This is a genomic window from Kocuria sp. CCUG 69068 (assembly GCF_020833785.1).
Taxonomy (GTDB): Bacteria; Actinomycetota; Actinomycetes; order Actinomycetales; family Micrococcaceae; genus Kocuria; species Kocuria rosea.
Genome location: NZ_PDDL01000024.1, coordinates 1 through 43,685 on the forward strand (window position 1 = coordinate 1; position 43,685 = coordinate 43,685).

Annotated in this window: 43 protein-coding genes and 1 pseudogene; 28 read left to right on the forward strand and 16 right to left on the reverse strand. The window is 73.9% G+C overall.

Features of this window, described 5'->3' with window-relative positions; all coding sequences use genetic code 11:
* Together CRM73_RS06840 and CRM73_RS06845 are read left to right on the forward strand one after the other, a co-directional pair.
* Positions 1-294 (forward strand): annotated as a pseudogene (locus CRM73_RS06840) (glycosyltransferase family 2 protein); the annotation flags it as partial.
* Positions 295-400: 106 nt separating this feature from the next.
* Complete coding sequence (locus tag CRM73_RS06845) at positions 401-859, forward strand: SRPBCC family protein (RefSeq protein ID WP_017832116.1); 459 nt, start codon at positions 401-403, stop codon at positions 857-859.
* A 68-nt stretch (positions 860-927) separates the two neighbouring features.
* Here the strand turns inward: CRM73_RS06845 and CRM73_RS06850 are convergent, their stop codons facing one another.
* A complete protein-coding gene (locus CRM73_RS06850; protein WP_035925887.1) occupies positions 928-1,347 on the reverse strand; it encodes a VOC family protein in 420 nt (139 codons plus the stop codon).
* 173 nt (positions 1,348-1,520) lie between these two features.
* Here CRM73_RS06850 and CRM73_RS06855 point away from each other — a divergent pair, with 173 nt between their 5' ends.
* Positions 1,521-2,450, forward strand: coding sequence for an NADP-dependent oxidoreductase (locus tag CRM73_RS06855; RefSeq protein ID WP_109222256.1), 930 nt, complete (start codon positions 1,521-1,523; stop codon positions 2,448-2,450).
* A gap of 24 nt (positions 2,451-2,474) precedes the next feature.
* Here CRM73_RS06855 and CRM73_RS06860 read toward each other — a convergent pair whose 3' ends face one another.
* On the reverse strand, positions 2,475-3,182 hold the full coding sequence (locus CRM73_RS06860; RefSeq protein ID WP_229587231.1) for a hypothetical protein: 708 nt from the start codon (positions 3,180-3,182) through the stop codon (positions 2,475-2,477).
* A 146-nt stretch (positions 3,183-3,328) separates the two neighbouring features.
* Here CRM73_RS06860 and CRM73_RS06865 point away from each other — a divergent pair, with 146 nt between their 5' ends.
* Positions 3,329-4,138, forward strand: a complete 810-nt coding sequence (locus CRM73_RS06865; protein ID WP_109243716.1) for an SDR family oxidoreductase — start codon at positions 3,329-3,331, stop codon at positions 4,136-4,138.
* A 67-nt stretch (positions 4,139-4,205) separates the two neighbouring features.
* Here CRM73_RS06865 and CRM73_RS06870 read toward each other — a convergent pair whose 3' ends face one another.
* A complete protein-coding gene (locus CRM73_RS06870; protein ID WP_017832111.1) occupies positions 4,206-4,940 on the reverse strand; it encodes a GAF and ANTAR domain-containing protein in 735 nt (244 codons plus the stop codon).
* Positions 4,941-5,165: 225 nt separating this feature from the next.
* On the opposite strand from CRM73_RS06870, the gene CRM73_RS06875 reads away from it, so the two are divergent.
* Together CRM73_RS06875 and CRM73_RS06880 are read left to right on the forward strand one after the other, a co-directional pair.
* Positions 5,166-6,449, forward strand: a complete 1,284-nt coding sequence (locus CRM73_RS06875; protein ID WP_229587232.1) for a glycosyltransferase 87 family protein — start codon at positions 5,166-5,168, stop codon at positions 6,447-6,449.
* Positions 6,442-7,656, forward strand: coding sequence for an MFS transporter (locus CRM73_RS06880; protein ID WP_017832109.1), 1,215 nt, complete (start codon positions 6,442-6,444; stop codon positions 7,654-7,656). Before CRM73_RS06875 ends, CRM73_RS06880 begins: the two co-directional genes overlap by 8 nt.
* A gap of 25 nt (positions 7,657-7,681) precedes the next feature.
* On the opposite strand, the gene CRM73_RS06885 is transcribed toward CRM73_RS06880, so the two are convergent.
* The 5 genes from CRM73_RS06885 to CRM73_RS06905 all read right to left on the reverse strand — a co-directional run bounded on the left by CRM73_RS06885 (position 7,682) and on the right by CRM73_RS06905 (position 11,503).
* On the reverse strand, positions 7,682-8,434 hold the full coding sequence (locus tag CRM73_RS06885) for a PIG-L deacetylase family protein (RefSeq protein WP_017832108.1): 753 nt from the start codon (positions 8,432-8,434) through the stop codon (positions 7,682-7,684).
* A 101-nt stretch (positions 8,435-8,535) separates the two neighbouring features.
* Positions 8,536-9,216, reverse strand: a complete 681-nt coding sequence (locus CRM73_RS06890; protein ID WP_229587233.1) for a signal peptidase I — start codon at positions 9,214-9,216, stop codon at positions 8,536-8,538.
* Complete coding sequence (locus CRM73_RS06895; RefSeq protein WP_144836469.1) at positions 9,213-10,193, reverse strand: hypothetical protein; 981 nt, start codon at positions 10,191-10,193, stop codon at positions 9,213-9,215. The genes CRM73_RS06890 and CRM73_RS06895 overlap by 4 nt, the downstream gene beginning before the upstream one ends.
* Positions 10,194-10,215: 22 nt before the next feature.
* Positions 10,216-10,803 (reverse strand): hypothetical protein, encoded by a 588-nt coding sequence (locus CRM73_RS06900; protein ID WP_035925896.1) that lies wholly within the window; start codon positions 10,801-10,803, stop codon positions 10,216-10,218.
* A 109-nt stretch (positions 10,804-10,912) separates the two neighbouring features.
* Entirely contained in the window at positions 10,913-11,503 is a 591-nt protein-coding gene (locus CRM73_RS06905; protein WP_229587234.1) for an alternate-type signal peptide domain-containing protein, read from the reverse strand.
* Between the two features lie 397 nt (positions 11,504-11,900).
* Here CRM73_RS06905 and fdhD point away from each other — a divergent pair, with 397 nt between their 5' ends.
* From fdhD to CRM73_RS06955, 10 genes are all read left to right on the forward strand, one after another.
* Entirely contained in the window at positions 11,901-12,758 is an 858-nt protein-coding gene (gene fdhD, locus CRM73_RS06910; protein ID WP_095651041.1) for a formate dehydrogenase accessory sulfurtransferase FdhD, read from the forward strand.
* Between the two features lie 40 nt (positions 12,759-12,798).
* Positions 12,799-13,533, forward strand: coding sequence for a glutamine amidotransferase (locus tag CRM73_RS06915; RefSeq protein WP_017832102.1), 735 nt, complete (start codon positions 12,799-12,801; stop codon positions 13,531-13,533).
* A 173-nt stretch (positions 13,534-13,706) separates the two neighbouring features.
* Positions 13,707-15,023: an ABC transporter substrate-binding protein gene (locus CRM73_RS06920; RefSeq protein ID WP_017832101.1), complete on the forward strand. Its 1,317-nt coding sequence runs from the start codon at positions 13,707-13,709 to the stop codon at positions 15,021-15,023.
* A gap of 64 nt (positions 15,024-15,087) precedes the next feature.
* Positions 15,088-16,209, forward strand: a complete 1,122-nt coding sequence (locus CRM73_RS06925; protein ID WP_035925905.1) for a carbohydrate ABC transporter permease — start codon at positions 15,088-15,090, stop codon at positions 16,207-16,209.
* Positions 16,206-17,102, forward strand: a complete 897-nt coding sequence (locus CRM73_RS06930; protein WP_017832099.1) for a carbohydrate ABC transporter permease — start codon at positions 16,206-16,208, stop codon at positions 17,100-17,102. Before CRM73_RS06925 ends, CRM73_RS06930 begins: the two co-directional genes overlap by 4 nt.
* Positions 17,102-18,556 carry a GH1 family beta-glucosidase gene (locus CRM73_RS06935; protein WP_095651043.1) on the forward strand — a complete coding sequence of 485 codons (1,455 nt, stop codon included), beginning with the start codon at positions 17,102-17,104 and terminating at the stop codon, positions 18,554-18,556. Before CRM73_RS06930 ends, CRM73_RS06935 begins: the two co-directional genes overlap by 1 nt.
* Before the next feature lie 41 nt (positions 18,557-18,597).
* The gene (locus CRM73_RS06940) at positions 18,598-19,617 is read left to right on the forward strand and encodes a LacI family DNA-binding transcriptional regulator (protein WP_017832097.1); all 1,020 of its coding nucleotides are present in this window, start codon (positions 18,598-18,600) and stop codon (positions 19,615-19,617) included.
* Between the two features lie 73 nt (positions 19,618-19,690).
* Complete coding sequence (locus CRM73_RS06945; protein ID WP_229587235.1) at positions 19,691-20,752, forward strand: Gfo/Idh/MocA family protein; 1,062 nt, start codon at positions 19,691-19,693, stop codon at positions 20,750-20,752.
* A 76-nt stretch (positions 20,753-20,828) separates the two neighbouring features.
* Positions 20,829-21,932 (forward strand): CPBP family intramembrane glutamic endopeptidase, encoded by a 1,104-nt coding sequence (locus CRM73_RS06950; protein WP_229587236.1) that lies wholly within the window; start codon positions 20,829-20,831, stop codon positions 21,930-21,932.
* Positions 21,933-21,941: 9 nt separating this feature from the next.
* Entirely contained in the window at positions 21,942-23,261 is a 1,320-nt protein-coding gene (locus CRM73_RS06955) for a M18 family aminopeptidase (protein ID WP_035925927.1), read from the forward strand.
* A gap of 136 nt (positions 23,262-23,397) precedes the next feature.
* Here CRM73_RS06955 and CRM73_RS06960 read toward each other — a convergent pair whose 3' ends face one another.
* Positions 23,398-24,855 (reverse strand): glyceraldehyde-3-phosphate dehydrogenase, encoded by a 1,458-nt coding sequence (locus CRM73_RS06960; RefSeq protein WP_017832093.1) that lies wholly within the window; start codon positions 24,853-24,855, stop codon positions 23,398-23,400.
* Between the two features lie 210 nt (positions 24,856-25,065).
* Between CRM73_RS06960 and CRM73_RS06965 the strand changes: the two genes are divergently transcribed.
* Genes CRM73_RS06965 through CRM73_RS06985 form a run of 5 tightly spaced genes read left to right on the forward strand, consistent with a single transcriptional unit; the run spans position 25,066 to position 29,376 of the window.
* Positions 25,066-25,995, forward strand: a complete 930-nt coding sequence (locus CRM73_RS06965) for a carbohydrate kinase (protein WP_035925929.1) — start codon at positions 25,066-25,068, stop codon at positions 25,993-25,995.
* Between the two features lie 47 nt (positions 25,996-26,042).
* On the forward strand, positions 26,043-26,561 hold the full coding sequence (locus tag CRM73_RS06970) for a YbhB/YbcL family Raf kinase inhibitor-like protein (protein WP_017832091.1): 519 nt from the start codon (positions 26,043-26,045) through the stop codon (positions 26,559-26,561).
* Positions 26,562-26,575: 14 nt separating this feature from the next.
* Complete coding sequence (locus tag CRM73_RS06975) at positions 26,576-27,454, forward strand: HAD family hydrolase (protein WP_229587237.1); 879 nt, start codon at positions 26,576-26,578, stop codon at positions 27,452-27,454.
* Between the two features lie 10 nt (positions 27,455-27,464).
* A complete protein-coding gene (locus CRM73_RS06980; RefSeq protein WP_017832089.1) occupies positions 27,465-28,289 on the forward strand; it encodes a glycerophosphodiester phosphodiesterase family protein in 825 nt (274 codons plus the stop codon).
* 40 nt (positions 28,290-28,329) lie between these two features.
* Complete coding sequence (locus CRM73_RS06985; RefSeq protein WP_035925933.1) at positions 28,330-29,376, forward strand: enoyl-CoA hydratase/isomerase family protein; 1,047 nt, start codon at positions 28,330-28,332, stop codon at positions 29,374-29,376.
* A gap of 24 nt (positions 29,377-29,400) precedes the next feature.
* Here CRM73_RS06985 and CRM73_RS06990 read toward each other — a convergent pair whose 3' ends face one another.
* The gene (locus CRM73_RS06990) at positions 29,401-29,979 is read right to left on the reverse strand and encodes a hypothetical protein (protein ID WP_229587238.1); all 579 of its coding nucleotides are present in this window, start codon (positions 29,977-29,979) and stop codon (positions 29,401-29,403) included.
* Between the two features lie 271 nt (positions 29,980-30,250).
* Here CRM73_RS06990 and CRM73_RS06995 point away from each other — a divergent pair, with 271 nt between their 5' ends.
* Positions 30,251-31,606 carry a phosphoribosyltransferase gene (locus CRM73_RS06995; RefSeq protein ID WP_031282285.1) on the forward strand — a complete coding sequence of 452 codons (1,356 nt, stop codon included), beginning with the start codon at positions 30,251-30,253 and terminating at the stop codon, positions 31,604-31,606.
* On the forward strand, positions 31,603-32,928 hold the full coding sequence (locus CRM73_RS07000; RefSeq protein ID WP_126346533.1) for an erythromycin esterase family protein: 1,326 nt from the start codon (positions 31,603-31,605) through the stop codon (positions 32,926-32,928). The genes CRM73_RS06995 and CRM73_RS07000 overlap by 4 nt, the downstream gene beginning before the upstream one ends.
* 20 nt (positions 32,929-32,948) lie before the next feature.
* Here CRM73_RS07000 and CRM73_RS07005 read toward each other — a convergent pair whose 3' ends face one another.
* Positions 32,949-33,467 (reverse strand): hypothetical protein, encoded by a 519-nt coding sequence (locus CRM73_RS07005; RefSeq protein WP_229587239.1) that lies wholly within the window; start codon positions 33,465-33,467, stop codon positions 32,949-32,951.
* Between the two features lie 284 nt (positions 33,468-33,751).
* Here CRM73_RS07005 and CRM73_RS07010 point away from each other — a divergent pair, with 284 nt between their 5' ends.
* The 4 genes from CRM73_RS07010 to CRM73_RS07025 all read left to right on the forward strand — a co-directional run bounded on the left by CRM73_RS07010 (position 33,752) and on the right by CRM73_RS07025 (position 35,782).
* Positions 33,752-34,168 (forward strand): Hsp20/alpha crystallin family protein, encoded by a 417-nt coding sequence (locus CRM73_RS07010; RefSeq protein WP_031282283.1) that lies wholly within the window; start codon positions 33,752-33,754, stop codon positions 34,166-34,168.
* Between the two features lie 163 nt (positions 34,169-34,331).
* On the forward strand, positions 34,332-34,763 hold the full coding sequence (locus CRM73_RS07015; RefSeq protein WP_017832082.1) for a universal stress protein: 432 nt from the start codon (positions 34,332-34,334) through the stop codon (positions 34,761-34,763).
* A 76-nt stretch (positions 34,764-34,839) separates the two neighbouring features.
* Positions 34,840-35,268 carry a universal stress protein gene (locus CRM73_RS07020; RefSeq protein WP_017832081.1) on the forward strand — a complete coding sequence of 143 codons (429 nt, stop codon included), beginning with the start codon at positions 34,840-34,842 and terminating at the stop codon, positions 35,266-35,268.
* An 85-nt stretch (positions 35,269-35,353) separates the two neighbouring features.
* Entirely contained in the window at positions 35,354-35,782 is a 429-nt protein-coding gene (locus tag CRM73_RS07025) for a universal stress protein (protein WP_017832080.1), read from the forward strand.
* A 9-nt stretch (positions 35,783-35,791) separates the two neighbouring features.
* Here CRM73_RS07025 and CRM73_RS07030 read toward each other — a convergent pair whose 3' ends face one another.
* From CRM73_RS07030 to CRM73_RS07050, 5 genes are all read right to left on the reverse strand, one after another.
* The gene (locus tag CRM73_RS07030) at positions 35,792-37,681 is read right to left on the reverse strand and encodes a heavy metal translocating P-type ATPase (RefSeq protein WP_109222242.1); all 1,890 of its coding nucleotides are present in this window, start codon (positions 37,679-37,681) and stop codon (positions 35,792-35,794) included.
* Positions 37,678-40,095: a phosphoenolpyruvate synthase gene (gene ppsA / locus CRM73_RS07035; protein ID WP_229587240.1), complete on the reverse strand. Its 2,418-nt coding sequence runs from the start codon at positions 40,093-40,095 to the stop codon at positions 37,678-37,680. Before ppsA ends, CRM73_RS07030 begins: the two co-directional genes overlap by 4 nt.
* Before the next feature lies 1 nt (position 40,096).
* A complete protein-coding gene (locus tag CRM73_RS07040; protein ID WP_017832077.1) occupies positions 40,097-40,522 on the reverse strand; it encodes a hypothetical protein in 426 nt (141 codons plus the stop codon).
* A 37-nt stretch (positions 40,523-40,559) separates the two neighbouring features.
* Positions 40,560-40,961, reverse strand: a complete 402-nt coding sequence (locus CRM73_RS07045) for a hypothetical protein (RefSeq protein WP_109268622.1) — start codon at positions 40,959-40,961, stop codon at positions 40,560-40,562.
* Between the two features lie 149 nt (positions 40,962-41,110).
* Entirely contained in the window at positions 41,111-42,469 is a 1,359-nt protein-coding gene (locus CRM73_RS07050; protein ID WP_017832075.1) for a uracil-xanthine permease family protein, read from the reverse strand.
* Positions 42,470-42,651: 182 nt separating this feature from the next.
* Here CRM73_RS07050 and CRM73_RS07055 point away from each other — a divergent pair.
* Positions 42,652-43,685: iron-containing redox enzyme family protein (locus tag CRM73_RS07055; RefSeq protein WP_229587241.1), on the forward strand; the 1,034-nt coding region annotated here is incomplete at its 3' end.

The window sequence follows — 43,685 nt, forward strand, 5'->3', positions numbered from 1 at the left end:
GCGCGCTTGCACGCCCGGCACCGGCTGGAGGAGGGGCACCCCCACGTGCACGCGGCGAACCTGGGCGTGCGCGCCGACGTGTACGCCGCGTGCGGGGGCTTCCCGGCCCTGCCGCACGGCGAGGACGTCGGGCTGGCGGAGGCGGCGCGGGCGCGCGGGCACCGGGTGCTCGCCACGGACCGGGTGCGGGTGCTGACCTCGGGCCGGAGCACCGGCCGGGTCGAGCGGGGATTCGCCGGCTATCTGCGGGCGCTGGCGGGGGAGCCGCAGGGCCTCGGCGCGGGGCAGGGCTGAGCGCACGGGCCGGACCCGGCTACGCGGGGAGCGGACAGCCCTGGCCAGGGACCGGCCCCGTCTGCCTACGGTGGGGCCGTACCGTTGCCGACGAGAGGAACCACCCGTGTCCGAGAACAGCCTGTCCGCCAGCCGCGTCATCGACGCCCCCGCCGACGCCATCTTCGACGTCCTCAGCCTGCCCTCGCGCCACCGGCAGATCGACGGCTCCGGCACGGTCGTCTCCGGCGACGACCAGCGCATCCAGAAGGTCGGCCAGGTGTTCGTGATGAACATGAACGGCGAGCACATGGGCGGCGACTACGTCATGGAGAACACCGTCTCCGGCTACGACGAGAACAAGCTCCTCGCCTGGAAGCCCAAGCCGCAGGGCGCCGAGCTGGAGGGCTGGGAGTGGATCTGGGAGCTCGAGCCCCAGGGCCCCGGCGCCACGCTGGTCACCGAGACCTACTCGTGGGAGCACGCGACCCCGGAGGCCAAGAAGGCCGTGTCCTTCCCGCTCTTCGAGGAGGGCGCCCTGGAGCACTCCCTCGAGCGGCTCGCGGCGGCCGTCTCCGAGAAGTGAGCACCTGAGCCGCCGAGACGGGACGGAGCCCGGTCACCCGTGGTGACCGGGCTCCGCCGTGCCCGCGGTCACCGCCGGCGGGCGGCGCGGACGGAGGCCGCCGCGGGATCGACCCACAGGATCTCCCACTGGTGGCCGTCGGGGTCCCGGAAGCAGCGCGAGCGCAGGAAGCCGTAGTCCTGGGCGTCGCCCTCTGTCCCGCCGGCGCGGACGGCGCGGTCGACGATGACGTCGATCTCGTCCGGGGAGTCGACGCTGAGCGCGTTGACCACGGAGGCGTCGGCCGGGGTGCCGGGGGTCCCGGGCCCCACCAGGCGCAGGTGGCGGTCCTCGCTCAGGACCATGACGTGCTCGTCCTCGCGGATCTCGACGGTCCCGGCGCCGGTGCCCTCGAACGCGGGGTGCAGCCGCCAGCCGAGACAGGAGTAGAACCGTTTCGATCGCTCCAGGTCCGAGACGGGAAGGGTGATGAAGTCTGTCGGTGCCATGGTGCTCCCCTTCGTGGTGCGGCGGGACCCGCCCTCAGCATGGCCCCGGACCGGCGGGGCCGCAACGGTGTGACGGGATCCTCGCCCGCATGTCAGGACGGCATCGGAACGGCATCGGAACGGCATCGGTGCGGAGCCGGAATGGGTGCGGGCGCCCCGGGGTTGGAACGGGCATGCGAGTCATCGGAGTCGAGACGTTCGGAGGGCCCGAGGTCCTCGCCGTCCACGAGGTGCCGGACCCCCACCCCGGCCCCGGAGAGGTGCGGATCCGGGTCAGGGCGGCCGCCGTCAGCCCCACGGACACCCTGCTGCGCGCGGGCGGTCAGCCCGTGGAGCACCTGCGGCCGCCGTACGTGCCGGGGATGGACGCGGCCGGGGTCGTCGACGAGGTGGGGGAGGGCAGCGCCTGGCGGGTGGGGGACGCGGTCATGGCCATCGCCCTGCCGCGCGGGGAGCACGGGGGCGCCTACGCGGAGCTCCTGGTCGCCCCCGACGACTCGATCGCCCGCCTCCCGGCGGACACGGACTTCGCCACGGCCGCCACGCTGCCCATGAACGGGCTCACGGCCCTGCAGGTCCTCGAGGTGCTGGACCTCCAGCCCGAGCAGACCCTGGCCGTCACCGGGGCCGCCGGGACCCTCGGCAACTACGTGGTGGAGCTCGCCAAGCACGAGGGCCTCACCGTGATCGCGGACGCCGCGGAGCAGGATCTGGAGCTCGTCGACAGCCTCGGCGCCGACCACGTGGTGGCGCGCGGGGACGACGTCGCCGAGCGGGTCCGGGAGTTCTTCCCCGACGGGGTCGACGCCCTCGTGGACGCCGCCGTGCTGAGCGAGAAGGCGGCCCCTGCCGTCCGGGACGGCGGAGGGTTCGCGACCGTGCGGCACTGGACGGGGGACCCGGGCCGGGGGATCACCGTGCACCGGATCAGCGTGCCCCAGGAGTACCACTCGGGCGCGAAGCTGGACCGGCTGCGCCGGTACGTGGAGGAGGGGGTGCTCTCCCTGCGCGTGGCCGCCGTCCTGCCCGCCGCGGACGCCGCCGAGGCGCACCGCCGGCTCGAGGCCGGGGGCGTGCGGGGGCGGCTCGTCCTCGAGTTCTGACCCGCCCCGGTCCCGGAAGCGGTCCTAGAAGTGCGAGCGGTACTGGTGGTCGATGCCGGCCTGGTCCACCTTCCGGTGGAAGCGCATCCCGGCCAGGCCGCCGAGGACCGCCGCGAGCAGCGGGATCAGGACGGCGACCACCAGGGCGATGATGCCGCCCGTGGTCAGGGCGCCCTCGCCGATGGGGATGCGGGGGAAGCTGTTGAGCTCGCGCAGCACGTTGAACTGCTCGCCCGCCACCGCGCCCAGGACCGCCAGGACGATCGCGATGAGGACCGCCCACACCCACACGGCGACCCCCTGCTTGGCGCCGTCGAACCGGGCCATCCGCCCGGCCACGTAGCCCCCGGCGAAGTAGGCGACGAAGAGGACCAGGGCCAGGGCGATGCCGCTGACGAGGCCCACGGTGCCGGCGTCCTGCGCCACCTGCTCCGCGATCTCGCCCGGGTCCGAGCTGGTCGCCACCCCCACGCCCGCGCCGATCGCACCGAGCAGGGCGGTGAGCAGCACGGCGATGCCCGTGGCGGTCATCCAGCCGAAGAACGCGGAGCCGAACTTCACGCCCCCGAACTCCCGCTTCTCCGCGGCGACCACCTCCTGCCGCCGCCCCCGCGGGGTGGAGGCGCCCGGCCGGTCCTTTCCTCGCTCCCGGGGATCCTCCGGGACGGTCGATCCTGACGGGTCCTGGTGTGCCATGACGCTCTCCTCGTCTCCGATCATCAGCTTGCTCAAGAGCTTCCTCTCCTCGGTCGCGGTCCGCAACGGCTCCGGCCGGGGGGGGGGGGGGGTGTGCGCCGCGTCACCGCCGGGAATAGGCTGGTGCCCCCGGGCCGTCCCGCACGGCGGTCCGCGCTCTGCACGGAGGGAAGGCGACGACCATGGAGCACGCTCCCGACTTCGAGCCCCGCACGGCCGTGGTGACCGGCTCCGACTCCGGCATCGGGCGTGCGACCGCCGTGGCGCTCGCGGCGGCCGGCATGGACGTGGGGATCACCTGGCACCGGGACGAGGAGGGTGCCGAGCGGACGGCGGAGGAGGTCCGGTCCTACGACCGCCGGGCCGTGGTGGCGCGGCTGGACACCACGGAGCCGGAGCGCTGCGGCGCCGTCGTCGACGGCCTCGTAGAGGGCCTGGGCGGCCTGGACGTGTTCGTGCACAACTCGGGCACGGGGGCGAACGTCCCGTTCCTGGAGACGTCCCTGGGCACGTGGCGCAAGGTGCTCGCCACCGATCTCGACGGCGCGTTCGTGTGCCTCCAGGCGGCGGCGCGGCACCTGGTGGCCGCCGGGCGGGGCGGGCGGCTGATCGCCGTCACGAGCGTCCACGAGCACGTGCCCCGGGTCGGCTCGAGCGCCTACGACGCCGCCAAGCACGGCCTCGGCGGACTCGTGAAGACCATCGCGCTCGAGCTGGGGGAGCACGGGATCACCGCGAACTCGGTGGCCCCGGGGGAGATCGCCACCCCCATGACGGGGCAGGAGGACGAGAACCCGCGGGCCGCCCACCGTCCCGGCGTGCCGCTGGGCCGGCCCGGGGACGCCCGCGAGGTCGCCGCGGTCATCGCGTTCCTCGCGTCCCCGGCCTCCGCCTACGTCACCGGGGCGTCCTGGGTCGTCGACGGCGGCATGGTGCAGATGGGACCGCAGGCGGGCTCGCACCTGACGAGCGACGAGTGGCGGAAGGGGTAGCCGCTCCCGCGCCGCACGCGGCCACGGTCCCTCCGCGGGAGCGGAGCGGAGCCCGCCGGAGGTGTGCTCAGCGGTCGAAGTGGGTGGTGGCCGGGCCCTGTCCGACGGTGGCGACCAGCTCCGCGGCCAGGTCGCGCAGCTTGACGTTGCGGTGGCTGGAGGCGGACCGGAGGATGTCGAAGGCCTGCTCCTGGGTGCAGCGGTTCTGGCCCATGACGATGCCCACGGCGAGATCGATGGTGGTGCGCGAGGCCATGGCCGCCTTCAGGTCCGCCTCGGCGTCCCGGTGCTTCTCCATCCGCACGGCCAGGCGCAGCGCGCTGGAGGCGGAGGCCACCTCGCGCTGGATGACCTCGATCGTCGCCCGGTCGAACTTGTGCGGACGGTCGGCGTAGACGTCCAGGGCCGCCGAGGCCTCGCCGGCGAGGTCCAGGGGCACCCCCAGGGCGGAGAGGATGCCGTGGGCGGCGGCGGCCCGGCCGTACTCGGGCCACCGGGGATCGGAACGGGTGTCCGGGACGTGGACCAGCCGGTTCTCGCGGGACGCCGTGAGGCACGGCCCGTCGCCGTAGTGGTACTGGATCTCGTCCAGGGCCTCGGCCGCGGGGCTCGAGGAGGCCACGGTGGAGGACCGCTTCGGCCGGAGCAGGGTGACCGCGCACCACACCTCGTCCCCGTCGGTGGACAGGGCCTGGGCGATGCGGCCCGAGAGGGCGTCGAGGAAGGACGCGATGTCCTCGCTCTCGAGCAGCAGCTCGTGCGGGGACGCCCCCGCCGGGCCGCCCGTCTGGTGCTCCGTCATGGTTCTCCTCCGGTGCTCGCGGCAGGCACGCGGTCCCGGTGCCCGGGGTCCGTGCCGTCGCGGTGTCTCCGACGTGTCAGGGTCCATCATGCCGTGTTCCCGGGCGGTCGGTCCCGGCCCCGGGCCGACCGGGACGGGAGACGGGGCCGGGCGGGCTTAGAGTGGGGGCCGCAACCTCCGCCTGCGTCCGCTCCGGCACGCACCGACCCGAGAACTGAGGCCCTGGTGAGCGTTCCGTCCGCCGCCGTCGCGTCCCGCACCGGACGTTCGACGGCGCTGACCGGCCTGGTGTGGCTGCTGCTGGCGGGCGTGCTGGTGCGGTCCGTGTGGCTGGTCCTCGACAGCAGCATCGACCTGGACGTCTACCGGCTCGGCGGGATGGCCGTGGTGGACCGGCACGGCTTCGACGACGAGCTCTACGGCCCCGGGCTCAGCCCGGACGGCGACGGCGGGCTGCCGTTCACCTACCCCCCGTTCGCGGCGCTGCTGTTCGTGCCGCTCGCCTTCCTCCCCGAACGGCTCACCGAGCTCGCCCTGGGTCTCGCCTCGATGGGCGTCGCCGCGGTCCTCTCGGCCGTGCTCCTGCGCCGGGCGGCCGCCCGCGGCCGGCCGCTGCCCCTGCAGGCCCTGCTGGGTCCCGCCACCGCCGTGGCCGCCGGCACCGCCGTGCTGCTGTGGTCGGGGCCGTGGATGCGCAACGTGGGTCTCGGGCAGATCAACGCGCTGCTCATGGCCCTGGTGCTCTACGACCTGCTGCGCACCCGCGACGACACCCTGCTGGGCCGGATCCCGCGCGGGTTCTGGATCGGCCTGGCCGCCGGCATCAAGCTGACCCCCCTCGCGTTCGGGCTGGTGTTCCTCGTGCGCGGACAGCTGCGGCCGATCCTCACGATGGGCCTCACCTTCGCCGCGACCGTGGTGATCGGGTTCCTGGCGCTGCCGCGGGACGCGGTCGTGTTCTGGACCGAGGCCGTGCTCAGCGACGAGCGCGTCGGCGACACCGCGTACGTCGACAACACCTCGCTGCAGGGGGTGCTCCTCCACCTCGGCGTCCCCGGGGAGCCGGAGCCCCTGCTGCGCGGGGTCCTGCTCCTCGCCGCGGTCGTGGGCGTCGCCCTGCTGATCCGGGTCCTCGCCGCCCGGGGGATGATCCTCTCCGTGGTGGCGGTCAACGCCCTCCTCATGCTCTACCTGTCCCCGGTCACCTGGTCCCACCACCACGTGTGGTGGGGGCTCGTGTGCACGGCGCTGTGGGTCGAGGCGTGGCCGGCGTTCCTCCGGGACGGTCCGCGCCGGCTCGCCCTGGTGCTGGGCGGGGTCGCGCTGGTGGGCCTGTACGTCGGGCCGATCCGCTGGGACGCGTGGCTGAGGCCGGTGGGGGTCCCCGGGCCGGCGATCGACGCCGTGGCCGCGCTGCCCTATCTCGCCCTGTTCCTGCTCCTGGGCCTGTGGGTGGTCACCGGGCTGCGGGCCGGGGCCCGGGAGATGCGCGGGGCCGGTCGTGGCTGAGCCCGGCGGCTGGACCGGCTACGACCGCGGCAGCCGGGGCTACCGCCGGGTGCTGCTGGCGCTGCTGTGCGCCGGCGTGGCGACGTTCGCCCAGCTCTACTCCGTGCAGGGCGTGCTGCCCCTCCTGGCCGCGGACCTCGGGATCGACGCCGCGCGGGCCTCCCTGGGCGTCTCCGCCGCGACCTTCGGCCTCGCCGTGGGCGTCCTGCCGTGGTCCGTGGTCTCCGACCGGTGGGGCCGGCTGCGGACCATGGTCATGGCCGTCGTCTCCGCCACGGTCCTGGGGCTCGTCATGCCCCTGGCGCCGAGCTTCGAGGCCGTGGTGGCGCTGCGCTTCGCGGAGGGCATCGCCCTGGGCGGGATCCCCGCCGTGGCCATGGCCTACCTCGCGGAGGAGCTCGACCGCCGGCACGCCGCCGTGGCCGCCGGCACCTACGTGGCGGGCACCAGCCTGGGCGGCCTCGCCGGGCGCATCATCGCCGCACCCGTGGGCGACGCGTTCGGCTGGCGGACCGGCACGATCACCGTGAGCGTGCTCGCCGCGCTCGCCGCCGTGGTCTTCGTCCTCATCGCCCCGCGCCAGCGCGGGTTCGTGCGCCAGACCGTCCGGCTCACCGGGCCGGCCGGGCTGCTCGGGCGGCTGGGGGCGAACCTGGCGGACCGCGGTCTGCTGGTGCTCTACCTGCAGGGCTTTCTGCTCATGGGCGGGTTCGTGGCGATCTACAACTACCTGGGCTTCCACCTCGGCGAGGAGCCGTTCGGGGTGTCCCAGACCGTGGTGAGCCTCCTGTTCCTCGCCTACCTCTCGGGCACCTGGTCCTCCGGGACGGCCGGCCGGATCGCGGCGGCCCACGGGCGCCGGGTGGTCCTCGCGAGCAGCGGGACCGTGATGCTCGCCGGGCTGCTGGCCACGCTGGTCCCGTCGATCCCCGTGATCGTCGTGGGGCTGCTGCTGTTCACCGCGGGCTTCTTCGCCGCGCACGCCGTGGCGTCCGGGTGGGTCCCGGTGCGCTCCCGCACCGGCAAGGCGCAGGCCTCGTCCCTCTACACGCTCTTCTACTACGCGGGCTCGTCCGTGCTGGGCACGGCCGGCGGGGTCTTCTACACGGTCACCGGCTGGGCCGGGGCCGTCGGTTTCGTGGCGGCCCTCGTGGTCCTCGCCGTGCTGCTGGTGCTCCTGGTCCTCCGGGAGCCCGAGCCGGCCTGAGCGCTCCGCGCCGGCGGAGCCGGGCTCAGTCCTCCGTGCCGCCCCACCGCAGGGGGAGCACCTCGAAGGAGCTCGCGAGCGGCACCCCGAGCCGCTCGCCCACGGCGGCGGCGTTGCCCCGCAGGAAGGCGTCCGGGTCGAAGTCGGTCCAGCCCAGGCCCTCGAGGTAGGCGCCGTGCGCGCGCAGGGACTCCACGCCGGCGTCGAAGGTCTCCGTGACGTCCGCCGCGTGCCGGGAGTCGGGCGAGGCCGCCGCCCATACCGCCAGCACGTCGGGCCACGGCTGCAGGCCCGCCTCGACCTGCTCCGGGAAGACCCACCGGTTGCCGGCGTCCCGCACGGCGTCCAGGGTGGCCCGGCCCGTGGCGATGTGGTCGGCCTGGTTCAGGTTGGTGGCGCCGTCCCAGGTGTCGCGGAAGTTGTTGGTGATGACCACGTCCGGGCGGTGCCGGCGGACCACCTCCGCGATCCGGCGCCGCAGCGCCACCCCGTACTCGAGCACCCCGTCCGGCAGGTGCAGGAACTCCACCTGCTCCACGCCCACGACCCGGCAGGACTCCCGCTGCTCCGCCTCCCGCAGCGGACCGCACTGCTGCGGCTCGAGGCCGTCGATGCCGGCCTCGCCGCTGGTGACGAGGCAGTACACCACGTCCTTGCCCTGTCCGGTCCAGCGGGCCACGGCCGCGGCGGCGCCGAACTCCATGTCGTCCGGGTGCGCCACCACCACCAGGGCGCGCTGCCAGTTCTCGTCGACGTGCGTGAGCGGGGTCTCGGTCATGGTCCCCATCATGGCCCCGCCGCCGGGGACCGGCAACGGCGGCTCGCCCGGCGTCGACGGTCCGGCAGGCCGCCCCGGCCCCCGGGCGAGCGCTGCGCCGCTCAGCGGCCGGCGGCGGCGGGCACCAGCGGCAGCGCCTCCGTCGGGGCCTCCGCCGGGGACGTCTGCTCCCCGGCCGGGAACTGCTCCGCCACGCCGCCGGCGCCGTGGTCCCGCTCCGCGTCCCTGTCCGCCTCCGCGCTCTCGTCCGTGGGCCGGGCGCGGTCCCGGACGGCGCCCACGAGCTGCCACAGCGCGTAGCCGAACAGCGCCGCGGCGACCAGCACGATCCCGCTGCGCTTCTGCTCCGCGTCCAGGAGGGTGGCGGCGTAGCCGGCCCAGGGCACGTGATACTTCACCAGGCCGCGCAGCTGGGTGGCGGTGACCGGCTCCGCGTCCGGGGCGGCGTTGGCGTCGCCCAGCGTCGTGAAGCTGCGCCGCCCTTCGCCGTCCACCGCGACGCCCACGATCCGGTGGGTCACGAGGGTCGGGTCGTCCGGACGGGGCATGAACGTCACGACGTCCCCGGTGCTCAGTCCCGCGGCGTCGTCCTCGCCCTCGAGCGGGGCGACCACGACCTGGCTGCCGGTCGGGACGGTCGGCTCCATCGAGCCGGAGAGCACCGTCAGGGGCACCCAGCCGAGCGCGAGCGGGAGGACGACGACGGCGAGCAGCAGCGCGGCCACCGCGGCCAGGGCGAGCACGAGCAGCGGGTGGAGGGTCTTGCGGAGCACGGTGGTCATGACGGGAGTCCTTCACAGTTCATCTTGCCGCTTCCGCCGGGCGTCTTGAGCTTCCACGCGTAGGCGCTGTCCGCGTGGGACGCGGGCCCCGTGGCGAACACTGCCCGCACGAGGGTCTCGTAGTCCTGGCTGGGCCGGTTGTCCGATGAGGCCGGCAGCTCGGAGACGGCCACGTGAACCGTCCGTGCCGCTCCGCCCGAGACGGTCTTCACCCGAGTGGGCGCCGCCGTGGTGCCCAGCGGGCGCATCCAGATCTCCCATGCGGTGACGGCCGGAGCATCGGCGCCACCGGACCAGGTCCACCGGAGCAGCGCGGCTGGCCCGTCAACGCTGCACTGTCCCGCCGCCGGGCGGGGAGGAGCGGTCGTCGGCTGCTCCTCGGCCGGCATCTTCAGGACGAGCGGCACTGTCCACGGGCGGGTCGCGGGCCAGGCACCCTCCTCGAGCGAGGCGGCCTCCACCTGCGTCACGACCCGCAGTTCCTGCTCGTTCAGCGCACGCAGCGCGGCGACCGGAACGGCCTCGGTCGAGACGGTCAGGCACAGCCCGGCAGGCCGGTCGTGCTCCAGGGACGCCCGCGTCCCGCCGTCGACGCGGGCAGGGGCGGATCCTCCGGGTGCGGTGGCGGTCCACTCGGCCGGCGCCGCGCCGTCGTCGCAGGCCGCGCCGGTGCGGTACGCGAAGCGCATGCCCGCCGGCGCGGCCACGGACCGCCCGGCGGAGTCCACCAGGGAGACCTGCACCGGCCGGTACCGGACGTCGAAGCCGGACGTGCTGGTCAGGGTCGCGGCGCCTCCGGCGCCCTCGACCGCGGTGATCTCGAAGCCGATCCGGCCCGTGGTCATGGTGGGCACCTCGGCGAGGGCGGTGGCGGACCAGCGGGCGTGGGTCCCGCCGTTCGGGGTCGTGAGCACGATGACGGCGAGCAGGACGAGGACGCCGAGCACGTAGGCCGTGGGAGTGCGGTACTGGCTCATGGGAGCTCCTGGGGGAGGGGGGTCAGTGCTGGGTGAGGGCGACCGTGAGCGGGCCCGGCGTGACGGTCGTGCCCTGGGCGGCGGGGTCCGGGGACACCTCGTAGGAGACGGTGACGTCGTAGACCGCGCCGTCGTGGGCCGAGGTCACCGTCCAGGAGGACGGCCCGGGCTGCGGCGGCGCGCCGGAGACCGGCACGAGCTCGACGCGGGGGACGACCGCGCCGCCGGCCGGCACGCCGGGATCGACCGTGAGGGTCGCGGCGAGGTTCGCGCCCTCGACGTCGAGGACCGCGCGGGTCGTGACGACGACCGTGTCGCCGGGGGCCAGCGCGGACAGGGCGTCCGCCGCTCCGGTGAGGTCGGTGGTTCCGCGCCGGAGGGCACCGGTCGTGGGATCGACGTCGGTGCGGTGGAGGGTCGCCCGCGCGGGCTCCAGCGCCACGTCGAGGGTGCCGGTGCTGACGGCCTGCGTCTCGAGCGGTGCCGTGTCGGACCACCGGGCGGCCGTTCCGAGGCTGTTGCCCAGCAGGGTCAGCGCCAGGAGCGCGGCCGCGGCGGCGGCGAGGGCGCGGCCGGCGGTCGAGGGGCGGAAGCGGGGAGTGCGCGTCATGGGGGCCTCTGGGGGTGAGACGGAGTGAGCCGGGGTGCGAGGGGCAGTGCGCCCCGGTGCGGCGGCGCCGCCGCACCGGGGCACCGTGGGGCCGGTCGGCCCCGGACGGTCACTTCTGGGCGAGGACGAGCTTGGTGCCGTTCAGCGACTTGGCCACCTTCTCGCCGGCGCTGCCGGTGGTCATGTCCGCCTTCCAGGTGAACGTGGCGACGGCCGTCACGGTGTCCCCGTTGTCGTCCTTGGTGACCGGGAACGAGTTCTGGGCCGACTTCTCGTCGCTGGCCAGCGTCACGTCGTAGGACACGTAGCCGGCCTTCTCGAGCGCGTCGATCTCCTGCTGCAGCTGTGCGGGGAGCTGCAGCTCGAGGGACCCCTGCAGGTTGGCGCCCTCCGCGATCACCGTGGTGGAGGCGTGGAGCTGGACGGTGTCGCCGGGGACGATCTTGTAGACGGCCGGGTTGATGTCCTTCCCGGCGCCATCCGTCCAGGACACCGTGGTGTTCTTCATCGAGAGCTCACCGGCCGTGATGCTGTCGGCGGAAGCAATGGCCTGCTCCTCGGACCACTTGGCGAAGGTCCCGCCGCCGGCGGCGAGGAGGCCGACGGCCACGGCGCCGGCCAGGACGGCCTTGCCGGCGCGCCGGTTCCGGCCGGCCTTCGCGGTGGACTCGGACAGGGGGGTCTGCGCTGCAGTGTTCATGGTTCCGCCTTCGAGCGAGAGAGGGGTGAGAGGAGAGGCCGCGCGGGATCGGTGCGCGTGTGGTGCCGGGCATCCGGTGGGGTGTCCGCGGAGGCGGCGTGCACCCGGTCCCCCCGGATCACGGGGGACGGGGTGCCCGCTGCGACGGCCGCGCCTCGGCGCGCCGGCCCGTGGAACCGCAGTGGATCGCCCGGGGGATCCGCCGGCAGCCCTGCCGCCGAATTCCCTTGACACGTCAACTCTAGACAAAAGTCTATGAATAAGAACAGAAGTTGCCTGTCCCCACTTCGCCCGACGTTACTGTTCGGTAATTCGGCTGCTTCGGCCGCCACGGGCCGCGCCCATAGGATGCCGGGGGAGGGCTCCCACCCGGTGGAGCCGGGACCGGAGGACCGCCATGACCCGAGCTTCCCAGCGGCGCCGCGTGCACCGGTACACCGCCGACGGCGGCGGGGCCGGACGCGCGGACACCCTGGCCGGTGAGGAGCCCCTGGAGATCCGGCTCGACGGCAGGCCGTTCACCGTCACGATGCGCACCCCGGGTCACGACTTCGACCTCGTGGCCGGGTTCCTCGTCTCCGAGGGCGTGGTGCGCGCGCCGGCCGAGATCGTGCAGATGGACTACCGCAGCGGCATCGGTCCGGACGGGCAGCGGACCTACAACGTGGTGGAGGTGCGGCTCGCGCCGGGGGTCGCCCTGCCGGACACCTCCATGGAGCGGCACGTCTACACGTCGTCGTCCTGCGGGGTCTGCGGCACGGCGTCCATCGAGGCCGTCACCAAGGTCTCCTCGTTCGACCCCGCCGCGGACCGGACCGGGCTCCCCGTGCCCGCGCTGCTCGCCCTGCCGGACCGGCTGCGCACCGGGCAGAAGCTGTTCGCCACGACCGGCGGCGTCCACGCCGCGGGGCTCTTCCGCTTCCCGGACGGCCCCGACGGCGACGGTGCCGGCGAGCCCGAGCTGCTGTGCGTGCGCGAGGACGTGGGGCGGCACAACGCCGTGGACAAGGTGGTGGGCTGGGCCCTGCGCGAGAATCTCCTGCCTCTGGGCTCCACCGTGCTCCAGGTCTCGGGCCGCGCCTCGTTCGAGCTGGTGCAGAAGGCGTACATGGCCGGCGTCCCGGCGCTCGCGGCCGTCTCGGCGCCCTCGGCCCTCGCCGTGGACCTCGCGGAGCAGACGGGGGTCACCCTGCTCGGCTTCAGCCGCGGCACCTCCTTCAACGCCTATGCGCACCGGGAGCGCCTGGTCCCCTGAGCGGGCGGGGGAGCGCCCCGCCGCTGGCTACGATGGGGTCATGAAGCCCTTCCTGCTGCTCGCCACCCGCGCCGAGGACGACGTCGCGGACGAGGAGTACGAGACCATCTGCCGCTTCAGCGGCCTGCAGGAGAGCCACCTCCACCGGGTCCGGCTGGAGGCGGGGCCCATGCCGCCGATCGACCTCGAGCGCTACTCCGGGGTCGTCATCGGCGGGTCCCCGTTCAACTCCTCCGACCCGCCGCAGCTGAAGTCGGAGGTGCAGCGGCGGGCCGAGTCCGAGATGCGGGACCTGCTCGACGAGGTGGTCGCCCGGGACTTCCCGTTCCTCGGCGCCTGCTACGGCGTCGGCACCCTGGGCACGCACCAGGGTGGGATCGTGGACCGCACCCGCGGCGAGGAGATCGGCGTCATCGAGGTCACCCTGACCGAGGAGGGGCTGCGGGACCCGCTGCTCCGGGAGTTCCCGCCGGCGTTCCACGGGTTCGTGGGGCACAAGGAGGGCACGCGCACCCTGGCGCCCGCAGCCGTCCTGCTCGCGACCGGCGCGGACTGCCCCGTCCAGATGTTCCGGATCAAGCAGAACCTCTACGCGACCCAGTTCCATCCCGAGCTCGACGCCCCCGCCCTGCTCCGCCGGATCGAGGCGTACAAGGAGCACGGGTACTTCCCGCCGGCCGAGGCCGAGGACGTCAAGGACCGGATTCGCACGGGGCCGCCCGTGACCGAGCCCGAGAGGATCCTCGCCGCCTTCGTGGACCGCTACGCCCGCTGACGCGTCGCGGATGGGCCCGTCCCGTCCTCGCCGCACGACGCGGAGCGACTTCTCCGAGATCTGAGAGAGCGCTCTCTTGACGGTGTGAGCCACGGCACATACAGTCGAGGCACAGCAGAGAGAGCGCTCTCTCAAGAGCAGCTCCTCTCCAGCCCTTCACATAAGGAGTGACCGTGGGACACACGCGACTCAAGCGAACGACAGCCCTGGCGGGTGCGGCGGCACTGGCAGCCGTCGCCACGGGGTGCGGCGGGGGCGGAGGCGAGCCGGCCAGCGCCGACAACCCCGTCGAACTCACCGTCACCACCTTCGGGACCTTCGGCTACGACGACCTCTACGGCGAGTACGAGGAGCTGAACCCGGGCGTGACCATCAAGGCCACGAACATCGACCGCGGCTCGAACGCGCGCACGGACGCCTTCACCAAGATCGCCGCCGGGTCCGGGCTCAGCGACGTCACCGCCATCGAGGAGGGCTGGCTCGGCTCGATCATGGAGGTCTCCGACCAGTTCGTGGACCTCAACGAGCACGGCGCGGCCGACATCAAGGACAACTGGGTGCCGTGGAAGTTCGAGCAGGGGACCGACCCGGAGGGCCGCGTCATCGGGTACGGCACCGACATCGGCCCCCAGGGCCTCTGCTACAACGGAAAGCTCTTCGAGGAGGCCGGTCTGCCCAGCGACCGCGAGGAGGTCGCGGAGCTCTTCGGCGGCGACGACGCCACCTGGGAGACCTACTTCGAGCTCGGCCGCGAGTACCAGGAGACCACGGGCAAGGCCTGGTACGACCAGTCCGGCTTCGTGTGGAACTCGATGGTCAACCAGCTCGACGAGGGCTACTACACCGCCGACGGCGAGCTGAACGTGGAGGGCAACGAGCAGCTGCGCGAGCGCTTCGACCTGCTCGCCGCGGGCACGCTGGACGGCCTCTCCGCCAACCAGACCCAGTTCGACTGGGGCAACGGCCAGGCCTTCGTGGACGGCTCCTTCGCGACCTTCGTCTGCCCCGGCTGGATGCTCGGCACCATCGAGGGCCAGCTCGAGTCCGCCGGCGGCGGCGAGGGCAGCGGGTGGGACTTCGCCGACGTCTTCCCGGGCGGCGCCTCCAACTGGGGCGGCGCGTTCCTCTCCGTCCCGGAGACCTCCGAGCACCCGGAGGAGGCGGCGAAGCTCGCGGCCTGGCTCACCGCGCCCGAGCAGCAGGTCAAGCAGTCGGCCAAGGCGAACAACTTCCCCAGCACCATCGAGGCCCAGGAGAAGCTGGTCGAGGACGCCGAACCGAACCCCGTGTTCAACGACGCACCCACCGGGGTGATCCTCGCGTCCCGCGCCGAGGGGGTCGTCGCCCAGTTCAAGGGCCCGCACGACTCCGTGATCCAGGAGAACGTCTTCCTGCCGCCGCTGAAGCGCCTCGACGCCGGGACCGCCACGGCCGACGAGGCCTGGGACGAGGCCCTCGCGCTTCTCGACGACCTGGTCGTCAACAACTAGCAGGACCCGGCCACGGGGCCTCCGGAATCCGCCGGAGGCCCCCTCACGGAAGCGCGAGACCCTCATGACCACGACAGCCCACCGCCCCGCCGCCGCGGCGCCCGCCGCGCCGGCGCCGAGTCCGCCCAGGCCGACCCGCAGACAGCGGCTCATCGTCCTGGACCTGAAAGCCTCCCCCTACCTGTACATCGCGCCCTTCTTCGTCCTCTTCGGAGTGGTGGGGCTCTTCCCGCTCGGGTACACGTTCTTCGTCTCGCTCTTCGACTGGCACCTGCTCACCGGCCGGGGCGAGTTCGTGGGGCTGGGCAACTTCACCGAGGTGCTGCGGGACCGGTTCTTCTGGAACTCGCTGTTCAACACGGTGAGCATCTTCCTGCTCTCGAGCATCCCGCAGCTGGCGGCCGCGGTGCTGATCGCGGCGGTCCTGGACCAGAACCTGCGCGCCAGGACGCTGTGGCAGATGAGCGTGCTGCTGCCCTACGTGGTCACCCCGGTGGCCGTGGCCATGATCTTCACGAACATGTTCGGCGAGCAGTACGGGCTCATCAACAACATCCTCGGCAGCTTCGGGGTCGACCCGATCCTGTGGAAGAACGAGACGCTGCCCAGCCACATCGCCATCGCCGCCATGGTCAACTGGCGCTGGACCGGCTACAACGCGCTGATCCTGCTCGCGGCGATGCAGGCGGTGCCCCGTGACCTGTACGACGCCGGCGCGATCGACGGCGCGGGCCCTCTCCGCCGGTTCTTCAGCATCACCCTGCCGAGCATCCGTCCCACGATGGTGTTCGTGGTCATCACGACCACCATCGGCGGCCTCCAGATCTTCACGGAGCCGAGGCTCTTCGACCCCGTGGCCGCGGGCGGCACGCAGCGCCAGTTCCAGACCACGGTCCTCTACCTCTGGGAGATGGCCTTCCAGCGGCAGAACTTCGGCAAGGCCGCGACCATCGCCTGGCTGCTCTTCCTCCTCATCCTGCTCTTCGGCCTGGTCAACTACCTGGTCTCGCGCCGCATCGCGACGGCGTCCGACGGGGGGAGGCCGCCGCGCAGGACCGGGCGCGGGGCCGATCGGCGGCGGAGGCCGCGTGCGGTGGACGCCGTCGTCCCCGACGCGGCGGCGAACACCGGCACCGGCGCGCCACGGGCGGCCGCAGCACCGACGACCACGAGGAGGACACGATGACCGTCACCGGCGCACCCACGAGGACCAGGACGCGGCGGCCGCGGGCGGTGCCCGTGCGCCGGCGGATCTTCGGGGACGGGCACCGCCCCGGCTTCCTCACCTACGGCCTGCTGTCCGCGTTCTTCCTGGCCAGCGCCTATCCGCTGTGGTGGTCGGTGATCATCGGCAGCCGCTCCAACGAGGCCCTCGGCCGCACCTGGCCGCCGCTGCTGCCGGGCGGCAACTTCTGGACGAACGTGGGCGAGGTCTTCGACACCATCCCCTTCTGGCTGGCCCTCGGCAACAGCGTGCTCATCTCGGGGATCATCACCGTCTCGGTGGTCACGTTCTCCACCCTCGCCGGGTACGCGTTCGCCAAGCTGCGGTTCAAGGGGCGCGACGGCCTCATGGTCGCGGTCGTCGCGACCATGGCCATCCCCACGCAGCTCGGCATCATCCCGCTGTTCATGCTCATGCGCGAGCTCGGCTGGACCGGCGAGATCGGGGCGGTCGTCGTGCCCACCCTCGTCACGGCGTTCGGCGTGTTCTTCATGCGCCAGTACCTCGTGGACGTCATCCCCGACGAGCTCATCGAGTCGGCCCGGATGGACGGGGCGTCGATGATCTCCACCTTCTGGCACGTCGCGCTCCCCGCGGCCCGCCCGGCCATGGCCATCCTCGGCCTGTTCACCTTCATGACGGCGTGGACCGACTTCCTGTGGCCGCTGCTCGTCCTCGACGCGAGCAACCCCACCCTGCAGACGGCGCTGAGCCAGCTGCAGTCGGCCCGCTACGTGGACTACTCGATCGTCCTCGCCGGCGCCGTCATGGCCACGCTTCCCCTCCTGGCGCTCTTCGCCGTCGCGGGCAGACAACTCATTTCCGGAATCATGCAAGGAGCAGTGAAGGGCTAATGCCGAACAACGCAGAAGACGCAGCCGTGCACCACCGCAGCTGGCCCGAGGGCTTCCTCTGGGGCTCGGCCACCGCCGCGGCCCAGGTGGAGGGCGCCGGGCACGAGGGCGGCAAGGAGGACTCCGTCTGGGACGCCTTCGCCCGTCTGCCGGGCGCCGTGGCCAACGGCGACACCCTGGAGGACGCCGTGCAGCACTACCACCGGATGCCCGAGGACGTGCGGATCATGAAGGAGCTCGGGCTCGGCTCCTACCGCTTCTCCACGAGCTGGGCGCGGGTGCGTCCCGGTGACCGGGCCCCGAACCCCGAGGGCCTGGACTTCTACTCCCGCCTGGTCGACGAGCTGCTCGAGGCCGGCATCCTGCCCTGGCTGACCCTGTACCACTGGGACCTGCCGCAGGCGCTCGAGGAGAAGGGCGGGTGGGCCCACCGGGACACCGCGCACCGTTTCGTCGAGTACGCCGACGACGTGCACTCGGTGCTCGGCGACCGGGTGCGGCACTGGACCACGTTCAACGAGCCCTTCTGCTCGTCGCTGCTCGGCTACGCGGCCGGGGTCCACGCGCCCGGCCGGCAGGACCCCCGGGCCGCCGTCGCCGCCGTGCACCACCAGCACCTGGCCCACGGCCTCGCGGTCGAGCACCTGCGGTCCCGCGGTGCCGAGCACCTGGGCATCACCCTCAACCTCAGCAACTCGATCCCCCGAGACCCCTCGGACCCGGTGGACCTCGACGCGGCCCGGCGGTTCGACTCCCTGCAGAACCGCCTCTTCCTGGACCCCATCCTGCGCGGCGCGTACCCCGAGGACACCCTCGCGGACCTGGACCGGTTCGGCCTCCGCGATCTCGTCCGGGACGGTGACCTCGCGACCATCGGGGCGCCCCTCGACTTCCTCGGCGTGAACCACTACCACGACGACCTCATCAGCGGGCACCCGGAGTCCTCCGGCGGCGACGGCCACTCCGGCGGCGCCAGCCGCCCCACGTCCTCGTGCTGGATCGGCTCCGAGGACATCGCGTTCCCGAGCCGCGGCCTGCCGCGCACGGCGATGGACTGGGAGGTGAACCCGGACGGGCTGCGGAAGCTCCTGGTGCGCCTGGGCGAGGAGTACCCCGCGCTCCCGCCCCTGTACGTCACCGAGAACGGCGCCGCCTACGACGACGTCGTCAGCGACGACGGCGCCGTCCACGACACGGAGCGCACCGAGTTCGTCCTCGGCCACATCGCGGCCGTGGGGGAGGCCATCGACCAGGGCGCGGACGTCCGCGGCTACTTCGTGTGGTCGCTGCTGGACAACTTCGAGTGGTCGTGGGGCTACGGCAAGCGCTTCGGCGTGGTCCGGGTGGACTACGGGACGTTCGAGCGCACGGTCAAGGACAGCGGTCGCGCCTACGCCGGGGTCATCGCCGCCGCCGCGGACCGCACGCCGGTGGCCCCGTCCACGGGCGCCTAGCATTGATGCCAGCCCACCCGCCGAGAGCACCGGAGATGATCATGACGCAGCGCGCAGGCGGCCCCCGGCCCGTGCCGACGCTCGAGATGGTGGCCGCGCTGGCCGGGGTCTCGCGGGCGACCGTGTCCCGGGTGGTGAACGACTCGCCCAGCGTCGACCCCGAGCTGGCGCAGTCGGTGCGGAAGGCCATCGAGGCCCTCGACTACACCCCGAACCGGGCGGCGCGTTCGCTGGCGAAGCGACGGGCCAACTCGGTCGCCCTGATCATCCCGGAGTCCACGTCCAAGGTGTTCGCGGACCCGTTCTTCACGACCGTGGTCCAGGGCATCGCGATGTACCTGACGGACACCGACTTCACCCTGAACATGGTCATCGCGTCCGAGGCGAAGCCCGAGAAGACCCGCAGCTTCCTGCTCGGCGGCAACGTGGACGGTGCCCTGGTGGTCTCGCACCACAGCGGCGACCACTCGTGGACCCACCTCTCGGGGTCGCTGCCCATGGTGTTCGCGGGTCGCCCGCTCGTCGGCGCCGAGGACGCCTACTACGTGGAGGTCGAGAACGAGGCTGCCGCCTGCAGCGCCACCCGGCTGCTCACCGCGAGCGGGCGGCGGAGCATCGCGACCATCGCCGGGCCGCAGGACATGCCCCCGGGCATCGACCGGCTGGCGGGCTGGCGGACCGCGGTGCGGGAGGCCGGGCTGGACGAGCAGCTGGTGGAGGTGGGCGACTTCACGCTCGCCTCGGGGGCCCGGGCCATGCAGCGGCTGCTGGACCGCGGCCGGCCGGTCGACGCCGTGTTCGCCGCGAACGACCAGATGGCGGCCGGGGCGTACACCGTGATCCAGGGCCGCGGCCTGCGCATCCCGGAGGACATCGCCGTGGTGGGCTTCGACGACGACTCCTTCGCGACGTCGGTGACCCCCGCGCTGACCACGGTGAACCACCCGATCGTCGAGCTCGGCCGGAAGATGGCCGAGACCCTCGTCGACATGATCGAGGGCCGGCCGACGGACCGGGTGACCATCATGTCGACCTCGCTCGTGCTCCGGGACTCCGTCTAGTCCTTCCCGCCCCGAGCCGGGCGACGCCCCGGCGCCGTCGTCGGCGTCCCCGGATCCTCCCCGAAAGGCCACCATGCCCCCTCCAGCCCTCCCCGCCCCGGTGACGGGCGACGACCCCGCGACGGCGACCGGCCGTCCCGTGCACTGGGGCGTCGTCGCCACCGGGTCGATCGCCGGCCGCGTGGTCCAGGACCTGGCGCTGCTCGACGACGCCGTGCTCTCGGCCGTCAGCTCCCGCTCCCGGTCCTCCGCCGAGGCGTTCGCCGAGCGCTTCGGCGCGGCCCGGAGCCACCACGACCACGACGGCACCACCGGCTGGGAGCGCCTCGTCGCGGACCCCGCCGTGGAGGTCGTCTACGTCGCCACGCCCCACGCCCAGCACCACGCGGTGGCCCGCGCGGCCCTCGAGGCCGGCAAGCACGTGCTCTGCGAGAAGCCGCTGACCATGAACGCCCGGGAGGCGGGGGAGCTGCGGGAGCTCGCCCGGGCGCGCGGGCTGTTCCTCATGGAGGCGGTGTGGACGCGCTTCCTGCCGAGCTTCGGGCGCGCCCTCGACATCGTCCGCTCCGGCGAGATCGGCCGGGTCCGCTGGCTCCAGGCGGACCTCGGCGCCCCGGTGCCGTACGACCCCGGGTCCCGGCTCTGGGATCCCGCGGCGGGCGGAGGGGCCCTGCTGGACCTCGCCGTGTACCCGCTCACCTGGGCGCTCGCGGCGCTCGGCGCACCGGCCGGCCTCACGGCCCACGGCGTCCTCCACGAGGACGGCGTGGACCTGCACAACGGCCTGACCCTCACCTGGGCGGACGGCGCGCACGCCCACCTCACCACGTCCATCGAGACGGACTGCCCGGGCACGGTGACCATCAGCGGGACGGACGGCTGGCTGCGCACCGGGGCGCCCCTCTACCACCCCGGTGAGCTCGTGGTCCGGTCCGGGGGAGCCGCGCCGCGGACCGAGCGCTTCCGGGCCGCCGGGCACGGCTTCGCCCACGAGCTGCGGGAGGTGACCCGGTGCCTCCAGGCCGGCCTGACCGAGAGCCCGCGCATGCCGGTCGCGGACACCGTGCTGGTGCTGGAGCTGCTCGACGACGCGCGCCGGCAGATGGGCCTGCGCTACCGCAGCGACCTGCCCTGACCGGCGGGCGCCACGACGGGGCGCCCCCGAACTGTCGCGTGTCCGGAAGGGACCGGCTGCGGATACCGTGGGAGGCATGACCACGCGCGCCGCCCCCTGGAGGCAGGGATCCCTCGACGACGACCCCTCGGGCCCCGGGCCCCGGCTCCTGCCGTACCACCGGCTCGGCCACGCCGACCCCGACCACCGGTGGTGGAAGCCGCTCGTGGAGCTGCTGCTCTTCGGCGCCTTCTACGGGGTGCTGGCCGTCGTGTTCGGCATCGTGTGGGCCGTGGGGCTCGTGGCCGTGCGCGGCGAGGAGGCCCTGGACGAGGTCTTCCTCGGGGGCACGGAGCTGGACATGATGGACCCGGCGATCTTCTTCATGCTGTTCTTCTCCCTGGTCCTCATGATCCCGGCGCTCCTCGCGGCCCGGGCCGTCACGGGCCCCCGCCCCCTCGGGCTGCTGCTGTCGGTGACGGGACGGCTGCGCTGGGGCCTCCTCGGCCGGTGCCTCCTCGTGGCCCTTGCCGTCTACGCGGTGGGCCAGGCGGCCGCCCTCCTCGTGGAGTACGCGCTGCTCGGCTCGCTGACCGCCCCGCAGCCGGTGGAGGGCTTCTGGTGGCTGATCGCCATGATCGTGCTGGTGGTCCCGCTGCAGTGCGCGGCGGAGGAGCTCGTCTTCCGGGGCTACCTGCTGCAGACCGTGGGACGGTGGCTGCGCCGGCCCGTGTTCGCGATCCTGCTGCCGGTGCCCCTGTTCACGTTCGGGCACCTGTACGACGCCTGGGGGCTGCTGGCGGTCGCGGTCATGGCGGTCGTCGCCGGCTGGCTGACCTGGCGCACCGGCGGGCTCGAGGCGGCGATCGCCCTGCACGTGGTCAACAACGTCATCGCCACGCTCTTCGGCGCGCTCGGCCTGGCCGACCCGGACGCCGAGGAGTCGTCCTGGGTGGCCCTCGCCCTCTCGGCGGGCCTGCAGCTGCTCTTCGCGTGGCTCGTGGTCCGCGGCGCGCGCCGGCGCGGCGTGGAGGTGACCCGGACCGTGCACCCGCCGCGGCCGGCCCTCCTCCTCGCGGCCGGCCCCGGACCCGGTGGGGAGGGCCGTGGGCCCGGAGCCTGGGTGTGCCCCGGCCCGCCCGCCTGTCCCGGTCACTGGGCGGGACAGGCGCCCGGACGCGCGCCCCAGCACCTTTCGTAGACTGACGGCATGGAACCCCGCACCGCAGTCGACCCCCGGTCCGCCGTCGAGGACCTCGGCCGCTACGTGATGGAGTCGCCGAGCTCCTTCCACGCCGCGCACGCCGCCGCCGCCCGGCTGGAGGAGGCGGGCTTCGTCCGCCTCGACGAGACGGAGGACTGGGCCCGGACCGGCGTCCGCGGGCGGCGCTACGTGCTCCGCGACGGGGCTGTCATCGCGTGGGCCACCCCGGCGGAGGTCCCCCCCGCGGCGGGGTTCCGGATCCTCGGTGCGCACACCGACTCGCCGGGCTTCAAGCTCAAGCCGAGGCCCACCACCACGGCCCACACCTGGCACCAGGCCGGGGTCGAGACCTACGGCGGGGCGCTGCTGAACTCGTGGCTGGACCGCGAGCTGCGCCTGGCGGGCCGGCTCGTGGTCCGCGGGACGGACGGCGCCCCGGTGGAGCACCTGACCGCCACCGGCCCCGTGGCCCGCATCCCGCAGCTCGCCATCCACCTGGACCGCGAGGCCAACAAGGGCCTGCAGCTCGACCGCCAGCAGCACGTGCAGCCGATCTGGGGAGTGGGGCAGCCGGAGGACGCGGACGTCCTCGCGCTGCTGGCCGAGCACGCGGACGGCGGGCCCGTGGACCCGGCCCGCATCGTCGGCTACGACGTGGTGCTGGCGGACGCCCAGCCCCCCGCCGTGTTCGGGCAGGGCGGTACGCTGTTCGCCTCCGGGCGGCTGGACAACCTGTCCTCCGTGCACGCCGGGCTGAGCGCGCTCGCCCGCGAGGCCGAGGCGGTCGAGCAGGGCCGGCACATCGCGGTGCTCGCCGCGTTCGACCACGAGGAGATCGGCTCCCGCACCCGCTCCGGCGCCGCGGGACCGTTCCTCGAGGACGTGCTGGTGCGCATCGGTGAGGGCCTGGGCCGCTCCGCCGCCGAGCACCGGCGCTCCCTGGCCGGGTCCGTGTGCCTGTCCGCCGACGCCGGGCACCTGGTGCACCCCAACTACCAGGGCCACCACGACCCCGTGAACCAGCCGGTGCCGGGGGCGGGGCCGCTGCTGAAGATCAATGCGGACCAGCACTACGCCACGGACGCCGTGGGCGCCGGGATCTGGGCCGAGGCCTGCGCGCGCGCCGGTGTGGGCTACCAGGAGTTCGTCTCCAACAACCGGGTGCCGTGCGGGTCCACCATCGGGCCCATCACCGCGGCCCGGCTGGGGGTGCGCACGATCGACGTCGGCATCGGCCTGCTGTCGATGCACTCGGCCCGGGAGCTGTGCCACGTGGACGACGTCGCCGCCCTCGGGGCGGTCGCGGGGGCCTTCTACACCGCCTGACCCGCCGCGCCGCCGTTCGAGGGGCGCCGTCTGCTCGACCTGCTGCGCGGGGGGTCGCCACTGAACGGTGCGAGTCGGTCGTTCCGTTCGGTGGCGACCCCTCGGCGCGGACGGTCCGCTGCCGGTGAGGGGCGGCTCAGCCGGGGATCGACGCCGTGCCGACCGCGACCCGCTCGGCCGGGAACTGCGGCATCGCGATGTCGGCCATCCGGGCGAGCACCCGCACGACCTGGCAGGAGTAGCCGAACTCGTTGTCGTACCAGACGTAGAGCACCAGCGAGCTGCCGTTGACGATCGTCGCGAGACCGTCGACGACGCCCGCGCGGCGGGAGCCCACGAAGTCGGTGGACACGATCTCGGGGGAGTCGGTGTAGTCGATCTGCTTGCGCAGGGACGAGTTCAGCGAGATGTCCTTCAGGTACTGGTTGACCGCGTCCTCGGACTCCGGGGCCTGCTCGAGCTGCAGGTTGAGGATGGCCATGGACACGTCCGGGGTGGGGACGCGGATCGCGTTGCCCGTCAGCTTGCCGGCCATCTCCGGCAGGGCCTTGGCCACGGCCTTCGCGGCGCCGGTCTCGGTGATGACCATGTTGAGGGCGGCGGAGCGGCCCCGGCGGTCGCCCTTGTGCCAGTTGTCGATGAGGTTCTGGTCGTTGGTGTAGGAGTGGACCGTCTCCACGTGGCCCTGCGCGATGCCGTACTTGTCGTGCAGGACCTTCACGACCGGGGTGATCGCGTTGGTGGTGCAGGACGCGGCGGACAGGATGGTGTCCTCCGGGGTGATGACGTCGTCGTTGACCCCGCACACGATGTTCTTCAGGTCGCCCTTGCCCGGTGCGGTGAGCAGCACCTTGGCCACGCCCTTGGCCTGCAGGTGCTTCGAGAGCCCGGCCTCGTCGCGCCACACGCCCGTGTTGTCCACGACGATCGCGTTGTCGATCCCGTAGGCGGTGTAGTCGATCTCGGTGGGGTCGTTCGCGTAGATGAACTTGATGGCCACCCCGTTGGCCGTGATGACGTCGTTCTCCTCGTCGACGTGGATGGTCCCGTCGAACTTCCCGTGCACCGAGTCGCGGCGCAGGAGGGAGGCGCGCTTGACCAGGTCGTTGCCCGGCTTCTTGCGCACCACGACGGCGCGCAGGTTCAGGCCGGTGCCGTCGTTGCGGTTGATGAGGATGCGGGCGAGCAGGCGGCCGATGCGGCCGAACCCGTAGAGCACCACGTCCTGGGACTCCGGGGAGTTCTGGGCCCTGCGGTCCACCACGGGGGCGAGCTCCTCGCGCAGGAACGACTCGAGGTCCTGGTCCGACTCCTGGGCGAGCCGGTTGAGCTTGCCGAGGTCCACCGCGCAGGTGCCGAGGTTCAGCCCGGACATGGCCTCGAGCAGGCGGGTCGTGTCCTCGAGGGGCAGCTCCTCGCCGTCGATCCGGCGGGCGAAGCGGTGCGCCTTGATGATCTGGGTGACGGACTTGTGCACCAGGGAGCGGCCGTAGACCGTCGGCACGACCTTGTTCTCACGGTGCAGGCGTCCGACCAGGGGGACGATGCCCTCGGCGAGCGACTCGCGGTCGGCCCAGCTTTCAGGAGTGCTCAAGAATGACTCTCTTCCTCGGCCGGGGACGTCATCGTGTCCGGCCGTGACGTGCCGCGCCTCGTTGCGCGGTCGGGTGCGCGCCGCTGCGGTTCGCGCAGGACGCCGCCCTCCATTCTAGGGGCACCGGGGGCGGGAAGGGCTCCCGTTACGGGCCCGGCGGGCCGGTCCGGTGCCGGGGGCGGCGGGGCCGGCGGGTGCTACCGTGAGAGCATGCTGACGGTCATCGGTGAGGCGCTCGTGGACGTGGTCTCGAAGCGCGGCCAGGAGCCCCGCGCGCACGCCGGGGGAAGCCCCATGAACGTGGCCGTGGGCCTGGCCCGGCTCGGCCACGAGGTCCAGTTCCTCGGCCGCTACGGCGAGGACGAGTACGGCACGCAGGTCGAGGCGCACCTGCGGGACAACGGCGTGCTCCTGCCCTTCGACGCCGACACGCGGCCCACCTCCGTGGCCGAGGCCGTCATCGGGGAGGACGGCGCCGCGACCTACGACTTCCAGCTCGACTGGTCCCTGGACCTCTCGGACGAGCAGCTGGCCGAGCTGCTCCGGGACACCTCCCTGCTGCACGTCGGGTCGATCGGGGCGATGCTCGAGCCCGGCGCCTCGAAGGTCCTGCACGCCGTGGAGCAGGCCCACCGCTCGGCCCTGATCTCCTACGACCCCAACTGCCGGCCGTCCATCATCCCGGACTCCTCGGACGCCCGGGCCCGGGCCGAGCAGCTCGTGGCCCTCGCCGACGTCGTGAAGGCCTCGGACGAGGACCTCCTGTGGCTGTACCCCCACCGCAGCGTCGAGGAGAGCGCGGGCGCCTGGCTCAAGGCCGGCGCGGAGCTCGTCGTCGTCACCCGCGGGCCCCTGGGGCCCTGGGCCCGCACCCGCGCCACCGGGCCGCGCGGGGTGGAGGTGCCCGCCGCCCGCACCACGGTCGTGGACACCGTGGGGGCCGGGGACTCCTTCATGGCCGCGCTGCTCGGCTGGCTCACCGACCACGGCTACACGGGCGCGCCGGCCCGCGAGCGGATCGACAACCTGGACGAGCAGCAGGTCGGCGAGCTGCTGCGCTACGCCGCCGCGGCGGCCGGCGTCACGGTCTCCCGCGCCGGCGCGGACCTGCCCCGCAAGGACGAGCTGCCCGCGCCCTGACCCGTCCCGCCCCGACCCCCACCCGGTCCCGTCCCGAAGGAGAGCCCGTGCCCGAGCGCGATCCGTACGCCGACCTGCCCGACCTGCCGAGCTTCACCCTCACCTCCGAGGACATCTCCGACGGCGGCCCGCTCGCCCCGGCCCAGCTCTCGGGCATCATGGGCGCCGGTGGCCAGGACGTGTCCCCGCAGCTGAGCTGGTCCGGGGCCCCGGAGGGCACGAAGAGCTACGTGGTCACGGTCTTCGACCCGGACGCCCCGACTCCCAGCGGCTTCTGGCACTGGTGCCTGTCCAACATCCCCGCCGACGTCACCTCCCTCGCGCGCGGCGCGGCGTCCGACCCTCCGGCCGGGGCGGTCAAGCACCGCAACGACGGTGGCACCGACGAGTACGTGGGCGCCGCCCCGCCCCCCGGCCACGGGCCGCACCGCTACATCGTGTGCGTGACCGCCGTGGGCGAGGAGCAGATCGAGGTCGACGAGAGCGCCAGCCCCGCCGTCGTCAACTTCCAGCTCTTCAGCTCCGGGATCGCCCGCGCCTGCCTCACCGGGACGCACGAGGCCTAGGTGGCAGTACACCCGTGAGCCCTGATCCGGAGGTCCCCGGGACGGCGCCGATCCGGATGATCGCCAGCGACCTCGACGGCACCGTCCTGGGGCACGACTTCCGCTTCCGCCCGCGCACCGTCGACGCGATCCGCGCCGCCCAGGACAGCGGCATCCACGTGGTGTTCGTGACGGGCCGGCCCATGCGCTGGCTCGACCCGCTGCGCGAGCAGCTCGGCCACGAGGGCGTGGTCATCTGCTCGAACGGGGCGGTGGTCTACGACCTCAGCGCCGACCTGGTCGTGGAGTCGAGCCTGTTCCCGGCCCGGGACGCCTTCGCGGTCATGGACGAGGTCGCGGCCCGGCACCCCGGCACGCTGTTCGCGGCGGAGACCCTCGAGGGGGTCTTCACGGACCACGGGTGGGCCAGGACCGACCGGATGGAGGTCGGCGCCCCCCTGGTCGGGGCGCTGCGGGACCGGCTGCCGGAGGACCAGGGGCTGGTGAAGTTCCTGGCCAAGCTGGACACCGCCGAGCCGCAGGAGTACTTCCGGGCGCTCGCCGAGCTCGTGGCCGGCCGGCTGTCCGTGACGCACTCCGTGGCGGCGGCCCCGCTCGTGGAGATGGGGCAGAAGGGGCTCACCAAGGCGCGCACCCTCGAGCAGTACGCGGCCGAGCGCGGCATCCGCCCGCACGAGGTGATGGCCTTCGGCGACATGCCCAACGACCTCGAGATGCTCACGTGGGCCGCCCACGGCTACGCCATGGCGAGCGGGCACCCCGCGGTCGCGCGGGCCGTGGGCCGCACGGCCCCGCCGTTCGAGGAGGACGGGGTGGCCCAGGTGATCGAGGCCCTGCTGCGCGGCGGCCGACCTGGCGCGTCATGGGCGGGACAATCCGCTACCACGGGGTAACAATAGGGGGGTGACCCCTCCAGCGCACCGGCGCGACGCCCCCGCAGCCCTGGCCCACCGCGGTTTCTGCCGGGACGGTGCCGAGAACACCCTCGACGCCTTCCGGGCGGCCCGGGACCTCGGCTACGAGTGGATCGAGACGGACGTCAACACGACGGCCGACGGGGTGGTCCTGTCCTTCCACGACGAGACCCTCGACCGCGTCACCGGCGGCAGCGGGAAGGTCTCCGCCCTGACCTGGGCGCAGATCAGGGCCGAGCGCGTCGCCGGTGCCGGGCGCATCCCCCGCTTCGCCGACCTGCTGACGGAGCTCCCCGAGCTGAAGTTCAACGTGGACGTCAAGGACGAGGCGTCCGTGGCGGCCCTGCCGGCGCTGCTCCACGAGCTCGGCGCTGTGGACCGGGTGCGGGTGACCTCCTTCTCCGAGAGCCGCCGGCGCCGCACGCTGCGGCGGATCCGCGAGCTGGACGGCCGGACCGTGCCCACGTCCTCCGGCAAGGAGGGGATGCGCCTGCTGCTCGTGTGCTCGTGGCTGGGCGGGCCCACCTGGCGGCTCGCGCGGCGGGCGGCCGCCCGGTGGATCGAGCCGTTCGACACCGTGCAGATCCCCCGCCGGTACCGGGTGCGGGGCGGGGCCGAGGTCCAGCTCGTGACCCCCCGCTTCCTGGACTTCGCCCACCGGCACGGCATCGACGTGCACGTGTGGACCGTCAACGAGACGGCCGAGATGGCGGAGCTGCTCGAGCTCGGGGTCGACGGGATCGTCACCGACCGGGCCGACCTGCTCGCCTCCCTCCTGGCGCAGCGTGGACAGTGGCCGCCCTCCGGCGTGTGAGCCGTGGCACGGCGGCGCGACCCGTGGCAGGGTGGGAGCCATGACCGACACCGCCACGACCGGCACCGCGCAGCACGTCCTGACCGAGGTCCGCAACGGCACCGGGCACATCGTGCTCAACCGGCCCCGTCAGCTCAACGCCCTCACCGCACAGATGTACCGGGACCTCAAGGCCGCGCTCGACGCGTGGCGGGACGACGACGCCGTGCGCCACGTGCTCGTCACCTCGGCCTCCCCGCGGGCGTGGTGCGCCGGCGGCGACATCCGGGAGGTCCGCGACGCCGTGCTCGCCGGGCGGACGGAGGAGGCCACGGGGGTGTTCGCCGTCGAGTACGCCCTCGACTGCCTGATCGCGGACTACCCCAAGCCCTACGTGGCGCTCATGAACGGGATCTGCATGGGCGGCGGCATGGGCATCTCCGTGCACGGTTCCCACCGCGTGGTGGGTCCCTCCACGGTCATGGCGATGCCCGAGACGAAGATCGGCTTCTTCACCGACATCGGCGCCTCCTGGTTCCTGCCGCGCGTCTCCCGGCCGGACCACCGCGGCGAACCGGGCCTGGCCGTGGGCCGCTGGCTCGCCCTCGGCGGGCAGCGGCTCGGCGGCGCGGACGCCGTCGCCCTCGGGCTGGCCGACGTCCTCGTGGCGGACGAGGACTTCGAGGCCCTCGCCGGGGCCGTGGTGGAGGAGGGCCCGGAGGACGCCCTCTCCCGCTTCGCGCGCGAGCCCGAGCCGTCCTCCGTGGTGGCGCGGTGGGAGGAGATCGAGGAGCGCTACGGCGCCCCGACCCTCGAGCAGATCGTCGCCGCCGCGCCGGAGGACCTCGCGGGGATGAGCCCCTCCTCGCTGGTGCGCACCTTCGAGCTGCTGGAGCGCGGCGCGGCCGACGACAGCGTGCGCTCCTGCCTCGAGCGGGAGCTGCGCCTCGCCGCGGACACGATCGCCCGCCCCGACTTCGCCGAGGGCGTGCGGGCGGTCCTCGTGGACAAGGACAACCGGCCGGCCTGGGAGCACGCCTCCGTCACGGACGTCGACGTCGCGGCCGTCCGGGCCGTGCTCGACGAGAAGCTGCCGCTGCCCCGCTGACCGGCCGGCACCGGCCCGGCGCGCTCAGCGGCGGGACGGGTGCTTCCCGTTGTCGCTGACCACCGGCCGGGGAGGACCCCACCGGTCACCGGCCGGGGTGGGGCGGTCCACGAACCGGCGGTAGCCGAGGTACAGCACCACGGCCAGCGCCACGGTGACCACGGCGAACGAGGCGACGGTGTCCTGCGAGACCAGGCTGCGGACCACGCTGTGCAGCAGCGTGAACAGACCGCCGAGCAGCACGCCGTGGGCGAGCACCGGCCGGCGCCGCTCCACCGCCAGGCTCGCCCCCAGCAGCACGACGGACGCGACCAGGGCGATCACGCCGACGTCGCGGCTGTACCGCATGTGCTCGACCTCCCACGCCCCCCGTTCGCGCTCGTAGGCCGCCCACTCCTGCTGCTCCTCCGGGGCGAGCTCGCGGGTCTCCCGCGCCATCGCGACCGCCGGGGGCGGCGCGGGCTCCTCCGGGCCGGGGTGGACCGTGGCGACGCCGAGACCCACGAACAGGGCCAGCAGCAGCCCCAGGAAGAACGTGTAGACCGTCCGCATGACCCTGCCGTCCGTGCGGTCCTCGGCGCTGTCCTGCGTGCGGTCCTTCATGCGGCGTGCTCCGTCTCCCCCGCCGGTGCGGGACGTCCGTCCAGGGCGCCCGGGTCCGCGGCCGGCCGGCCGCCGGGGCGTGCTCACATTGTGGGGCGGGCCTGCTCCGTTGTCCACGTCCGTCACCTGGCCCGCGGGCCTTCCACCGTGTTCCCCGCCTGCCTACGCTGGAGTCCTCCGCGGCGGCCCACGGGACCCGGGGGCGCGAACGGAGCCGGGCGAGCACCGGAGGGCGGTGGGCCGCGCGCCCGCCGGAGAGGCGGTGGGGACCATGGTGGTCTTCGAGAACAGGGTCGAGGCCGGGCGGCAGCTGGGGAAGCGGCTGAGGTCCCTGCGCGGGCAGGACGTGGTGGTGCTGGGGCTGCCCCGCGGCGGGGTGCCCGTGGCCCACGAGGTGGCCCGCATCCTGGACGCGCCGCTGGACGTCATCGTGGTGCGGAAACTGGGGGTCCCCTCCCAGCCCGAGCTGGCCATGGGGGCCATCGGGGAGGAGGGCGCCCGCGTGCTCGACGAGCGGACCCTCCAGTACTTCGGGGTGACGGACGCGCAGCTCGAGCAGATCGAGGCGCGGGAGCGGGCCGTGCTCGAGGCGCGGACGGCGCGCTTCCGGGAGGGCCGGGAGCGGGTCGATCTCACCGGGCGGACCGCCCTGGTCGTCGACGACGGCATCGCCACCGGCTCCACGGCCCGCGTGGCCTGCCGGATCGCCCGCCAGCTGGGCGCCGCGCGCGTGGTGCTGGCCGTCCCGGTGGCCCCGCAGGAGGCCCTGGGCCGGGTGGTGGAGGCGGACGAGGTGATCTGCCTCGCGACCCCGCCGTACTTCACGGCCGTCGGCTACCACTACCGGGACTTCTCCGCCACCGAGGACGACGAGGTGGTGGCCCTGCTGGACGCCGCCCGGCGCCGCCACCAGCCGGAGCTGCCCGCGCCGCCCCGGGCGGGGCCGGCCGCGCACGGCTATCCGGTCGACGCCGACGTGCGCATCCCGGCCGGGAGGGAGCAGCTCGAGGCGCACCTGCACCTGCCGGCGCCCGGCGCCGGGGTGGTGGTCTTCGCCCACGGCAGCGGCAGCAGCCGGCGCAGCCCGCGGAACCAGTACGTGGCCTCCGTCCTGCAGCAGGCGGGGCTCGGCACCCTGCTGCTCGACCTGCTCACCCCCGGGGAGGAGACGGACCGCGGCAACGTCTTCGACATCGGCCTGCTCGCCGAGCGGCTGCTCCTGGCCACGGCGTGGCTGCGCGAGCAGCCCGGTTCCGCGGCGTCCCCGGTCGGGTACTTCGGGGCGAGCACCGGCGCCGGCGCCGCCCTGTGGGCCGCGGCCGAGCCCGGCGCGTCCATCGCGGCCGTGGTCTCCCGCGGCGGCCGGCCGGACCTCGCGGACGAGCGGCTGCGCTCGGTGCAGGCACCCACCCTGCTGATCGTCGGCAGCGAGGACTCCGAGGTGCTCGGCCTCAACCGGTGGGCGCAGGAGTCGATGCGCTGCCCCACCCGGCTGGCCGTGGTGGAGGGCGCCACGCACCTCTTCGAGGAGCCCGGCACGCTCGCCGAGGCCGCCGCGCTGGCCCGGGACTGGTTCCTGCGCCACCTCTCCCCGGCCGGGGAGCACGGCGACGGGACGTCCCGGTGAGCCCGCTCGGGCGCGGCCCCTCCCGGGAGGCCGGGGTCCTCGCGGAGATCCGCTCCCTCGCCCAGCCGCTGGAGACGGCGCAGGACCTCGACCCGCTCGTGGAGCGCTGCGCCGGCGCCCGGTTCGTGTGCGTGGGGGAGGCGTCCCACGGCACGCACGAGTACTACCGGTGGCGGGCCCTGCTCAGCCGCCGGCTCATCGAGGAGCACGGCTTCACCTGGATCGGGGTCGAGGGGGACTGGCCGGACTGCTGGCGGATCGACCGGTGGGTGCGCGGCGAGGCGGACCAGGACCTCGACGCCCACGGCGTCCTCGCGGGCTTCGAGCGCTGGCCCACGTGGATGTGGGCGAACGAGGAGGTCGCCGAGTTCCTCGACTGGCTCCGGGAGGAGAACGCCCGCCGGGCCGGCCACGAGCAGGTCGGCTTCTACGGCCTGGACGTCTACTCGCTGTGGGACTCGCTGCGGGAGATCATCGGCTGGCTCGGGACGAGCGCCCCCGAGGCGCTGCCCGCCGCGCTGCAGGCGTGGCAGTGCTTCGTCCCCTTCCACGAGGACCCGCACCGCTACGCGTGGCGGACGCGGATCGTGCCCGAGAGCTGCGAGGCCGACGTCGTCGCCCTCCTCGCCGAGGTGCGCCGGCGCACCATGGACCGGACGGCCGGGGACCCCGCCGCGTTCGACGCCGTCCTCAACGCCATGGTGACGGTCGACGCCGAGCGCTACTACCGGACCATGGTGCGCGGCGACCGGCAGTCCTGGAACGTGCGGGACGAGCACATGGCGGACACCGCGGACCTGCTCTCCCGCCACCACGGGCCCGGCGCCAAGGGCCTGGTGTGGGAGCACAACTCCCACGTGGGGGACGCCCGGGCCACCGACATGTTCGACGCCGGGCTGGTCAACGTGGGTCAGCTGCTGCGCGAGCGCCACCCCGCGCACGAGGTGGTGCTGGTCGGCCTCGCCTCCTGGACCGGCACGGTGGTCGCGGCGGAGGCGTGGGGCGCGGCCGAGGAGGTGCTCGCCGTCCCGCAGGCTCGTGCCGGCAGCCACGAGGACCTCCTGCACCGGGCGCTGGAGGAGGACGCGGTGCTCGTCTTCGGCCGCGACCGCTCCGGGCCCTGGCTCTCCGGGAGGTTCGGCCACCGGGCCGTCGGGGTGGTGTACCACCCGTGGCGCGAGGCCGGCAACTACGTCCCCACCCGCATGGGGGAGCGCTACGACGCGCTGCTGTGGTTCGGGACGACCGCCGCCCTGCGGCCCCTGCACCACGAGGCCCCGCCCGAGGAGCCCGAGCTGGAGACCGAGCCGACGGGCTTCTAGAGGCGTCCCGGCGGAGCGGCTCAGACGCCGCTCTGCTCCCGGTGCGCCTCCTCGGGCGCGCCCGCCGGGGGACGGTCCTGGAAGAAGCGCCGGTGGCCGAGGACCAGCACCACCGCCAGGCCCACGCTCACGGCGACGAACGTCATGGTGGTCTCGCTGGAGGCGAAGCTGCGGCCGATGGCGTAGATCAGGGTGAACAGCCCGCCCAGCATCACCCCGTTGGTCAGCACCCTGTTGCGCTTCTCCAGCACGAGGCTGAGACCGAGCAGCACCACGGAGGCGCCCAGGGCCACGACCGCCACGTCGCGGCTGTAGCTCTGCTGCTCCTCCTGCCACTGCCGCCACTGCCGGTCGTTCTCCTCCAACTCCGCGCGCTGCTCCTCGGTCGGAGCGCCCCCCTCGGGCACGAACTCCATCCCCGCGGTCGGCTCCGGCATCTCCGGCCCCGGATAGAACGTCTGGATCCCCAGGCCCACGAACAGGGCCAGCAGGGCCCCCAGGAAGAACGTGTAGACGATCTTCATCACGTTGTTGTCCACCGCGGACACCCCGCTCTCTCCCGGTCCCCGGGGTGGCCGCCGGACGGCGACAGAACCCGTGGGGATGCCCCGATTATCGCCCTGTCGCACCTGCGAATCCAGTGTCCCCGGGGGCCGGTGGAGCGGGCCCCCGTCATCATGCGTCCCGGACCCCGCGGCCCTTACGCGCCCGGTCGGCGGTGTCTACGCTTGAAGGGTCGAGGCGGACCGCACCGGTCCCGCCGGCCGTCCGGGACGACGTCCCGGACGGCCGCGGCACCGGTGCCACGGGAAGGAGTCAGGTCATGGCCGGATTGATGCGCAGGGAGGGGCTGGAGATGCTCGAGCCCCTCCGACGCCTCCTGGAGGGGGACGTCGAGGCCTCCTGGCCCCGTGTGGAGGAGTACCGGGACGGCGACACCGTGGTGATCCGGGCGGAGCTGCCCGGCATCGACCCCGAGCAGGACGTGGAGCTCACGGTGGCCGACGACGTGCTCCACCTGCGGGCCGAGCGCAGGGAGCGGACCGAGCACAAGGACAAGGGCGGTTACCGCTCGGAGTTCCGCTACGGCTCGTTCTCCCGCGCCCTGCCGCTGCCCGCCGGGTGCCGGGACGAGGACATCAGCGCCGCGTACCGCGACGGCGTGCTGGAGGTGCGCGTGCCCGTCGCCGGGCACGTCGAGCCGCCCGCGACCCGGAAGATCCAGGTCACCCGCGGCTGAGGACGCCGCGCGCCGCCCGTGCGACGGCAGGCGGGACGGGGCGGTGCCGCCCGTCGGCCGTCATGCGGGCCCCGGGACCGGGGATCCGTTGTGACGGACCTCACCGGGTCCTATCGTGGAGACAGGCGGACCGGCCGGCCCGCCGGGAACAAGGGGGAACACCATGGGCGAGCCGTCGTCCGGAGGCCGGATCGTCGTGGGAGTCGACGGGTCCGGGTCGTCCAAGGCCGCGCTCCGGGAGGGAGTGCGGCTCGCCGAGGCCCTGGGCGCACCGCTCGAGGCCATCATGTGCTGGGAGGACCCGCTGCTCTACGAGAGCTACCGCGTGGTGGACCCCGAGGAGTTCCGCCGCGGCAGCGAGCAGCTGTTCGAGAGCACCCTCGAGGAGGTGTTCGGGGAGCAGCGCCCGGCGAACCTGACCACCCGGCTCCTGCGCGGCCAGCCCGCCGCCCGGCTCATCGAGGAGAGCGAGGAGGCCCGGATGCTCGTGGTGGGCCGGCGGGGAACGGGCGGGGTGCTGGGGATGATCCTCGGCTCCGTCTCCTCGGCCCTCGTCTCCCACGCCAAGTGCCCCGTCCTCGTGGTGCGGCACTGAGCGGTCCGCCAGGTTCCTGGCGGCCGGAGCGCGCCCCGGGCACGGACCGCGGGCGCCGGAACGAAGGAGCTCGGCCATGGAGACACCGTCACAGCAGCGGATCCTCGTCGGCATCGACGGATCGGACTCCTCGAAGGAGGCCCTCCGGGCGGGGGACAGGATCGCCCGCGCCCTGGGCGTCCCGCTGACCGCCCTCATGTTCTGGGAGGGGCCGCCCCTCTACGAGGGCTGGGAGACCGTCGACCCGGACCGGCCGCCGGCCGGCAGCGTGGAGCTGCTCCGCTCGACGGTCGCCGACGTGTTCGGCGCGGACCCCCCGGAGCACGTGCGCGCCGAGCTGCTCCACGGACGGGCCGCGGCCCGCCTGGTCGAGGAGAGCGAGAACGCCCTGATGCTGGTGCTCGGGCGCCGCGGCCACGGAGGCCTGCGGGGCTCGGCCCTGGGCTCCGTCTCCAACGCGTGCATCGACCACGCCCACTGCCCGGTGCTGGTCGTCCGGCACTGACCGGCCGGCGCCGGCCACCCGGCGCGGGCCACGCGGCACCGACAGGCCGGCTCCCGGCAGCCGGCCCGGACAAGGAGGTTCGGTCATGAACGCACCGACGGACCAGCGGATCCTCGTGGGGATCGACGGCTCGGAGTCCTCGATGGAGGCCCTGCGACTCGCCGCGAGGCTCGCGGAGGCCCTCGACGCCCCGCTCGAGGCGATCGCGTGCGCGGGGGACCCCACCGTGCTGGACGCCGAGCTCCTCGTCGACGAGGAGGCGCTGCGCGCCAACCACGAGCGGATCCTTGCGCGCACGGTCGCGGCCGTCTTCGGGGAGGACGTCCCCGGCCGCCTGACCACCACGGTGACGCACGGCCGCCCGGCAGGCCGGCTCATCACGGAGAGCGAGACCGCGCAGCTGCTCGTGCTCGGCCGGCGCGGCCGCGGCGGGCTGCTCGGCTCCTCCCTGGGCTCGGTCTCCCACGCGTGCGTCTCCTACGCCCACTGCCCGGTGCTCGTCGTCCGGCACTGAGCCGGCCGGTCACCGTTCGCCGCGGGGCCCGCGGAGGGCGCGCAGGGCGTTGAGGATGGCCAGGAGGTCCACGACCTCCTGGCTGAGGGCGCCGAAGATCGCGGGGATCGCCCCGGTGGCGGCCACGAGCATGAGCACCACGGACAGGGCGATGCCCAGCCAGATGCTCTGCAGGGCCACCTGCATGGTGCGCCGGCCGATCCGCACCGCCGTCGCGGTCCTGGCGAGGTCCTCGGTGAGGATCACGACGTCGGCGGACTCGCTGGCGGCGGTCGCGCCCCGGGCGCCCATCGCGACGCCGACGTCGGCGGCGGCGAGCACGGGGGCGTCGTTGACGCCGTCGCCGACCATGAGCACCGGACGGTGCGGGGCGCTGCGGACGGTGCGGACCTTGTCCTCGGGCAGGCACTCGGGCAGCACCCGGGTGATGCCCAGCGCCGCGGCGACGTGCTCCACGGTGGCGCGGGCGTCACCGCTGAGCACGAGGATCTCCCGGATCCCGAGCGCGGTCAGCTCGGCCATCGTGGCCGCCGCGTCCTCGCGCACCTGGTCGCTCATCACCAGGGTGCCGGCGAAGCGGCCGTCCACGGCCACGTAGACGGCCAGCTCGCCCGGCCCGAGCGCCTGCTCGACCACGTCCGGGGCGGAGCGGGCCACGTGGGCGCGCTTGCCGACCACCACCCGGCGTCCCTCCACGGTGGCGGTGACCCCGTGGGTGGCCTCCTCGTGAGCCTCCTCGGCCGGGGCCGGCGCGAGCCCCCGGGCGAGCGCGGCGTCCCGCACCGAGGCGGAGAGCACGTGGGAGGAGTACTGCTCGGCGGACGCCGTCAGGCGCAGCAGCTCCTCCTCCGGGAACGGGGGGCGGGCGTGGACGGCCAGCAGCTCGGGGCGGCCGTAGGTGATCGTCCCGGTCTTGTCGAAGGCCACGGTGCGCACCGCGGCGAGCCGCTCGAGGGTCCCGGCGTTCTTGATGATGACGCCGTTGCGCGCCGCCCGGCTCATCCCGCCCAGGAACGCCACGGGGGCGGCGATCAGCAGCGGGCAGGGGGTGGCCACCACGAGCACCTCCGCGAAGACCACCGGGTCCCCGTGGTACCACCACGCCAGCCCGGCCACGAGGAGGGCGAACGCGGTGAAGGGCACGGCGTAGCGGTCGGCCAGGCGCACCACCGGCGCTCGGGACTCCGCGGCCTCCCGCACCATCGCCACGATCTGGGAGTACTGGCTGTCCGCCGCGGTGGCGGTGGCCCGCAGCACCACGGCCTGCTGCTCGTTGAGGACGCCCGAGAGCACCGGCTCCCCGGCGCGGCGGGTCACGGGCAGGCTCTCCCCGGTGATGGAGGACTCGTCGAAGTCGGCCTCCGCGCCGACCAGGCACCCGTCCACGGGGACGACCTCGGCGGGGCGGACCAGCAGCTCGTCCCCGGGGCGGACCTCCTCGACCGGGACGTCCTCGACGGACCCGTCCGGGTGCCGCCGGTGGGCCAGCACCGGAGCCCGCTCGAGCAGCGCGTTGAGCTCCTTGCGGGCCCGGTTCGCCGCGTAGTCCTCGAGGGCCTGGCCACCGGTGAGCATGAGGACCACCACGAGGGACGCCAGGTACTCGCCGACCGCCACGGTCGAGCTGATCGCCGTGACGGCCAGCAGGTCCACGCCCCAGTGCCCGGCGACGACATCCGCGACCATGCCCCACGCCACCCGGGCGGCCACGACCAGGGCCCACCCGGAGCCCAGCCACTGCGCCGGCCCCGGCTGCCCGGCGACCAGCAGCCCCACGACCACGGCGCCCACGGCCAGGGTCACGGCCACGAGCGGATAGCGCCGCGGGAACTCGAGCAGCCGTCCCGCGCGGCCGGGCTCGACGTCCAGGTCGGGGCGTGCGCCCACCGAGAGGCTCATGCGTCCATTGTGCCCCCGGGCCCGGCCGCGAGGCGCCGCTCGGTCTCGGCGATCCGCCGCGCGGTGCGCAGGAAGCTGTCCGGGTTCAGGGAGATCGAGTCGATCCCCTCCCGCACCAGGAACTCGGCGAAGTCGGGGTGGTTGCTGGGCCCCTGGCCGCAGATGCCGATGGGGATGCCCGCGGCGTGGGCCTTGCGGATCGCCTCGCTGATCATCCGGGTCACGGCCTCGTCCCGCTCGTCGAACAGCGCCCGCAGGGCCTCCGCGTCCCGGTCCACCCCCAGGACGAGCTGCGTGAGGTCGTTGGAGCCGATGGAGAAGCCGTCGAACCGCGTGGCGAACTGCTCTGCCAGGACCACGTTGGAGGGGATCTCGCACATCATGTACACCTTCAGGCCGTGCCGCCCGCGCTCGAGGCCGTGCTCGGCCATCGTGGCCAGGACCAGGTCCGCCTCGCCCACGGTGCGGCAGAAGGGAACCATGACCACCACGTTGTCGAAGCCGATGCGCTCGCGCACCCGCCGCAGCGCCCGGCACTCGAGGGCGAAGCCCTCCCGGTACCGGGGGTCGTAGTAGCGGGAGGCCCCCCGGAAGCCGAGCATCGGGTTCTCCTCGGGCTCCTCGAAGGCCGCCCCGCCCACGAGATGGGCGTACTCGTTGGACTTGAAGTCGCTGAGCCGCACGATCACCGGCCGGGGGTGGTACGGGGCGGCGAGCTTGGCGAGGCCCAGCGCCAGCGTCTGCACGAAGTACTCCTGGCCGTCCGGGAAGCCCGCCGTCAGCTCCGCGATCCGCCGGCGGTCCGCCTCGTCCCGGACCCGCTCCGGGTGCACGAGGGCCATGGGGTGGACCTCGACGATGTTGTTGACGACGAACTCCATCCGGGCCAGACCCACCCCGTCGGCCGGCAGCCGCCACCAGCGGAAGGCCGCGGCGGGGCTCGCCACGTTGACCATGATCGCGGTGCGCGACTCCGGCAGCTCCCCGAGGTCGACCTCCTCGACGTCGAACGGGAGGGTGCCCTCGTAGACCGTGCCCCGGTCGCCCGCCGCGCAGGAGACCGTCAGCTCCTGGCCCTCCGGGATGGTCCGCGAGGCGTCCCCGGTGCCGACGACGGCGGGCAGGCCCAGCTCCCGGCTGACGATCGCCGCGTGGCTGGTGGTCCCGCCGTGGTCGGTGACGATCGCGGCGGCGCGCTTCATCACCGGGACCCAGTCCGGGTCCGTCATCTCGGTGACGAGCACCGACCCGTCCCGGAAGGACTCGATGTCCGCCGCGGTGCGGACCACGCAGGCCGGGCCGGTGGCCACGGCGTCCCCGACCGCGGCGCCCACCGCGAGCACGCGCCCCTCGCCCCGGAGGTGGTGGATCGTGAAGCGGGTCCCGCTGCGACCGGCCTGGACGGTCTCCGGCCTGGCCTGCAGGAGGAACAGCTCTCCCGTCAGCCCGTCCTTCGCCCACTCCAGGTCCATGGGGCGGCCGTAGTGGTCCTCGACGAGCACGGCCCAGCGGCCGAGCCGCAGGACGTCGTCGTCGCCGAGCACCCACGCCTGCCGCTCCGCGGGGGAGGTCTGCACGAGCCGGGTGGCGGCGGCCCCGGCAGGGGCGTCGTCGTCGTGGACGAGCTTGTGCAGCTTGGCCCCCCGGGTCCGCTCCACGATCGGGGCCTCCGCCACGTCGAGGAGGGGCTTGAACACGAGGTACTTGTCCGGGTCCACGGTGCCCTGCACGACCGTCTCGCCCAGGCCCCACGTCGCGCTGACCACGGCCACGCGCGGGAAGCCGCTCTCGGTGTCGATCGAGAACATCACCCCGGAGCAGCCGAGGTCCGCCCGGACCATCTCCTGCACGCCGACGGACAGGGCGACCGCGAGGTGGTCGAACCGCTTGAGCTCCCGGTAGGTGATGGCCCGGTCCGTGAACAGGGACGCGTAGCACCGCCGGCACGCCTCCAGCAGCTCGTCCTCGCCGACCACGTTGAGGAACGTCTCCTGCTGGCCGGCGAAGCTCGCGTCCGGGAGGTCCTCCGCGGTCGCGCTGCTGCGCACGGCCACGGACAGTCCGGCGCGGCCCGTGCGCGCGGAGAGCTCCCGGTAGAACTGCCGGATCTGCCGTGCCGTCCCCGCGGGGAACTCGCCGCGCAGGAACAGCTCGCGCACGGCGGCGCCGGTCTCCCGCAGCGTGGCACGGCCCGCGCGGTGGTCCTCGAGCCGGTCCCGGAGGGCGGGGCCGATCCCGTTGGCCTCCACGTAGGACCGGTACGCGTCCGCGGTGGTCGCGAAGCCACCCGGCACGCGCACCCCCCGGGAGGCCAGCTCCCGGACCATCTCCCCGAGGGAGGCGTTCTTGCCGCCCACCCGGGGGACGTCCGCGATCCCGAGCTCCTCGAACCAGTGGACCTCGGGGCCGGCCACGTCAGCTCCGCCGGCTCAGCAGGTCCGCGCAGGCCTCGTCGCACCGTTCGCACGCCTCGGCCACGAGGGCGCAGTGCTCGTAGACCTCGGCGTGCCGCCGGCACGCGTCCCGGCACGCCCGGGCCGCGGCCCCGCACGCCTCGAGCAGCGGCACCAGCACGGCCCGGCCGTCCCCGGGCTCCGGGAAGCCGAGGCGGGCCAGCACCTGGGCGGTGGCCGAGCCGATCACCGCGCAGTCCTGCTCGGCGCGCAGGCAGTCGCGGAGGTCCGCGACGGCGTCCTCCTCCACGCAGGCGTCGGCGCCGATCCGGCAGATCTGGGCGGCCTCGAGGCACGCCTCGATGCACCGGACCTCCGCCGCCCGCTCCTCGCGCGCGAGCTCGGGGGCGGCGGGGTGCGCCATCAGGGCGCGGCTGATCGTGCTCACGGGGTGTCCTCCCTCTGGTGGGACGGTACGGGCCGGTTCAGCCCGCGAGGCGGGACCGCGGGGCGGCTCCGCTCCGTGCCCCCCGGCGCGCGGGCTCGGGGGCCCCGGGGCGGCGCCGGGCGTTCGCCCACCCGGCGAGCCGGGTCACGGTGCCGTGGCCGGGGAGCTCGGCGGGGAGGACGAAGTCGACGGCGGGCGTGCCGCGCACCGCGTCCTCGTGCTCCGCGGCCCAGCGCAGCAGGTCCACGGCGACCGGTTCGACGTGGTGGGCGGTGGTGAGGTCCAGGACCACGGCGATGTCCGGGGCGAGGGTGCGGGCACGGCGGACGAGGGGGCACAGGGCCCGGTGGTTGAGCTCGGTGACGCACCCGCTGACGACGAGCCGGATGTGCCGGCCGTCGAGGTCGACCTGGACGAGAACGGACGGTTTGTGGTGCATGGTCTCTCCCCTGCAGCTCGTGGTGCGCGGCCGGCTGCTCGGCCCTCCCGCACTCCACGCTAGGGGAAAGGAGACCTGGGTCACCAAGAAAGGCGGCCCCTCACCGGCACATTTCGTCTACCGACGAGTAGAGGGGTGTCCGGCGCAGCTCAGCCCAGGGGGGAGGGCAGCCGCGTGGTGTCGGGGGCGAGCGGGTCGCTGCCCACCGTCCCCCGCACGCGGGCCAGGAACGACATGAGGTGGTAGACCACGAGCGTGGCCGCCGTGCCGAGGGCGATGCCCGCGAACTGCAACCCTGAGGCCTCCCACGTGTAGTCGGCGATCCCGATGATCATGGCCACCGCGGCGGTGGTGAGGTTGACCGGGTTCGAGAAGTCCACGCGGTTCTGCACCCAGATCCGCACGCCGAGCATGCCGATCATCCCGTACAGCACCGTGGCGGCTCCGCCCAGGACCCCTGCGGGGACCGTGGCCACCGCGGCGCCGAAGACCGGGAAGACGCTCAGCAGGATCGCCACCACGGCGGCGACCCAGTAGGCCGCCGTCGAGTAGACGCGCGTGGCCGCCATGACGCCGATGTTCTCGGCGTAGGTCGTGGTGCCCGAGCCGCCGCCCGAGCCGGCGATCATGGTGGCGAGCCCGTCGGACATGATCGCCCGCCCCATGTACGGGTCGAGGTCGTCGCCGGTCATGAGCGCCACGGACTTCACGTGCCCGATGTTCTCGGCGACCAGCACGAGGATGACGGGGACGAACAGGCCCATCAGGGGCAGGTGGAACTCGGGGGTCTGGAACGGGGGCAGCCCGAAGAGGCCCTGCTGCTGCCAGGCGGTGTCGATCCGGCTGAAGTCCACCTCGTCGCGCAGCACCGCGGTGACGTACCCGATGGCCACGCCCAGCAGGATCGACAGGCGCCCGGGCAGGCCGCGGAAGAGCACCGAGACGAGGATGATGGAGGACAGCGTCACCAGTGCGGTGACGGGGGCCTCCATGAAGTTGTCCTTCGCGGACGGCGCCAGGTTGAACCCGATGAGCGCCACGATGGTGCCCGTGACCAGCGGCGGCATGAGCTTCTGGAGCCAGGCGGTGCCCGCGAACTGCACCACCAGGCCGATGAGGAACAGCGCCGCGCCGGCCATGAGGACCCCGCCCAGCGCGCCGCCGGGACCGTACTGGTTCATCGAGGCGGTGATGGGGGCGATGAAGGCGAAGGACGAGCCGAGGTAGGAGGGGACCCGGCCGGCGGTGACCACCAGGAACAGGATCGTGCCCACGCCGGAGAAGAACAGCGTGGTGGACGGCGGGAAGCCCGTGATCAGCGGCACCAGGAACGTGGCGCCGAACATGGCGACCACGTGCTGCGCGCCGATGGTGACCGTCCGGGGCCAGGTGAGCCGCTCGCGCGGCCTGACGACCTCCCCGGCAGTGACGGTGCGGCCGTCGCCGTGGAGGCGCCAGCCCAGGCCGAGGCGGGTGGCGATGGTGCGTCCGGGCACGGGGGAACTCATGCGGGTCTCCTCGACGGCGGGGTGGGAGCCCGGATCCGGGCCTCCACCACTGTACTCGGTGCTCCGCCGGGCGGAGCGGGGGGCCGGACCCGGCGCTGTCGGAGGCCGTCCATATGATCAGCACGGTGATGGAAACTATGATGGTGGGCGATCACCCCCCGCACCCGGACAGGAGTCGACACATGCGTCAGCCACAGCCACGAGGGCCGCTCGGCGAGGACCTCCTCGCGGTGCTCCGGGAGGAGCCCGGCACCCCCGGGGCCGAGGCCCGGGCCGGGGCGCTGCCGGCGGCCGCCCGCGCCGCCGTGTCCCGCGCGGACGGCGTGCTCGCCGACGACGACGTCCAGCTCAGCCTGTTCGTCCTGCACGCCCTGCACTACCAGGGCGTCGACGGGGTCGACGACCGCTGGGAGAGCGACCCCGAGCTGCTGCGCGCGCGGGAGGTCCTCTCCGGCGCGCTCGAGGTCGAGCTGCGCGCGGAGCTGCCCGCCGACACCGTGCCCGGCACGCCGCAGGCGGTCGCCGACGCCCTGTTCGCCATCGCCGCCGACGACGACGGGCCGAGCCTCGCGCGCCACCTCTCCGGCCGGGCGGACGCCGAGCAGGCCCGGGAGTTCCTGCAGCTGAAGTCCGTCTACCAGCTCATGGAGGGCGACCCGCACACCTGGGGCATCCCCCGGCTGAGCGGCCGGGCGAAGGCCGGACTGATCGAGATCCAGGTCGACGAGTACGGCGGCGGCGACGCCGCGCGCATGCACTCGGCCCTGTTCGCGGCCGGGATGCGCGAGGCCGGCCTCGACGACTCCTACGGCAGCGCCGTGGACCGGGTGCCCGCCGAGTGGCTCGCCGGGGTCAACACCGTCACGATGTTCGGTCTGCACCGCCGGCTGCGCGGCGCGGTGGTGGGGCACCTGGCGATGTACGAGATGACGTCGTCGGTGCCCTCCAAGTTCCTGGCGCGCGGCTTCCACCGCCTGGGACTGCCCGCCGCGGCGGCGTTCTACGACGAGCACGTCGAGGCCGACGCCGCCCACGAGCAGATCGCGGCCCGGGACATGGCCGGCGGCCTCGTGGTCGACGAGCCCGCCGTCGCGGCGGACGTCTTCTTCGGCGCGCGCTGCGTCCTGCACCTGGACGCGCTCGCCGCCCGCCACGCGCTCGCGCGGTGGGAGGCGGGGGAGTCCGCGCTGCGCCCGGCCGCGGCGGAGCCGTCCCG

Coding starts and splice junctions, on each gene's coding strand:
- CRM73_RS06850 (WP_035925887.1), bottom strand. CDS start 1,347: ATGGCACCGACAGACTTCATCACCCTTCCCGTCTCGGACCTGGAGCGA.
- CRM73_RS06855 (WP_109222256.1), top strand. CDS start 1,521: ATGCGAGTCATCGGAGTCGAGACGTTCGGAGGGCCCGAGGTCCTCGCC.
- CRM73_RS06865 (WP_109243716.1), top strand. CDS start 3,329: ATGGAGCACGCTCCCGACTTCGAGCCCCGCACGGCCGTGGTGACCGGC.
- CRM73_RS06870 (WP_017832111.1), bottom strand. CDS start 4,940: ATGACGGAGCACCAGACGGGCGGCCCGGCGGGGGCGTCCCCGCACGAG.
- CRM73_RS06885 (WP_017832108.1), bottom strand. CDS start 8,434: ATGACCGAGACCCCGCTCACGCACGTCGACGAGAACTGGCAGCGCGCC.
- CRM73_RS06890 (WP_229587233.1), bottom strand. CDS start 9,216: ATGACCACCGTGCTCCGCAAGACCCTCCACCCGCTGCTCGTGCTCGCC.
- CRM73_RS06895 (WP_144836469.1), bottom strand. CDS start 10,193: ATGAGCCAGTACCGCACTCCCACGGCCTACGTGCTCGGCGTCCTCGTC.
- CRM73_RS06900 (WP_035925896.1), bottom strand. CDS start 10,803: ATGACGCGCACTCCCCGCTTCCGCCCCTCGACCGCCGGCCGCGCCCTC.
- CRM73_RS06905 (WP_229587234.1), bottom strand. CDS start 11,503: ATGAACACTGCAGCGCAGACCCCCCTGTCCGAGTCCACCGCGAAGGCC.
- fdhD (WP_095651041.1), top strand. CDS start 11,901: ATGACCCGAGCTTCCCAGCGGCGCCGCGTGCACCGGTACACCGCCGAC.
- CRM73_RS06915 (WP_017832102.1), top strand. CDS start 12,799: ATGAAGCCCTTCCTGCTGCTCGCCACCCGCGCCGAGGACGACGTCGCG.
- CRM73_RS06925 (WP_035925905.1), top strand. CDS start 15,088: ATGACCACGACAGCCCACCGCCCCGCCGCCGCGGCGCCCGCCGCGCCG.
- CRM73_RS06930 (WP_017832099.1), top strand. CDS start 16,206: ATGACCGTCACCGGCGCACCCACGAGGACCAGGACGCGGCGGCCGCGG.
- CRM73_RS06935 (WP_095651043.1), top strand. CDS start 17,102: ATGCCGAACAACGCAGAAGACGCAGCCGTGCACCACCGCAGCTGGCCC.
- CRM73_RS06940 (WP_017832097.1), top strand. CDS start 18,598: ATGACGCAGCGCGCAGGCGGCCCCCGGCCCGTGCCGACGCTCGAGATG.
- CRM73_RS06945 (WP_229587235.1), top strand. CDS start 19,691: ATGCCCCCTCCAGCCCTCCCCGCCCCGGTGACGGGCGACGACCCCGCG.
- CRM73_RS06950 (WP_229587236.1), top strand. CDS start 20,829: ATGACCACGCGCGCCGCCCCCTGGAGGCAGGGATCCCTCGACGACGAC.
- CRM73_RS06955 (WP_035925927.1), top strand. CDS start 21,942: ATGGAACCCCGCACCGCAGTCGACCCCCGGTCCGCCGTCGAGGACCTC.
- CRM73_RS06965 (WP_035925929.1), top strand. CDS start 25,066: ATGCTGACGGTCATCGGTGAGGCGCTCGTGGACGTGGTCTCGAAGCGC.
- CRM73_RS06985 (WP_035925933.1), top strand. CDS start 28,330: ATGACCGACACCGCCACGACCGGCACCGCGCAGCACGTCCTGACCGAG.
- CRM73_RS06990 (WP_229587238.1), bottom strand. CDS start 29,979: ATGAAGGACCGCACGCAGGACAGCGCCGAGGACCGCACGGACGGCAGG.
- CRM73_RS06995 (WP_031282285.1), top strand. CDS start 30,251: ATGGTGGTCTTCGAGAACAGGGTCGAGGCCGGGCGGCAGCTGGGGAAG.
- CRM73_RS07010 (WP_031282283.1), top strand. CDS start 33,752: ATGGCCGGATTGATGCGCAGGGAGGGGCTGGAGATGCTCGAGCCCCTC.
- CRM73_RS07015 (WP_017832082.1), top strand. CDS start 34,332: ATGGGCGAGCCGTCGTCCGGAGGCCGGATCGTCGTGGGAGTCGACGGG.
- CRM73_RS07020 (WP_017832081.1), top strand. CDS start 34,840: ATGGAGACACCGTCACAGCAGCGGATCCTCGTCGGCATCGACGGATCG.
- CRM73_RS07025 (WP_017832080.1), top strand. CDS start 35,354: ATGAACGCACCGACGGACCAGCGGATCCTCGTGGGGATCGACGGCTCG.
- CRM73_RS07030 (WP_109222242.1), bottom strand. CDS start 37,681: ATGAGCCTCTCGGTGGGCGCACGCCCCGACCTGGACGTCGAGCCCGGC.
- CRM73_RS07045 (WP_109268622.1), bottom strand. CDS start 40,961: ATGCACCACAAACCGTCCGTTCTCGTCCAGGTCGACCTCGACGGCCGG.
- CRM73_RS07050 (WP_017832075.1), bottom strand. CDS start 42,469: ATGAGTTCCCCCGTGCCCGGACGCACCATCGCCACCCGCCTCGGCCTG.